The 55922-nt window shown below is 65.1% G+C and carries 52 protein-coding genes and 2 pseudogenes (1 of these 54 only partly in view); 33 read left to right on the top strand and 21 right to left on the bottom strand.

Going from position 1 to position 55922, the window contains the following annotated elements; translation table 11 throughout:
- Positions 1 to 78: 78 nt before the first annotated feature.
- Entirely contained in the window at positions 79 to 786 is a 708-nt protein-coding gene (locus BLS52_RS02385) for a redox-sensing transcriptional repressor Rex (RefSeq protein WP_090584349.1), read from the top strand.
- 35 nt (positions 787 to 821) lie between these two features.
- On the opposite strand, the gene BLS52_RS02380 is transcribed toward BLS52_RS02385, so the two are convergent.
- The gene (locus BLS52_RS02380) at positions 822 to 1490 is read right to left on the bottom strand and encodes a hypothetical protein (protein ID WP_090584348.1); all 669 of its coding nucleotides are present in this window, start codon (positions 1488 to 1490) and stop codon (positions 822 to 824) included.
- A gap of 131 nt (positions 1491 to 1621) precedes the next feature.
- Positions 1622 to 2173 (bottom strand): YceI family protein, encoded by a 552-nt coding sequence (locus BLS52_RS02375; protein ID WP_026544446.1) that lies wholly within the window; start codon positions 2171 to 2173, stop codon positions 1622 to 1624.
- A 198-nt stretch (positions 2174 to 2371) separates the two neighbouring features.
- On the opposite strand from BLS52_RS02375, the gene BLS52_RS02370 reads away from it, so the two are divergent.
- From BLS52_RS02370 to ccsB, 5 genes are all read left to right on the top strand, one after another.
- On the top strand, positions 2372 to 3037 hold the full coding sequence (locus BLS52_RS02370) for a histidine phosphatase family protein (protein ID WP_026544447.1): 666 nt from the start codon (positions 2372 to 2374) through the stop codon (positions 3035 to 3037).
- Between the two features lie 86 nt (positions 3038 to 3123).
- Entirely contained in the window at positions 3124 to 3696 is a 573-nt protein-coding gene (locus tag BLS52_RS02365) for a TlpA family protein disulfide reductase (protein WP_090584347.1), read from the top strand.
- A gap of 26 nt (positions 3697 to 3722) precedes the next feature.
- Positions 3723 to 4493, top strand: a complete 771-nt coding sequence (locus tag BLS52_RS02360) for a cytochrome c biogenesis CcdA family protein (protein WP_090584507.1) — start codon at positions 3723 to 3725, stop codon at positions 4491 to 4493.
- Positions 4494 to 4524: 31 nt separating this feature from the next.
- Complete coding sequence (gene resB, locus BLS52_RS02355) at positions 4525 to 6213, top strand: cytochrome c biogenesis protein ResB (RefSeq protein WP_090584346.1); 1689 nt, start codon at positions 4525 to 4527, stop codon at positions 6211 to 6213.
- Positions 6213 to 7244: a c-type cytochrome biogenesis protein CcsB gene (gene ccsB / locus BLS52_RS02350; RefSeq protein WP_090584345.1), complete on the top strand. Its 1032-nt coding sequence runs from the start codon at positions 6213 to 6215 to the stop codon at positions 7242 to 7244. Before resB ends, ccsB begins: the two co-directional genes overlap by 1 nt.
- 138 nt (positions 7245 to 7382) lie before the next feature.
- Here the strand turns inward: ccsB and BLS52_RS02345 are convergent, their stop codons facing one another.
- Together BLS52_RS02345 and BLS52_RS02340 are read right to left on the bottom strand one after the other, a co-directional pair.
- On the bottom strand, positions 7383 to 7865 hold the full coding sequence (locus tag BLS52_RS02345) for an Lrp/AsnC family transcriptional regulator (protein ID WP_026544451.1): 483 nt from the start codon (positions 7863 to 7865) through the stop codon (positions 7383 to 7385).
- A 260-nt stretch (positions 7866 to 8125) separates the two neighbouring features.
- Positions 8126 to 8512: a PLD nuclease N-terminal domain-containing protein gene (locus tag BLS52_RS02340; RefSeq protein ID WP_035778115.1), complete on the bottom strand. Its 387-nt coding sequence runs from the start codon at positions 8510 to 8512 to the stop codon at positions 8126 to 8128.
- Positions 8513 to 8542: 30 nt separating this feature from the next.
- Here BLS52_RS02340 and BLS52_RS02335 point away from each other — a divergent pair, with 30 nt between their 5' ends.
- A complete protein-coding gene (locus BLS52_RS02335; protein ID WP_090584344.1) occupies positions 8543 to 8836 on the top strand; it encodes a DUF4229 domain-containing protein in 294 nt (97 codons plus the stop codon).
- 65 nt (positions 8837 to 8901) lie between these two features.
- Here the strand turns inward: BLS52_RS02335 and BLS52_RS02330 are convergent, their stop codons facing one another.
- From BLS52_RS02330 to BLS52_RS02320, 3 genes are read right to left on the bottom strand one after another with little or no spacing between them, the layout of a single operon-like run.
- On the bottom strand, positions 8902 to 9786 hold the full coding sequence (locus tag BLS52_RS02330; RefSeq protein ID WP_090584343.1) for a 1,4-dihydroxy-2-naphthoate polyprenyltransferase: 885 nt from the start codon (positions 9784 to 9786) through the stop codon (positions 8902 to 8904).
- 57 nt (positions 9787 to 9843) lie between these two features.
- The gene (locus BLS52_RS02325; protein WP_090584342.1) at positions 9844 to 10980 is read right to left on the bottom strand and encodes an AMP-binding protein; all 1137 of its coding nucleotides are present in this window, start codon (positions 10978 to 10980) and stop codon (positions 9844 to 9846) included.
- Positions 10981 to 10986: 6 nt separating this feature from the next.
- Positions 10987 to 11928 (bottom strand): 1,4-dihydroxy-2-naphthoyl-CoA synthase, encoded by a 942-nt coding sequence (locus BLS52_RS02320; RefSeq protein WP_090584341.1) that lies wholly within the window; start codon positions 11926 to 11928, stop codon positions 10987 to 10989.
- A 146-nt stretch (positions 11929 to 12074) separates the two neighbouring features.
- Between BLS52_RS02320 and BLS52_RS02315 the strand changes: the two genes are divergently transcribed.
- The 5 genes from BLS52_RS02315 (at position 12075) to BLS52_RS02295 (ending at position 16278) form a co-directional block, all read left to right on the top strand.
- The gene (locus BLS52_RS02315; protein ID WP_026544456.1) at positions 12075 to 12284 is read left to right on the top strand and encodes a dodecin; all 210 of its coding nucleotides are present in this window, start codon (positions 12075 to 12077) and stop codon (positions 12282 to 12284) included.
- A 311-nt stretch (positions 12285 to 12595) separates the two neighbouring features.
- Positions 12596 to 13792: a thiolase family protein gene (locus BLS52_RS02310; protein WP_090584340.1), complete on the top strand. Its 1197-nt coding sequence runs from the start codon at positions 12596 to 12598 to the stop codon at positions 13790 to 13792.
- Positions 13792 to 14529 carry an enoyl-CoA hydratase/isomerase family protein gene (locus BLS52_RS02305; RefSeq protein ID WP_090584339.1) on the top strand — a complete coding sequence of 246 codons (738 nt, stop codon included), beginning with the start codon at positions 13792 to 13794 and terminating at the stop codon, positions 14527 to 14529. The genes BLS52_RS02310 and BLS52_RS02305 overlap by 1 nt, the downstream gene beginning before the upstream one ends.
- A gap of 44 nt (positions 14530 to 14573) precedes the next feature.
- Positions 14574 to 15383: a 3-hydroxyacyl-CoA dehydrogenase family protein gene (locus BLS52_RS02300; RefSeq protein WP_090584338.1), complete on the top strand. Its 810-nt coding sequence runs from the start codon at positions 14574 to 14576 to the stop codon at positions 15381 to 15383.
- Between the two features lie 55 nt (positions 15384 to 15438).
- Positions 15439 to 16278 (top strand): endonuclease/exonuclease/phosphatase family protein, encoded by an 840-nt coding sequence (locus tag BLS52_RS02295; protein ID WP_090584337.1) that lies wholly within the window; start codon positions 15439 to 15441, stop codon positions 16276 to 16278.
- A 69-nt stretch (positions 16279 to 16347) separates the two neighbouring features.
- Here the strand turns inward: BLS52_RS02295 and BLS52_RS02290 are convergent, their stop codons facing one another.
- A complete protein-coding gene (locus tag BLS52_RS02290) occupies positions 16348 to 17187 on the bottom strand; it encodes an SGNH/GDSL hydrolase family protein (protein WP_090584336.1) in 840 nt (279 codons plus the stop codon).
- A 74-nt stretch (positions 17188 to 17261) separates the two neighbouring features.
- Between BLS52_RS02290 and BLS52_RS02285 the strand changes: the two genes are divergently transcribed.
- Complete coding sequence (locus BLS52_RS02285) at positions 17262 to 18011, top strand: tyrosine-protein phosphatase (RefSeq protein WP_090584506.1); 750 nt, start codon at positions 17262 to 17264, stop codon at positions 18009 to 18011.
- 4 nt (positions 18012 to 18015) lie between these two features.
- Here the strand turns inward: BLS52_RS02285 and BLS52_RS02280 are convergent, their stop codons facing one another.
- Entirely contained in the window at positions 18016 to 18453 is a 438-nt protein-coding gene (locus tag BLS52_RS02280; RefSeq protein WP_090584335.1) for a PaaI family thioesterase, read from the bottom strand.
- A gap of 79 nt (positions 18454 to 18532) precedes the next feature.
- Here BLS52_RS02280 and paaZ point away from each other — a divergent pair, with 79 nt between their 5' ends.
- Positions 18533 to 20617, top strand: coding sequence for a phenylacetic acid degradation bifunctional protein PaaZ (paaZ, locus tag BLS52_RS02275; protein WP_090584334.1), 2085 nt, complete (start codon positions 18533 to 18535; stop codon positions 20615 to 20617).
- Positions 20618 to 20700: 83 nt separating this feature from the next.
- Here paaZ and BLS52_RS02270 read toward each other — a convergent pair whose 3' ends face one another.
- From BLS52_RS02270 to BLS52_RS02245, 6 genes are all read right to left on the bottom strand, one after another.
- Positions 20701 to 21507 carry a type IV toxin-antitoxin system AbiEi family antitoxin domain-containing protein gene (locus BLS52_RS02270; protein WP_175460062.1) on the bottom strand — a complete coding sequence of 269 codons (807 nt, stop codon included), beginning with the start codon at positions 21505 to 21507 and terminating at the stop codon, positions 20701 to 20703.
- Between the two features lie 190 nt (positions 21508 to 21697).
- The gene (locus BLS52_RS02265; protein WP_425425017.1) at positions 21698 to 22303 is read right to left on the bottom strand and encodes a TetR/AcrR family transcriptional regulator; all 606 of its coding nucleotides are present in this window, start codon (positions 22301 to 22303) and stop codon (positions 21698 to 21700) included.
- 56 nt (positions 22304 to 22359) lie between these two features.
- The gene (gene paaK, locus BLS52_RS02260; protein ID WP_090584331.1) at positions 22360 to 23691 is read right to left on the bottom strand and encodes a phenylacetate--CoA ligase PaaK; all 1332 of its coding nucleotides are present in this window, start codon (positions 23689 to 23691) and stop codon (positions 22360 to 22362) included.
- On the bottom strand, positions 23688 to 24176 hold the full coding sequence (gene paaI, locus BLS52_RS02255; protein WP_090584330.1) for a hydroxyphenylacetyl-CoA thioesterase PaaI: 489 nt from the start codon (positions 24174 to 24176) through the stop codon (positions 23688 to 23690). The genes paaK and paaI overlap by 4 nt, the downstream gene beginning before the upstream one ends.
- Positions 24177 to 24275: 99 nt before the next feature.
- A complete protein-coding gene (locus BLS52_RS02250) occupies positions 24276 to 26447 on the bottom strand; it encodes a S9 family peptidase (protein WP_090584329.1) in 2172 nt (723 codons plus the stop codon).
- Between the two features lie 29 nt (positions 26448 to 26476).
- Positions 26477 to 27508, bottom strand: a complete 1032-nt coding sequence (locus tag BLS52_RS02245) for a LacI family DNA-binding transcriptional regulator (RefSeq protein ID WP_090584328.1) — start codon at positions 27506 to 27508, stop codon at positions 26477 to 26479.
- Positions 27509 to 27656: 148 nt separating this feature from the next.
- On the opposite strand from BLS52_RS02245, the gene pulA reads away from it, so the two are divergent.
- From pulA to BLS52_RS02210, 7 genes are all read left to right on the top strand, one after another.
- Positions 27657 to 30725: a pullulanase-type alpha-1,6-glucosidase gene (gene pulA / locus BLS52_RS02240; RefSeq protein WP_090584327.1), complete on the top strand. Its 3069-nt coding sequence runs from the start codon at positions 27657 to 27659 to the stop codon at positions 30723 to 30725.
- Between the two features lie 177 nt (positions 30726 to 30902).
- Positions 30903 to 31880: a 1,2-phenylacetyl-CoA epoxidase subunit PaaA gene (paaA, locus tag BLS52_RS02235; protein ID WP_090584326.1), complete on the top strand. Its 978-nt coding sequence runs from the start codon at positions 30903 to 30905 to the stop codon at positions 31878 to 31880.
- A complete protein-coding gene (paaB, locus tag BLS52_RS02230; protein WP_245702652.1) occupies positions 31881 to 32234 on the top strand; it encodes a 1,2-phenylacetyl-CoA epoxidase subunit PaaB in 354 nt (117 codons plus the stop codon). It begins immediately after the preceding gene.
- Complete coding sequence (gene paaC / locus BLS52_RS02225; protein ID WP_090584325.1) at positions 32231 to 33055, top strand: 1,2-phenylacetyl-CoA epoxidase subunit PaaC; 825 nt, start codon at positions 32231 to 32233, stop codon at positions 33053 to 33055. Before paaB ends, paaC begins: the two co-directional genes overlap by 4 nt.
- Positions 33049 to 33558: a 1,2-phenylacetyl-CoA epoxidase subunit PaaD gene (gene paaD, locus BLS52_RS02220; protein WP_090584324.1), complete on the top strand. Its 510-nt coding sequence runs from the start codon at positions 33049 to 33051 to the stop codon at positions 33556 to 33558. The genes paaC and paaD overlap by 7 nt, the downstream gene beginning before the upstream one ends.
- Positions 33558 to 34718, top strand: a complete 1161-nt coding sequence (gene paaE / locus BLS52_RS02215) for a 1,2-phenylacetyl-CoA epoxidase subunit PaaE (protein ID WP_090584323.1) — start codon at positions 33558 to 33560, stop codon at positions 34716 to 34718. Before paaD ends, paaE begins: the two co-directional genes overlap by 1 nt.
- Before the next feature lie 107 nt (positions 34719 to 34825).
- Positions 34826 to 35605, top strand: a complete 780-nt coding sequence (locus tag BLS52_RS02210; protein ID WP_090584322.1) for an enoyl-CoA hydratase/isomerase family protein — start codon at positions 34826 to 34828, stop codon at positions 35603 to 35605.
- Positions 35606 to 35914: 309 nt separating this feature from the next.
- Here BLS52_RS02210 and BLS52_RS02205 read toward each other — a convergent pair whose 3' ends face one another.
- A complete protein-coding gene (locus tag BLS52_RS02205) occupies positions 35915 to 36343 on the bottom strand; it encodes a GlcG/HbpS family heme-binding protein (RefSeq protein ID WP_090584321.1) in 429 nt (142 codons plus the stop codon).
- Complete coding sequence (locus BLS52_RS02200) at positions 36340 to 38532, bottom strand: malate synthase G (RefSeq protein ID WP_090584320.1); 2193 nt, start codon at positions 38530 to 38532, stop codon at positions 36340 to 36342. Before BLS52_RS02200 ends, BLS52_RS02205 begins: the two co-directional genes overlap by 4 nt.
- 361 nt (positions 38533 to 38893) lie before the next feature.
- On the opposite strand from BLS52_RS02200, the gene BLS52_RS02195 reads away from it, so the two are divergent.
- Positions 38894 to 40258 carry an FAD-binding oxidoreductase gene (locus BLS52_RS02195; RefSeq protein ID WP_090584319.1) on the top strand — a complete coding sequence of 455 codons (1365 nt, stop codon included), beginning with the start codon at positions 38894 to 38896 and terminating at the stop codon, positions 40256 to 40258.
- 114 nt (positions 40259 to 40372) lie between these two features.
- Here BLS52_RS02195 and BLS52_RS02190 read toward each other — a convergent pair whose 3' ends face one another.
- Positions 40373 to 42202 (bottom strand): L-lactate permease, encoded by a 1830-nt coding sequence (locus BLS52_RS02190; RefSeq protein WP_175460061.1) that lies wholly within the window; start codon positions 42200 to 42202, stop codon positions 40373 to 40375.
- Positions 42203 to 42398: 196 nt separating this feature from the next.
- Here BLS52_RS02190 and BLS52_RS02185 point away from each other — a divergent pair, with 196 nt between their 5' ends.
- Positions 42399 to 43133 carry a VldE C-terminal domain-containing protein gene (locus BLS52_RS02185; protein ID WP_245702651.1) on the top strand — a complete coding sequence of 245 codons (735 nt, stop codon included), beginning with the start codon at positions 42399 to 42401 and terminating at the stop codon, positions 43131 to 43133.
- A gap of 27 nt (positions 43134 to 43160) precedes the next feature.
- Here the strand turns inward: BLS52_RS02185 and BLS52_RS02180 are convergent, their stop codons facing one another.
- Complete coding sequence (locus BLS52_RS02180; protein ID WP_090584316.1) at positions 43161 to 43604, bottom strand: Lrp/AsnC family transcriptional regulator; 444 nt, start codon at positions 43602 to 43604, stop codon at positions 43161 to 43163.
- A 263-nt stretch (positions 43605 to 43867) separates the two neighbouring features.
- Between BLS52_RS02180 and pdhA the strand changes: the two genes are divergently transcribed.
- The 4 genes from pdhA (at position 43868) to BLS52_RS02160 (ending at position 48413) form a co-directional block, all read left to right on the top strand.
- Positions 43868 to 44992 carry a pyruvate dehydrogenase (acetyl-transferring) E1 component subunit alpha gene (pdhA, locus tag BLS52_RS02175; protein WP_245702672.1) on the top strand — a complete coding sequence of 375 codons (1125 nt, stop codon included), beginning with the start codon at positions 43868 to 43870 and terminating at the stop codon, positions 44990 to 44992.
- 2 nt (positions 44993 to 44994) lie between these two features.
- A complete protein-coding gene (locus BLS52_RS02170; protein WP_090584314.1) occupies positions 44995 to 46062 on the top strand; it encodes an alpha-ketoacid dehydrogenase subunit beta in 1068 nt (355 codons plus the stop codon).
- The gene (locus BLS52_RS02165; RefSeq protein WP_090584313.1) at positions 46059 to 47522 is read left to right on the top strand and encodes a dihydrolipoamide acetyltransferase family protein; all 1464 of its coding nucleotides are present in this window, start codon (positions 46059 to 46061) and stop codon (positions 47520 to 47522) included. Before BLS52_RS02170 ends, BLS52_RS02165 begins: the two co-directional genes overlap by 4 nt.
- A 393-nt stretch (positions 47523 to 47915) precedes the next feature.
- Positions 47916 to 48413, top strand: a complete 498-nt coding sequence (locus BLS52_RS02160; protein ID WP_217636715.1) for an ankyrin repeat domain-containing protein — start codon at positions 47916 to 47918, stop codon at positions 48411 to 48413.
- A 71-nt stretch (positions 48414 to 48484) separates the two neighbouring features.
- On the opposite strand, the gene BLS52_RS02155 is transcribed toward BLS52_RS02160, so the two are convergent.
- The gene (locus BLS52_RS02155; protein ID WP_281241671.1) at positions 48485 to 49018 is read right to left on the bottom strand and encodes a phosphoribosyltransferase family protein; all 534 of its coding nucleotides are present in this window, start codon (positions 49016 to 49018) and stop codon (positions 48485 to 48487) included.
- 235 nt (positions 49019 to 49253) lie between these two features.
- Here BLS52_RS02155 and BLS52_RS02150 point away from each other — a divergent pair, with 235 nt between their 5' ends.
- Entirely contained in the window at positions 49254 to 49475 is a 222-nt protein-coding gene (locus tag BLS52_RS02150; RefSeq protein ID WP_090584312.1) for a hypothetical protein, read from the top strand.
- A gap of 79 nt (positions 49476 to 49554) precedes the next feature.
- On the opposite strand, the gene BLS52_RS02145 is transcribed toward BLS52_RS02150, so the two are convergent.
- Positions 49555 to 50397: a hypothetical protein gene (locus tag BLS52_RS02145; RefSeq protein ID WP_090584311.1), complete on the bottom strand. Its 843-nt coding sequence runs from the start codon at positions 50395 to 50397 to the stop codon at positions 49555 to 49557.
- A 216-nt stretch (positions 50398 to 50613) separates the two neighbouring features.
- On the opposite strand from BLS52_RS02145, the gene BLS52_RS02140 reads away from it, so the two are divergent.
- The 5 genes and pseudogenes from BLS52_RS02140 to BLS52_RS18760 all read left to right on the top strand — a co-directional run.
- A complete protein-coding gene (locus tag BLS52_RS02140) occupies positions 50614 to 50967 on the top strand; it encodes a hypothetical protein (protein WP_090584310.1) in 354 nt (117 codons plus the stop codon).
- 261 nt (positions 50968 to 51228) lie between these two features.
- A pseudogene (locus BLS52_RS02135) lies at positions 51229 to 52256 on the top strand (AAA family ATPase).
- A 383-nt stretch (positions 52257 to 52639) separates the two neighbouring features.
- Positions 52640 to 54781, top strand: a complete 2142-nt coding sequence (locus BLS52_RS02130; protein ID WP_090584309.1) for a VCBS repeat-containing protein — start codon at positions 52640 to 52642, stop codon at positions 54779 to 54781.
- A gap of 509 nt (positions 54782 to 55290) precedes the next feature.
- Complete coding sequence (locus tag BLS52_RS19110) at positions 55291 to 55473, top strand: DUF4238 domain-containing protein (protein WP_090584308.1); 183 nt, start codon at positions 55291 to 55293, stop codon at positions 55471 to 55473.
- Between the two features lie 95 nt (positions 55474 to 55568).
- A pseudogene (locus BLS52_RS18760) lies at positions 55569 to 55922 on the top strand (DUF4238 domain-containing protein) (its annotated part continues 189 nt past the right edge of the window); the annotation flags it as partial.

Raw genomic sequence — 55922 nt, 5'->3', positions numbered from 1 at the left:
CCGCCGTCATCTTCGGGCGGGCGGGCGGCGCAGGTCCTGACCGCCGGCGCACAGCGATGGAGCGATGAAGCAGTGACCATGTCGGAGATACCCGGGCTGCGGGCAGCCAGTGATCAGCACGGCAGGCAAATTCCGCCTGCCTCACTGGCCCGCCTGACAATCTACCTGCGCGCCCTCAACTCGCTGCTGGCGGAAGGTATTGAGCGCGTCTCCTCGGAGGAGCTCGCGGACGCTGCCGGGGTTAACTCACCGATGCTCCGCAAGGACCTGTCCTACCTCGGCTCCTACGGAACCAGGGGCGTGGGCTACGACGTCCAGTACCTCAATAGCCAGATCTCCACGGCGCTGGGACTGACCCAGGATTGGCGCGTCGCCATTGTGGGTGCCGGAAACCTCGGCAGGGCGCTCGCCGGTTACTCGGGCTTTCAATCCCGGGGCTTCGAAGTCGTGGCACTTTTCGATGCCGATCAGATGGTGGTCGGTACGGAGGTCGGCTGGCTCCGCGTCAGTCCCGTCCAGGACCTCGCCACCGTGCTGCACCGGACCCGCGCCAATATGGCCGTCCTTGCCGTTCCCGCTCCGGTGGCACAGGCACTCTGCGATGAACTCGTCGAAGCCGGCATCACCAGCATCCTGAGCTTCGCGCCGGTAGTGCTCCAGGTTCCGGATCACGTGCAGCTGCGGAAGGTGGACATGGCCACCGAACTCCAGATTCTTGCCTACCACGCACAGCGGGCGCAGCACCCGGATATCGATCCCGGTCCCAGCGCCCGCGCAGCGCAGTAGCAGAGCTCTCCGGCACAGCCGGAACACAGCCGTCGCTAGTAAGTGATCCGTTGCGGCTTGAAGTAGGCGTTGGAAGGCTTCAGCCAGCACAGCACCACCGCCGCCACGCCGAGCAGCACCACCAGGATGTTCAGTGCGATCTCAAACCCGCCGGGCCCCAGGCTCTGCCCGCCAAGCTGTTCCTGGATCTCGGGGTTGCCCTGTAGTGCCGCGAGTGTCATCCAGCTCATGACCATCAGGATCAGCGAGAGGGCGGCGAGGACGGTCGCCGTGATCCGCGCCCAGTTGTGCCCTTTGCGGATGAAGAAAGCGAGCAGCACGTAGATACCGGTGGTGAGGACGCCGACGAACACTGCGATCCCGATGCCCAGGCCCTCCGTGCCGGCGGGGCCGGCCGCCGCTCCCGAGCCGAGCAGTGTGGTGACGAAATTCAACGCTCCCGCGGCGATGATCAGCCAGAAGGCGAGATTCACTTCACGGGGGAGCGGGGGACGGGCAGCCTCCGGCATGCGCGCCGCACTGGGATAGGCGTATCCGGCGGGTTGTGCTGCCTGGTAGGAATACGGAGATGCAGGCTTCTGCGGTTCCGGGGACAGCCCGGCGCCGGAGTTCTGGGTCGGGCCAGACTCTGCCGGACTGAGGGGATCGGTCCCGGAGAGCTGATGCGGATCGCGTTCGGACGGATCGTGGGATGGCGTGCTCATGCGCCCAGCGTACCGCCGGAAGGCGCCGGTGGCGGGAGATTCAGCGGGGAAGGTTCGCCGTCAGGAAACTCCCGGAGAAAACAATGGGGCGCACCGGATATCCGGTGCGCCCCATTCGTGGGGAGGCTGGCCTAGTTGGCCGAGGGGGCCACGAAGGCTGCGTCGAGGTTGATGGTGACCTTGTCGCCCACCAGGACACCGCCGGCTTCGAGGGCGGCGTTCCAGGTCAGGCCGAATTCCTTGCGGGAGATGACGGTCTGTCCGGAGAAACCGGCGCGGGTGGCACCGAAGGGATCCACTGCGACGCCGTTGAATTCGGTGTCGATCACAACCTCCTTGGTGATGCCGCGGATGGTGAGATCACCGATGAGCTTGTAGGTCTCGCCTGCGCCTTCAACGCGCTTGGACTCGAAGGTCATCTCCGGGAACTGCTCGACGTCGAAGAAGTCCTCGCCGCGCACGTGGGCGTCGCGGTTCTCATCGTTGGAGTTGAAGGACGCGGTCTTGATGGTGGCGGTGACCTTGGAGTCCTCCAGCGAGGAGCCGATCTGCAGTGCGGCATCGACGGTGTCGAAGTTGCCGCGTACCTTGCTGATGCCTGCGTGGCGGACGCTGAAGCCCACCTCGCTGTGCGAGCCGTCGAAGTTCCAGGTGCCCTGAGTGAGTCCGGTGGGGATAGCCATGGTGATTCTCCTGATCTGTGGTGTTTCGGTTGTCGTCCGGCCGGGGCGGTCGAACTGCATGTACCTGTAATAAACATGCATTTGCATCTTTTATTCCAGAGATTGCTTCAATCTTCAAATATTTTTTCCCGGACGGTCAGGGGTGTGCCTCCAGGTTCCCGATTTAGCCCTCCGACGTCGGGATGAGAAACTTGGATTATGCCTACTGCCACCGTTCACCTCGTGCGCCATGGCGAAGTCCATAACCCGGACGGAGTCCTGTATGGCCGCCTGCCCGAGTTTCACCTGTCAGAGCTCGGCCGGGAGATGGCGGAGCGCGTAGCCGGGTATTTCGCCGAGCGCAGGAACAGCGGCTCCGACATCGTCCACCTCGTGGCCTCGCCGCTCACGCGCGCCCAGGAAACCGCGGAACCCACCGCCCGTGAGCTCGGCCTCACCATCGTCACCGATGAGCGCATCATCGAAGCCGAGAACAAGTTCGAGGGCATGGCCCAGGTTGCCCAGCAGCTCCGGCATCCGAAGCACTGGAAGTCGCTGCGCAACCCCTTTACCCCGTCCTGGGGAGAACCGTACAGCGCCCAGGTTGAACGCGTCATGGCTGCTGTCCACGATGCGCGCCGGTCTGCGCTCGAAGCGACCGGCGGCAAGGACGCCGAGGCAATCATGGTGAGCCATCAGCTGCCCATCTGGGTTGCCCGGCTCGCAGCGGAGAAGCGGCGGCTGTGGCATGACCCGCGCCAGCGCCGCTGCACGCTGAGTTCCGTGACATCCCTGTATTTCGACGGCGATGAGCTCACCGGCGTGCGGTATGAGGAACCATGCGCGGACCTGTTGCCCCGCGCCAGCAACCTCCCGGGAGCGTAATACAATTACTACACGTTGTAGAACCCGTGGAAGACGTTGTGACTCACACTGAAGCTGCCCCGCGCCGCCGCTTACGCGGCGCGCTGATGCGCCTTGCCGCATCGGCGCTTGCCGCCGTCGTCGTGCTGTCCGGTTGTGCCGCACAGGATCCGCTGGCGCAGCAGGCAGCCGAGGGCAGCAACAAGAATTACATCGCCGGTGACGGATCGGTTACCGAGTACGCCGCTGCGGAGCGGGGCGAACCCGTGCAGGTCGATGGAGTGCTCTACGACGGTGAGCCCGTCTCGTCCGCGGATTGGCCAGGTCAGGTCACAGTCCTGAATTTCTGGTATGCGGCCTGTGCGCCGTGCAGGGAGGAGGCGCCCGATCTGGTGGCGCTTCACGAGGAGTACCAGCCGGAGGGCGTGCAGTTCTACGGCGTCAACATCCGGGACGGCGAGAAGAACGCCGAGGCGTTCGAACGCAACTTCGGAATTCCCTATCCCAGCTTCAACGATTCCGACGGCGGCGTGCTCCTGTCGATGACGAGTTACGTTCCGCCGCAGGCAGTGCCGACAACTCTGGTCCTCGACAAGGAAGGGCGCGTCGCGGCCCGCATCCTGGGCCTGGCCGACAAGGGAACCCTCAGCGCGCTCATCGACTCCGCGCTGGCCGAGTAGTGGCTGTGCCCACGTCCATCGGCGCCATGGTTGCCCTCTCGCCCGCAGGGAACGCCTTCGCTGACACTGTCCTGAACGGTTCCATGCTCCTCGCGCTCCCCGTGGCGCTGCTCGCGGGCCTCGTCTCTTTCGTGTCGCCATGCGTGCTGCCGCTCGTCCCGGGCTACCTCGGGTACGTCAGCGGACTCACCGGTGTGGACCTGGAGCAGCAGAAGCGCGGGCGGATGGTGGCCGGGATCGGCCTGTTCGTCGTCGGGTTCTCACTGGTGTTCATGGCCTACGGTGCGCTGTTCGGGCAATTGGGGGCGTGGATGGCCGGGTCCCAGGAATGGCTGATCCGGGTCTTCGGTCTGGTGGTGATCATCCTCGGGATTGTTTTCATGGGCGGGCTCTCGTGGTTCCAGCAGGACCGCAAACTTCACGCCCGCGTGCCGAGCGGCCTGTGGGGGGCGCCGCTTCTCGGCCTGACCTTCGGCCTGGGCTGGGCTCCCTGCATCGGGCCGACGCTATCCGCGGTGCAGCTGCTCGCTTTCTCGAACGACGGCGCCAGCGCGGCCAAGGGCGCGCTCCTCACCTTCGTGTACTGCCTGGGCCTCGGCCTGCCGTTCCTGCTGATTGCGTTGGGGCTCCGGCGGGGGATGGGCGCAATGGCCTTCTTCCGGCGCCACCGGTTGCTGCTCCAGCGGTGCGGCGGCGGAATGCTGATCCTGGTCGGCGTGCTCATGGCGTCCGGCGTCTGGAACCTGTGGATCAACGAGCTCCAGCAGTGGCTCGGCGGCGTCACGCTACCGATCTGATCGACTGATGACTGAACCGAAGGAAAACCCCATGGCAACGAAGGACCGCAGCGGCGACATCGCGCTTCCCGCTCTCGGGTTCCTCGGTACCCTGCGCTGGGTGTGGACGCAGCTCACCAGCATGCGGACCGCCCTGTTCCTGCTCCTGCTTCTTGCCGTCGCCGCTGTACCGGGATCGCTCTTCCCGCAGCGGCCCGCAAACCCGGCCGTGGTCACCCAGTACATCCGGGACAACCCCGAGACGGGCCCCGTGCTGGACTGGTTCCAGCTGTTCGACGTCTACTCGTCCGTGTGGTTTTCGGCGATCTACCTGCTCCTGTTCATCTCGCTGATCGGGTGCGTTGTGCCGCGGGCCATCGCCCACGGCCGGGCCTGGCGTTCCAGGCCTCCGCGCACCCCGCGCCGGTTGACCCGCATGCCCGTTCACGGTGCATTCACCGTTCCCGCGGGGCCGGACGGCCAGCCGGGCGGGCAGGAAGGCGGGCGTCCGGCGTCGGCGGGTGCCGCCGTCGTCGATGCCGCTTCCGTACTGAAGAAGCGCGGGTACCGCGTGGATGTGCGCGATGAGAACGGGAACCAGCCGTCGGTCGGTGCGGAGCGGGGTTTCCTGAAGGAACTGGGCAACCTCGTGTTCCATGTATCGCTGATCGGGGTGCTGATTTCCGTGGCCGTGGGCGGACTGTTCGGCTACCGGGGGCAGAAGATCCTGGTCGAGGGCGAGACGTTCGTGAATACCCTGGTGGGCTACGACTCCTTCACGCCCGGCACCAATTTCTCTGAAGACAACCTGGACCCGTACTCGATCACGCTCGAGAAGTTCGAGGTGCAGTTCGACCGGCAGCTCACGCACTACGGCCAGCCGATCGACTTCACGGCAACCATGACCACCAGGAGCGCGCCCGGGGAGGAGCCCGAGCGGCAGATCCTGAAGGTCAACGAACCTCTGACCATCGGCGACACCAGCGTGTACCTCGTGGGTAACGGGTACGCCCCCGTGGTGACCGTGCGCGACGGCGAGGGGAACATCGCCCACCAGGGTCCCGTGGTCTCGATTCCGCAGGACGGACTGTTCACGTCCCTGATGGTGCTCAAGGTTCCCGATGCACAGCCCGACCAGCTGGGATTTGTCGGCTTCTTCCTGCCGACGGCGGCGATCGACGAGAACGGCGTGTCCTTCTCCCGCGACCCGGACCCCTTCCTGCCGCAGCTGAACCTGAACTCGTATTACGGGGATCTGGGTCTGGACGACGGCGAGCCCCAGAACGTGTATGTCCTGGATACCGACACCCTGACGGAGCTCAACAGCCGCAACAGCGAGGCGGGCGGTATTGTGCTCGACGCCGGAGAAACGGTGGAACTCCCGGACGGCAAGGGCTCCATCACCTTCGATGGGCTGCGCCGCTATGCAGCGCTCGACATCACCCACGATCCGGCGGAACTCGGCGCGCTGCTGTTCTCCTCCCTGGCACTGGCGGGGCTCAGCGCATCCCTGTTCATCGGGCGCCGCCGGATCTGGGTGCGAGCCGGCACCACCGACGACGGCCGGATCAGCGTGGAGTATGGCCTGCTGGCACGCGGCGAGGACCACAGACTGGCCGGCGAGGGTGCAGCGGTGGAGAAGCTGCTGCGTGATCGGTGGCTGGCGGACAGCGCCGAAGACAACGAGAATGAGACAGCCCATGCGGGAGCGCCGGCGACCGGAAGCGGTAAGGACAACTAATGCAGAACATCAACCAGACCCTCGGGCAGTACAGCGAGCTGTTCATGCTGCTCGCTGCGCTTGCCTACACGGCGGGCTTCCTCGCGTTCACCTGGGACCTCGTCAAGAGCAGCCGGCGGATCCGTGAAATCGAGGCAGCTCTCGCCGAGTCAGCCGGGGATCGAGAGCTGGTTCTCGCCGGCGCTGTAGCCGGCAAGGGCGGTAAAGCGGCCGGCGACGGCGCCGCCCCGGCAGGCGCGACCGCTGACGACGCGATGAACTACCAGGGGGAGCGGCGCACGATAGCCCGCATCGCCGTCGTGCTGACCGTCCTTGCGGCGGCCATTCACGCCGTGGCCGTGGTCACCCGCGGCGTTGCCGCCGGCCGGGTGCCGTGGGGCAACATGTACGAGTTCTGCACCACCGGTGGACTGGTGGTTGCGGTGGTTTTCCTGCTGGTGCTGACCCGCAAGGACCTGCGGTTCCTCGGTACCTTTGTGATCGGCCTGGTTGTGGTGATGCTCTGCGCCGCGACGATCGGCTTCCCGACGCCGGTGGCCAACCTCGTACCCGCTCTGCAGAGCTACTGGCTCATCATCCACGTGTCCGTGGCGGTCGCCGCGTCCGCGCTCTTTACGCTGACCTTCGCGATGTCGGTGCTGCAGCTCATGCAGGCCAACCGCGTGGCGCGGCTCGCGGCGGGCGGTGATGACCGTCTGCCCTTCATGCGGCTGGTCCCCTCGGCGCTGAGCCTTGAAAACCTCTCCTACCGCATCAACGCCATTGCGTTTGTGCTGTGGACGTTCACCCTGATGGCCGGCGCAATCTGGGCCGAGAAGGCGTGGGGGCGCTACTGGGGCTGGGACACCAAGGAAGTCTGGACCTTCGTCATCTGGGTGGTCTACGCGGGTTACCTCCACGCCCGGGCAACCCGCGGCTGGACCGGGACGCGTGCCGCATGGCTCTCCATCGTGGGTTACCTGTGCATCGTCTTCAACTTCACCATCGTGAACATCTACTTCTCGGGGCTGCACAGCTACGCCGGCGTCTGATCTCCCGTCTTCCCGCGTTGATTTGGCAGGACACGCCGCTTTCCCGCGCTCATATGGGGTGTGTCCTGCCGAATCAACGCGAGGCGGGAGGGCAGGTGGGCACGCGGGCGGGGAGGTGCGAGGACGAGGGGCCGCGGCTCAGTCGCGGATGGTCCCCAGAAGTGGTGCCATCCGGTACGGGATTGGCTGGCGAAGGAACATGCTGGTCCTCGTCCGGAGGATCCCCGGGCAAAGGCGGATCTCCTCCGACACCCGGTACAGGTCATCGGGGTCGCGGGCCACAACGCGGCACAGCAGATCCGTCTCACCCGCGGGGGCCAGGCACTCGATGACTTCCGGTATGGCGCGCAGACCCTCGACGGCGAGATCGATCCTGTGCTGGTCGAGTTCGGCAGCGACATGGGCTGAGATACCCATTCCCAGAGCCTCAGGATTGATGCGCACGCTGTGCGGCCTCAGCACGGCCTCGCGCTCAAACCGGTCGAGGCGGGCCTGGACGGTGCCGCGCGCCAGCCCGGTCCGGTGTGCGATGCCAAGGATGGTCATACGGGGGTCCGCGTCGAGGGCTTCAAGGATGGCGCGGTCGATCGCGTCCCTGGTGGAACGGCGTTCCTGGTTCATGCGTTCTGCACTCCCTCGGTTGGTCTGAACAATCTGATCATTCCTGCCGACGCTGATTGGGTCATCGTAGTCAGACTGACCATCTAAATAGCCAGCTGTTGTGCAGATCTTCGCATAGAGGGTCAAATGATGGCATAAGAGTGCTCCGGGGAACACAACCTGAGGGCATGGGGCCGCGGCTGTACGGGCACATCAACCCGGCAGTGGTGTCAGGAATCCCACAAGGAGTCCGAACGCCCGAGCAGGACCGTCTGGACTTCCTAGGCGGTCTTGCCGTCGTTGGCGGTGCCTTCGTCCTTCTTCTTCTGCTCGGCCTCGCGGGCACGGTTCTCCGCCTCCCGCCGGCGCAGCTCGGCTTCCCGAGCCTCCTGGCGCCGCCGAACCTCGAGGTTGCGCAGGAACTGGGGATCGTCGTCGGGCGATGAAGGACGGCGCGTCTGCCGCTGGCTGGGGCGGTCGTCTCCCCGTGGGCGGCCGAAGAGGAACCACAGGCCCGCGCCCAGGAGCGGGACAAGGAGGATGGTGAAGAACCATGCGGGTTTTGAGATGCTGCGCACCGATTCTGCCCGGCTCATGATGCAGTCGAAGAGCGCGTAGATAATGACAGCGATCCCGAGGATCACGAGTAACAACAACAGGCGCGGCATGCATCAATTGTAGGCGAGTAAACTTGGGACGTGCCTTTCCTCAAATTCACTGCCCTGCGCCTCGGCTTTGTCGTGGTGTTCTTTGTGATCTGCTACTCCCTGGGCCTGGGCGCAGTCTTCTCGGCGGTCGCCGCGGCCGTTCTGGCCTGGTGCGTCACCTACCTGTTTTTCCGTGACCTTCGCAACGAGGCCGCGTCCACACTGCAGCGCCGGTTCCGCGACGGCGCTCCGCCGGTGCGCACCAGCAGCGAACTGCGCGACGCCGATGCCGAGGACAGCCTGGACCCGAACACTCCGGTGAATTCGGACCGCCGCCAGCCGTAAGACTGCCGCCAACCGTAAGCCGCCGGTAACCGTAAGACCGCCGCCAACCGCAGCCGCCAGGGAAGTTAGGCCAGCACTCCGGAGAGCACCACACCGGCACCGAACAGCACGCTGAAGCCCAGGTTGATGATGCTCGTCTGCTTGAGTACCGGGATGAGGCTGCGGCGCTTCTTGCCCTTGAGCATCAGCCAGCTCGGCATCAGGCACAGCGGGATCAGCAGCAGGACCAGCAGCACCCACGGGTAGTCGTACACCAGGAACAACGGCAGCAACAGCGCCACGGCGAGCATCATCACGTAGCTGATCCGGGCGGCGGTGTCGCCCAGCCGCACCGCGAGGGTGAGCTTGCCCGCTTCCCGGTCCGTGGGGATATCCCGCACATTGTTGGCCATCAGCAGGGCCATGGCGATGATGCCTGTGCTGACCGCGCCGATCCACGCCGGCCCGCTGAGCTGTCCCGCCTGCGTGTAGGTGGTGCCGAGGGTTGCCACCAGGCCAAAGAAGACAAAGACGAACAGGTCCCCCAGGCCGAGGTACCCATAGGGGTTACGCCCGCCCGTGTAGCCCCAGGCGGCAGCTACGCAGCCGACTCCCACGAGCAGGAGGAACCAGGCCTGCGACAGCACGATCAACGCGATTCCCGCGACCATGGCCAACGCGAAACACCCGAAGGCCGCCCACTTCACCTGCCACGGCCGGGCGGCGCCGGACCCGGTCAGCCGCAACGGACCCACCCTGTCGTTGTCGGTGCCGCGGATGCCGTCGGAGTAGTCGTTCGCGTAATTGACGCCTACCTGCAGCAGGACGGCGACCGTCGCAGCCAGCAGCGCATTCACCAGCTTGAAGGATCCGAGGTCAAAGGCGGCCGCGCAGCCGATGATCACGGGCGCCACGGCCATAGGGAGGGTGCGCGGACGTGCTCCCTCCACCCACTGCGCAGCTGTTGCCACGGGTTCCTCCGGTTGTCTACTCGCGAATTCTGATCTGGACGTGGTGAAGCGGTGCGGTTACAGCACGGACTGCTCGAACAGCGCCCGGACGGCCAGCCGGTCCGGTTTGCCGTTGGCGAGCATCGGCAGCTTGTCGAGTGTCAGCACGATTCTGGGGGCTGCATGCGCCCCCAGCTGCTCCTGGGCATGCCGGCGCACGGCGTCCGGATTGACAGAGCCGACGACGGCGGCAGCCACCTGGGCGCCCCACTCCGGGTGGGGGATGCCAAGCACCAGTGCTTCGCTGACGCCCGCCATCCCCTCGATGGCGCTCGAGACGGCGACGGCCGACACCTTGAGGCCGCCGGTGATGATGACGTCATCCACGCGCCCATGGATCGTCAGGACTCCGTTCCCGTCAACGGTGCCGTCGTCATCCGTGCGGAACCAGCGCCGCCCGGAGTTGAATGGGAACTTCTCCCGGGTCAGTTCCGGCTGGCCGAGGTAGCCGTCGGCCAGGACGGGGCCGCTGATCCAGAGCCGGCCCTCGTCATTGGTGAGTTCCACGCCTTCCAGGGGGACGCCGTCGTACACGCAGCCTCCGGAGGTTTCACTCATGCCGTAGGTCCGGACGATGTTCAGGCCGTGGGAGCGGGCACGGTGGCGGAGGGCATCGGAGACCGCCGCCCCGCCCAGCAGGATCGCATTGAACCGCTGGAGCACCTTGATGGTTTCCGGCGCCGGGTCCTCAAGGAGGCGGTGCAGCTGGGTGGGCACCAGGGACGTGAAGCGGACCTTGTCGGTGAGTTCGCCGGCCGCTTCGGTGAATCGTGCCGGGCTGAAACTCGTCGACAGGTCCATGGCCCAGGGCCGCGTGCCGGCGTAGAGCGAACGCACCAGCACCTGGAAACCGGCGACGTAGTGCACCGGCAGGGTGAGCAGCCACTGGCCTTCGGACTTCAGGGCATAGGCGGTGCCCATGGCGGATGCGGCGAGAGCATCGACGCTGAGCATGGTCTGCTTCGGGGCGCCCGTGGAGCCGGAGGTGCTGAGCACGGCCGCGATCTCGTCGTTGGGCAGTTCACCGGTGAAGCTCTGGTTCTCATCAATGTGGGGCGCCACGGCCGGGCCCTCTCCGGCAAGCGCCGCCGCCAGCGGTGCAAGGAGGGTGTGGGGGTCGAAGCCGGGCGGGGTATGAACGGGGAAGAGTTCCATTGATGCCTAGAAGTAGTAGGGGAAGCTGGACCAGTCGGGGCTGCGTTTGGCGAGGAACGCTTCCTTGCCCTCGACAGCTTCGTCGGTCATGTAGGCCATGCGCGTCGCCTCACCGGCGAAGACCTGCTGGCCGGCCAGGCCGTCATCGGCGAGGTTGAACGCGAACTTCAGCATACGGATGGCCTGTGGGCTCTGACGCGCGATGTCCGCCGCGTACTCCAGAGCCACTTCCTCGAGCCGCTCATGCTCGACTGCCTCATTCACGGCGCCCATCGCGACCATGTCCTCGGCCGAGTACTCACGGGCAAGGAAGAAAATCTCGCGTGCCTTCTTCTGCCCGATCTGCCGGGCCAGAAGGGCTGACCCATAGCCGGCGTCGAAGCTGCCCACCGTCGCGTCGGTCTGCTTGAATCTGCCGTGCTGACGCGACGCGATGGTCAGGTCCGCGACGACATGGAGACTGTGGCCTCCGCCTGCCGCCCAGCCGTTGACGACGGCGATGACCACCTTGGGCATGGTCCGCATCAGCCGCTGCACCTCGAGGATGTGGAGCCGGCCGGCGCGGGCGGGGTCGATGGTTTCCCTGGTTTCACCCTCCGCGTACCGGTAGCCGTCCCTCCCGCGGATCCGCTGGTCGCCGCCCGAGCAGAATGAATGCCCGCCGTCCCTGGGGGAGGGGCCGTTTCCGGTCAGGAGGACCGTTGCGACGTCGGGCGTCATGCGCGCGTGGTCCAGGGTGCGGTACAGCTCATCGACCGTGCCCGGACGGAACGCGTTACGCACCTCCGGCCGGTTGAAGGCGATGCGGACAGTGGGGAGGTCACGGCCCTCGCTGCGATCTACCTGGCGGTGGTAGGTGATGTCCTGAAGATCCTCGAATCCCTCCACGAGCCGCCACCGGGCAGGGTCGAAGACGTCGGATACCTTGGCTGGGAGATCTGTGGTCACCAATCGAGTCTAGCTTCGGAGGCCGGGGTGACTTCAAAGTGGCGGCTTCGCCGGATCGTCAGGCCGGAGGGTCTGGACCGGGACGCGCGGTGCGACTAGCGTGACACCCACCCGCCGGAGAAGCCGGTGCCAATGAAGGAGCAAGCATGGCGAACCATACGTACAGCATTTCCGAGGTTGTCGGCACGTCGCCGGACGGGGTGGATGCGGCCGTGACCAATGCCGTGACCCAGGCCGCGAAGACCCTCCGCAACCTCGACTGGTTCGAGGTCAAGGAGATCCGCGGACATCTGGTGGACGGCAAGGTGGCGGACTGGCAGGTGACGGTCAAGCTGGGCTTCCGGCTGGAAGAGTGACCGGGCCAAAACCGTTGACGAAATCCAGGAACACGGGCAGGCTGTTACCTAGGCGGGCCTAGACCCGCACCAGTTTACTCGCCGGCGTTGAGCGAGCCCCGATGCGCAATCCCGGGGCGCTCCGCCGGCGCTTCTTTTGTGTCCCGCTTTTTGTGCCTGCTTTTTGTACCCGCCGCCTGCCCCCACGCAACAGAACGGCGGCCGGTTGACCGCTTCCGTGCACCGTGCGATTCTTTATAGAACGAACGGTCGGTAATTACGCCGCCTTCAAGGTACCTCGCTGAATGACGACGACGATGACGGAGGCTGGCATGGCCGAGGCTTTTCTGGTGGGCGGGGTTCGCACCCCGGTGGGACGGTACGGCGGAGCACTTTCCGCGGTCCGGCCCGACGACATGGCGGCCCTCACCCTCCGCGAACTGGTCCACCGAACCGGTCTTGACCCGGAGACTATCGACGAGGTCATCCTCGGCAACGCCAACGGCGCCGGTGAGGAAAACCGCAATGTTGCCCGCATGGCTACCCTCCTTGCAGGCCTGCCTGACACCATTCCGGGCATCACCGTCAACAGGCTCTGCGCCTCGGGCTTGTCGGCGATCATCATGGCCTCTCACATGATCAAGGCAGGCGCTGCCGACGTCGTGATAGCCGGCGGCGTCGAGTCGATGAGCCGCGCGCCCTGGGTGATGGAGAAGCCGACGACGGCGTTCGCCAAGCCGGGCGCGGTGTTCGACACCTCCATCGGCTGGCGGTTCGCCAACCCGACCTTCGCGGCGCAGGAGAAAACCACGTTCTCGATGCCGGAAACCGCCGAGGAAGTGGCCCGCGTGGACGGCATCACGCGTGACGACGCCGACGCCTTCGCCCTGCGCTCGCACCAGCGGGCCGTCGCGGCGATCGACGCCGGGCACTTCGCTGACGAGATTGTCCCCGTGAACACCGTGCGCGGGAAGAAGAACGTCACGGTGGACACTGATGAGGGGCCCAGGCCGGACACCACGCTGGACGTCCTCGCAGGGCTGAAACCGGTAGTCGCCAAGGGCGGAGTAGTGACCGCCGGAAACTCGAGTTCCCTCAATGACGGCGCCTCCGCAGTGATCGTCGCATCCGAGGCGGCGCTCACCCGGCTTGGGCTCACGCCGCGCGCCCGCATCGTCACCGGAGCGTCTGCGGGCGTGCCCCCGGAGATCATGGGCATCGGCCCGGTGCCGGCCACGCAGAAAGCCCTCGACCTGGCCGGCCGTTCCATCGCCGACCTCGACGCCGTCGAACTCAATGAAGCCTTCGCTTCCCAGTCCCTGGCGTGCATCCGCCGGCTCGGCCTGGACGAGGAAATCGTGAACCGCGACGGCGGGGCCATCGCCCTCGGCCACCCGCTCGGTTCCTCGGGATCCCGGCTCGCCATCACCCTCATGGGCCGCATGGAGCGCGAGGGCGGCCGGCTGGGCCTTGCGACCATGTGCGTCGGCGTGGGACAGGGCACCGCCATGATTCTGGAGCGTGTGTAGTGGAGACGCTGAAAATTGACGACGGCGGCGACCGCCTCAGCGTCCAGCTGCACCGTCCGGAGGTCCGCAACGCGATTGACCAGCAGATGGTGGACGAACTCCACGAGGTCTGCGCGGATCTGGAGCGCAACCCGCGGGTGCTGGTCCTCTCGGGGACGGGCGGCGTCTTCGCCTCCGGTGCCGACATTGCACAGCTCCGGGAACGACGCCGCGACGACGCGCTCGCAGGAATCAACTCGACGCTGTTCTCCCGGATAGCCCGCCTCCCCATGCCCGTGATCGCGGCGCTGGACGGCTACGCCCTGGGCGGCGGCGCCGAGCTCGCCTTCGCTGCGGACTTCCGCATCGGTGCCCCCTCGCTCAAGATCGGCAACCCGGAAACCGGTCTGGGAATCCTGCCCGCCGCCGGAGCCACCTGGCGGTTGCGTGAACTCGTCGGTGAACCGCTGGCCAAGGAAATCCTGCTCGCCGGCAGGGTGCTGGACGCCGATGAGGCGCTCGCCGCCCGGCTGATCACCGAAATCCATCCGGCTGAGGACCTGCTGCCGGCCGCCCACCGACTGGCCGACCGGATTGCACGGCAGGATCCACTGGCCACCCGCATCACCAAGAGCGTGTTCCACGCCCCACCCGAAGCGCATCCCGTGATCGACCAGCTCGCCCAGGGGATCCTGTTCGAGTCCGAGGCGAAGTTCGAGCGCATGCAGGCGTTTCTCGACCGGAAGAAGAAAAAGTGAATCACACCATTCCGGACACAGTCGGCGTTCTCGGTGGAGGGAGGATGGGCGCGGGCATCGCCCACGCGTTCTGCGTGGCGGGTGCCGCCGTCGTCGTCGTGGAGCGTGATGACGACGCCGCGGAGGCGGCGCGCGGACGTATCACAGCGGCACTGGACCGCAGCATCGCCAAGGGGTCCACACAGGAAACCCTCGAGGCGCTCACCGGGCGGGTGACGGTCGCCACCGATTATGCGGCTCTCAAACCCTGCGGGCTCGTGGTGGAAGCAGTACCGGAGGATCTCGCCCTGAAGACGGCGGCGCTGCGCGGCGTGGAGGAACAGCTCGACGGCGACGCCTGGCTTGCGACGAATACCTCGTCCCTGTCGGTCGGCGAGCTGGCCGGTGTGCTGCAGCGGCCCGACCGGTTCTGCGGGCTCCACTTCTTCAATCCCGTTCCGGCATCGACGCTGATCGAGGTGGTACTGGCGCCGTCGACGTCGGAGGAACTAGCCGGGAAGGCGCGCGGCTGGGCTGAAGCGCTCGGCAAGACTCCGGTAGTGGTCAACGATGCCCCGGGATTCGCCAGCTCCCGGCTCGGCGTTGCGATTGCCCTGGAAGCGATGCGAATGGTCGAGGAGGGGGTGGCCTCGCCCGAGGACATCGATACGGCGATGGTGCTTGGCTACAAGCACCCGGTCGGCCCGCTGCGGACAACCGACATCGTGGGACTCGACGTCCGCCTGGGAATTGCCGAATACCTGGCCTCGACTCTGGGCGAACGGTTTGCTCCGCCGCAGATCCTGCGGGACAAGGTGGCGCGTGGTGAACTGGGACGCAAATCCGGGCAGGGCTTCTTCACCTGGGATGAGTAGGCGTGTGCTGCCGGGCTTTTGCCCCTCCAAGGGTCAAAGGGGCTAAGGTTTTTTCATGAGCGAGCGGACCACCCTTGCGGACAAGCCGTTGATCGGACCTGTCGAGGCGCCCCAGCTCCATGTGATGACCTACAACATCCGGCGCCGGGTGGCCCATGTGAACCCCTGGAGCCATGACTACTGGGGCCGGCGGGCACCGCTGGTACGCCGCCTGCTCGCGTCCGAGCATCCCACCATCCTAGGCGTCCAGGAAGCCCTTCCCGACCAGCTGCCGGCAATCCTTGAGGGGCTGGGCGGGCATTACAGCAGTATCGGCCGCGGCCGGAACGCCGACGGCGGCGGTGAACAATGTCCGATCGTCTATGACGCTGACCGGTTGCAACTGCTCGAGTGGGACCAGGACGCCCTGTCCAATACCCCCGATACCCCCGGGTCCAACGACTGGGGCAACCTCATCCCGCGCATCGTCGTGACCGCCCGCTTCCGGGACCGCGACACCCGCAAGGAGCTCACGGCGGTCAACACGCACCTCGACCACATGTCCCGGAAGTCTCGCCAGCTATCGGCGGAGGCAATCAGGTCCCTGGTCGCGCGCACGGAGGGCGCCGTCGTCGTGATGGGTGACTTCAATACCGGTGCCGCCTCGCAGCCCTACGAGGCGCTGACCAACGGCGAAGTGCTTGCCGACGCGTGGGATGCGGCGCAGGACCGGCTGACCGAGCTGTGGGGGACGTTCCCGCACTACCGCGCGCCGAAGCAGGGGCGGAAACGGATTGACTGGCTGATGGTGAATGAAGGCGTCACGGTGGTGGAGATGGGCATCAACACCACGCGCTACGACGGCGCGTGGCCCTCGGACCACACGCCGGTGCAGGCGATCATCACCATCAACTGACGTTTTTGTCGCGTTCTGCTGTTATGCGTCGCTCAGAACAGCAGAACGGCGACAAAATCTCTTATGGGGTCAGTCGATGGCCTTGCGGACCTCCGGGAGGTAGCCGGACTGGTAGCCCTTCGCGGTGGGGTGCAGATCGTCAATCGCGGTGAAGCCCGTGAAAATGATCCAGGGCTCCGGCGAACCGATACCGTGCTTGTCGAACCGCTTGGCCACGTCCACGAAATCGAACCCCGCGGCTTCCGCGCGGTCCTCGATGACGTCGTTGAGTGCGTCCGTGCCGGCATTGAAGAGCTCCTGCGCCTCGAGGGAAAGCAGCGGAGCGTTCCCGAACTCAGGCGAGAACAGGTGGGGATAGCCCGTGACGATGATCTGCGCGTTCGGCGCGGCACTGTCCAGCTGGGCGTAGAGGGCATCCAGGTCCCCGGCCACGGTTGTCCGGGCCTGGAACACAGCGAAGTCAACGGCCTCTTGGCAGACCTCGATCGGCTGGGTGGCGCAGACCCCGACAATCCTGCCGAAGTCAACGTCGTTGCCGCCCGCAGCGACCGTCACAAGGTCCGTCTGCGGGCCGAGGACGCCGGTCCCGGCAAGGCCTACCACCTGCTCAGGGACATCCGGAATATCAGGAACATCCGGCTCGCCGCCGGGGATGTTGGCGGCCCGGGCACCCGAACATGCCGCGCTGAAGGTCAGCTGGATCTGCTTCCGCGCATCCAGCAGGCCCGGTAGCCCCAGCGGTGACTGGCCGCAGCCGTTGACATAGGAGCCGGCACCGAAACCGGCGGCGTAGGAATCGCCCACAGCGACGTAATCGAGCGGCACAGGGGGAGCGGCCACGGAGGCCGAAGCGGGGACAATCAACCCGACGGTCATGAGAGCGCCGGCGGTCATGCGGAGGAGATTCATCGCATCAACATACTCGCGAAAAACCGGCGCGGATAGGGGCTCACGGCGTGTTCATCGCTTGCTACGCTTCGGGCATGGCGTGGATTGACCTCGAGCAGGTGCGGCGGGCGGGCATCAGCCGGAAGGTGTCCTGGGACGGCGCAGTCAACGCGCGCGATCTCGGCGGCGTCAGCCCCTCCATCCGGCCCGGCCGGCTCTACCGGATGGGCCGCCATGAATGGCTCACCGACGCCGGGTGGCAGCAGGCGTACGACGACGGCGTCCGCACCGTTGTGGACCTGCGGAACCCGGGGGAGCGCGGCCGGCGCGATTCCGATCCCGTGGTGAACAGCGCGATGCTGGACCGCTTCCGGGTGGTGAACTGTCCTACGGAAGACCAGTCCGATCAGGAATTCATGCAGCTCGTCGGCCCGTACCTCAGCTCACCGGAGTACTACAGAGAGAACCTCCGCCGCTGGCCCGGGAAGGTTGCCGGAGTGGTGCGGGTGATCGCGGAGTCTGAAGGCGCCGTCGTCGTGCACTGTTCCGCGGGACGGGACCGGACCGGGCTGGTCACGGCGGTGCTGCTGGCGCTCGCCGACGTTCCGCATGAGGCAATCGCCGACGACTACGCGCTGGCCGTGCACGGGATCAATGAGCACCACCTCAGGCAGGAGCGGCCGCACGAAACCCCGAAGTCGCCCGAGCAGCTGCACGAGTGGATCGCTGCCACACGCCGTCACCTCCTGGAGCTGCTGGAGGGATTCGACGCCGAGGGCTACCTCCGGAACGCCGGGTTATCCGGGCAGGAGATCGACGCAGTCCGGCGCCGGCTGACCGACTGAGGGCTTATTTCTTCTCGAGCAGCAGGTTGGTGATGCGCAGGGTGCAAAGGCGGACGCCGTCGTCGTTGGTGATCAATACCTCATGGGTGGTGAGGGTGCGGCCCAGATGGATGGGGGTGGCCGTGATGGTGATGGTCCCGTTGCGGGCCGACTTGTGGTGCGTCGCCGAGACGTCCACGCCCACCGCGGTCTTGCCCAGCGTGCTGGCGTGGATGACGGCCGCCCAGGATCCCACGGCCTCGCCCACCGCCAGGGACGCGCCGCCGTGCAGCAGGCCGAATGACTGGCGGTTCCCCTCGACCGGCATGGTTGCGACCACCCGCTCCACGGACTGTTCAAGAATTTGCACGCCCATCTTTTCGTCGAGTTCGCCGAGGGTAATCTGCCAGGGTTCGCCGGTCACTTGGGCTCCTTGTGGGGTGTGGCGGGATTGCGTGTTCATGTACTCTGGATATATTACCGAACGTCCGTTCAGTAATGTTTGCCCCGTTTCTGCAGCTCCCTAACGCGAAAGGTCAACGATGACTTCGACCGCCCTCAGCGTGGACATTGTCCCCAGCTTCATCCATGACGCCTGGTGGACCCCCGACCAGCACGCGGTGTCCGCGGACAACGCCACCGAAGTACGGGATGCCAGTACCGGAGAGCTGCTTGCCATGGTGAGCACCAGCGGGCTGGATACTGCCGACGTCGTCAATTACGCCCGCACCACAGGCCAGAGCGAGCTTGGCAACTTCACATTCCATCAGCGGGCGCTGAAGCTGAAGGCACTCGCCCAGTTCCTGAACGGGCAGCGCGAGCATCTCTACGAGCTGTCCGCCCGGACCGGCGCCACGAAGGTCGACTCGATGGTGGACATCGACGGCGGCATCGGCGTGCTGTTCACGTTCGGTTCCAAGGGCCGCCGTGAACTGCCGAACTCGCAGGTGGTCATTGACGGGCCCGTCGAGGTGCTGTCAAAGGACGGGTCCTTCATCGGCGAACACATCTACACCCGCATCCCGGGCGTGGCCGTGCAGATCAACGCGTTCAACTTCCCCGTGTGGGGCATGCTGGAGAAGCTGGCGCCCGCGTTCCTGGCCGGCGTGCCCACCATCGTGAAGCCCGCGACGCCGACGGGTTACGTGACGGCCGCCGTCGTGAAGCTCATCATCGAGTCCAACATTCTTCCCACCGGTTCCCTGCAGCTCATTTCCGGGCCGGCGCGGGATATCCTGGACACCCTCGACTACCGCGACATGGTCCTCTTCACCGGGTCGGCGTCCACCGCGCACAGACTGAAGTCCCACAAGAACGTGACCACCGGCGGCGTCCGTTTCTCCTCCGAAACCGACTCGCTCAACGCCGCCATCCTCGGCGAGGACGCCGTTCCCGGTACCCCGGAATTCGACGCGTTCATCAAGTCCCTGGTGACGGAGATGACCGTCAAGGCCGGCCAGAAGTGCACCAGCATCCGCCGCACCCTCGTTCCCAAGGCCCTGGTGAACGACGTCGTTGCTGCCGCCCGCGAACGCATTGAACAGCGCGTCACGCTCGGCGACCCGCGCGCCGAGGGCGTCACCATGGGTGCGCTCGCTTCGGTGGACCAGCTGCGCGATGTCCGCGCCGCCGTCGAGTCGATGATCGCGGCCGGCGGTGAGCTGGCCTACGGCACCCTCGATTCCCCTCGCGTGACGCAGGCGGACGGAACCGTGGACGTCGCTGAGGGCGGCGCTTTCATGGCCCCGGTCCTCCTGACCTGGGAGAACGCTGACGCGGTGGAACTTCACACGGTGGAGGCCTTCGGCCCGGTTGCATCGGTGGTGGGGTACGACGACGTAGCCCACGCCGTCCGCCTGGCCGCCATGGGGGAGGGGTCGCTGGTGGCGACTGTGTGCACAAACGACCCGGCGATTGCCCGCGAGCTGGTGACCGGCATCGCCGCCCACCACGGCCGCGTGCTGGTCCTGAACCGTGAGGATGCCCGGTCCTCCACCGGACACGGATCGCCGGTACCGCACCTGGTGCACGGCGGGCCCGGGCGCGCGGGCGGCGGTGAGGAACTCGGCGGCATCCGTTCAGTGCTGCACCACATGCAGCGCACCGCCCTGCAGGGGTCACCGAACATGCTGACCGCCGTGACCGGCGTGTGGCACACCGGCGCTGACCGCAACTTCGATAAGGAGCACCCGTTCCGGAAGAACCTCGCGACCCTGCGGATCGGCGACGCCGTCCGGTCCGATCTCCGCCAGGTGACCCGTGAGGACATCACAGCGTTCGCGAACAGCACGGGCGACACGTTCTACGCGCACACCAACGAGGAAGCCGCGGCCGCCAATCCGTTCTTCCCCGGCATCGTGGCGCACGGATACCTGCTGCTTTCCTGGGGCGCCGGGCTCTTCGTTGAGCCCGCTCCGGGTCCCGTGCTGGCGAACTACGGACTTGAGAACCTCCGGTTCATCACGCCGGTTGCCGCGGGCGATTCCATCCGTGTGACCCTCACCGCCAAGCGCATCACGCCGCGCGAGGATGAGGAGTACGGCGAGGTTTCCTGGGACGCCGTGCTCACCAACCAGAATGACGAGATCGTGGCGACCTACGACGTGCTCACCCTCGTGGAGAAGTAGGAGCGCGCTGCGCCGTCCGTCAGTCCCAGCGTCTGCGCGGACCCAGTGGGAACGAGCGGTTCGCTCCCACGCGGCCCAGCGCGTCACTGGGATTTCCGGGTGGCAAGTCCCTCACGAACGAGTTGGACAAGGATCTCAGGCTGCCGGAGGATCACCTTGGCGCTGACACGCAGGACAGGTATGCCTTTCACCGTGAGCAAGTTCCAGCGTCGCCGGTCCTCCTCAAATTCTCTGGGGCCACTGTGATGCTCGCGGCCGTCCGCTTCGATCCCAAGGATCCCGTCGACAAAAAGATCCAGCCGTCCAACGCCCGGAATGGACACCTGTGAACTGACGTGAAAGCCTGCGTTCCGAAGGTGGTACCGACCAACGGTTTCGAGGATGGACTCGGCATGAGGGTCAACGAGCGCGATGATCCTCCGCAGCGGGGCATCCCGCGCGCCGGTGGCCAGTGTCCGCAAATGCTGGAGGGAAACCTTTTTCTGAACCACCGCCGACTCCACTATGCACAGGGCATCGAGCTCCGGCAGGCACCGCATGCTCTGAACACAGATATCGGCCATCGTCAGTGGCTTTGCCTGACGATGAACCCTAAAAGACTCGGGGAGCGGACGTCCATGATCCACAATCACGTGGATGAGCGAGGGCTCTCGAAGGATCCATAGCCCTTGGTGGCTGGCAGCGCTGATGCAGGCGAGGTCGGCACCAGCACAGGACGCGCTGAGCAGCGCCGGACTCGCACCATGCACCGCGTAGACGCCGCGAGTGGGGCGCGTGATCCGTTCCTCTGTCAGCGCCTGAGCGACGCTCTGCCGGGAAATTCCCAGTGCAATGAGATCGCTTCGGCGGGCGACGCCTCCTTGCATCAGTAAAGCCGCGACAACATCCATGTAGCCCATCCTGCGCGGAATACATACAGGGTAGTCCGCGCAGGAGGCTTATGTGGATAACCGGGAATCCCACCGTGAGCAAGTCATCGTTGGGAACAAGCCCCCCGTTTCCCTACGAATGCGGCGAGTCGGTGGGAACGACGGCGGTTGAAGACGGAGAGGGGAACAGTCAAGGCGTCTGCCTCACGGCTCACGGATGATGGTGGAGGCCCTCGAAGACCATGGCGATTACGTCGTCGGCAAGCTTCTGCGGGGTCACTGGGCCGCCAGGCTTGTACCACTCGACCACCGAGTTAATGGTGCCGAACAGCAGCCTGGTGGTGGTCCGCGGGTCGATGTCCTTGCGGATGGACCCTTCCGACCGGGCCGCCTCCACGAGGGAGGCAACCTTGTGGTCAAAGGCACGACGGCGTTCAAGGGCCTCGCGCTCAACCTCCGTATTGCCGCGCAACCGCAGCAACAGCGTCACAAAGGGGAGCCGCTCCGTCAGGACGGCGATGGTTCCCCGGAGCACGTACTCAAGCCGCTGGTCGGCCTTACCGGCCGTCGCGTCCGCATCGGTCAGTACGGCTTCCAGTCCGCCGAGCGCATGGTCCAGGGCGAGCCGCAGCAGGTCGCCCTTTGACGGCACATGGTGGTAGATGGCCGACTTGCTGATGCCCAGGTTCTCGGCAAGGACGCCCATGGACGTGGCCTCGTACCCGTGCCGGTTGAAGACGTCGACGGCGATATTGAGGACGGTTTGCTGGTCATATCCGGGTCGTCCACGGCGGCTGGCAGCCTGAGAGGGGGGCATACCAGTCATTTTCGCATGAACGTTCGGTCAGATCGGCAAGCCGCGCAGCCGCGGCGCTACGCCTTGGGCCGAAGGTCGTAGATCCGCTTCAGCTTTCCGCTTGAGCGGGTCAGGGATCCGGGCTCCACCACGGAGACTGCGCAGCTTGAGCCGATGTGGATCTTGATCTGCTTGCTGAGCTCCGATGCTGCTGCCGCGGCGTCATCCGCGCTGACGCCCTCCCGCGGTTCGATCCGGATGGTCAGCTGGTCCATCCGCTGCCCCTCAGGGCGGGTGAGTTCCAGCTGGAAGTGCGGGCTCAGGGCGGGGATCCGCAGCGCAATCTCTTCGATTTGCGTGGGGAAGAGGTTCACGCCGCGCAGGATGATCATGTCATCGCTGCGTCCCGTGATCCGGTCCATTCGCCGCATGCCCGGGCGCGCGGTGCCCGGAAGCAGCCGGGTGAGGTCATGGGTGCGGTAGCGGATGATCGGCAGGGCTTCCTTGGTCAGGGAAGTGAACACGAGCTCCCCGGCCTGGCCGTCGTCGAGCACTGCATCGGTGAAGGGGTCAATAATCTCCGGACGGAAATGATCCTCCCAGATGTGGGAGCCGTCCTTCGTCTCGACGCATTCGCCGGCCACGCCCGGGCCCATCACCTCGGACAGACCATAGATGTCGCAGGCATCGAATCCCATCCGCTGCTCGAGTTCGGCCCGCATCTGGGTGGTCCACGGCTCGGCGCCGAGGACGGCCGTCTTCAGCGAGGTCCCCTGGGGGTCGATTCCGGCCGCCACCATGGCATCAAGGATGGTGAGCAGGTAGGTCGGAGTGCTGAGGATTGCATCCGGCTCGAAATCCTGGATGAGCTGGACCTGGCGTTCGGTCTGTCCACCGGAGATGGGGATGACGGTGCAGCCGAGTTTCTCAGCGCCTGCGTGTGCGCCCAGCCCGCCGGTGAACAGGCCGTAGCCGTAGGCGTTGTGGACCTTCTGGCCCTTCTTCACCCCGCTGGCGCGAAGGCATCGGGCAACCAGTGTGGCCCACCGGTCCAGGTCACCGGAGGTGTAGCCGACGACGGTGGGGCGTCCCGTGGTTCCCGATGAGGCGTGGATGCGGGCTACCCGCTCCTGCGGGACGGCGAACATCCCGAACGGGTAGGTCTGGCGAAGGTCTTCTTTGGTGGTGTAGGGGAATTTCCCCAGATCTGATAGCTCACGCAGGTCCGTCGGGTGCACACCGGCGTCGTCGAACTTGCGCCGGTAGAGATCCACATTCTCGTAGGCGTACTTCACCGTCCACTGCAGGCGCTCAAGCTGAAGTTCCTCAATGCGTGCGCGGTCGAAGCTCTCCTCCGGATCCCAGGTGGATGTGTCCGCGGCGGTTGCCTTGATGGCGGTGGTGCTCATGGGTTCCTCTTTCCGGACAGGTCTTCGGACGGGGGCAGGTTCTGGTTACGGTGGTTGGGGACCGTGCGTGACCGGCCGCGGAACAGCGCGACGAGGCGTCCGTCGTCGGGATCGCTGCCCTTCACAGCCGCGGTGATCGTGATGTCATAGATTCCGCTGCGTCCCGCACCTGCGCTTTTCTGCGCCACCGCAGTGAGCTGCTCGCCGGGCATTGCGGAGGACAGGAAATTGATGTCGACGCCGGAGGCAACGGTGATGGTGCCGGTCTCACCGACGGGATTGCAGGCAAGCGCAAACGCGGTGTCAGCGAAAGCGAAGATCATTCCCCCGTGGGCAATGCCGAACCCGTTGAGCATTTCCTCCCGGACCAACATGGTGGTGGTGGCATGCCCGTCCGCGAGGCGAAGCACTTCGATGCCGAGCCACTGCGAGGCGTAGTCCTTCTCCAGCATGGGGTGCACGGGGCGGACGTCAGTGTCCTTCATGGAGGCCTCTCGAGATTTATTTACCGATCGTTCATTAGGTAATACCTCAGGGGCCTCCACTGTCAAGCAGATGAAGGGAGTGTGGCGTCCGGGAAACTATCAGCCGGCGACGCTGCCCGCCTGGGAAAGCACCCGGGTGGCACCCAGCGCATCCGCAACAAACGCGTAATCCCAGGCCACGTCCTTCCACAGCTCGTACCGGCCGCTGGCGCCGCCGTGCCCGCCGTCCATTTCGGTCTTGAGGACAATGGGTTCACTGCCCGTCGTCAGCTCGCGGAGCCGGGCCACCCATTTGGCCGGCTCCACATACAGAACCCGTGTGTCATTGAAACTCGTCACCGCGGCGATGCGCGGATACGCTGCCTCGCGGATGTTCTCGTAGGGGGTGTACTCCTTCATGTACCGGTAGACCTCGGGGTCTGTGATGGGGTTGCCCCACTCCTCCCACTCCAGTGCCGAGAGCGGGAGTTCCGGATCCAGGATGGTGGTCAGGGCGTCCACGAAGGGAACCTGCGCCACGATGGCGCAGTACTTCTCCGGAGCCAGGTTGGCGACCGCGCCCATCAGGAGGCCGCCGGCGGAACCGCCGATGGCCGCAACCCGCTTGGGGTCCACCCACCCTGATTCGGCCATATGGGTGGTGGCGTCGACGAAGTCCGTGAACGTGTTCTTTTTCGCGAGCTTCTTGCCGCCCTCGTACCAGGTGCGGCCCATCTCGCCGCCGCCGCGGATGTGAGCGACAACAAAGATGATTCCCCGGTCCAGCAGCGACAGCCGTGAAATGGAGAACGCCGGATCCATGCTGATCTCGTAGCTGCCGTAGGCGTAGATCACCGCGGGATTGGAGCCGTCCTGCTGCAGGTCGCGGCGCCTGAGCACGGACAGCGGAACCTGCGTGCCGTCCGCGGCTGCCGCCCACTGCCGCTCAGCGACATAGTCCTCCGACCGGTAGCCGCCGCGCACCTCCGTCTCCTTGCGCAGGCTCAGGACACCGGCGTCGAGCAGGTAGTCATAGACCCGTGGCGGGGTGAAGTAGGAGGCGTAGGACAGCCGGATCACCGGGGATTCGAACTCGGCTCCGGCGAGGTTGCACGTGTAGAGCGACTCGTCGAAGGCCGGCTCCACCGGCGGCTGCTGGAGGGGCGTCCCGAGGCCCTCGCGCGGCAGGATCTGGACCCGCATGGTGGTGTCCTTGCGCACTGATACAAGGACGTGCGTGGCGGTGACGGTGGCACCGTGAACGCGGACGGCGTCGTCGTGGTTCACCACAGTCATCCACTCCTGCTCCGCAAGCGGGCGCTGGAACTGCTCCGCGGCCACGAGGCTGACCATGGAGTTCCTGGCCCCGCGGTCGTGGGTGAGCAGGTAATGAAGCCGGCCATCGACGCGGAGGGGCTCCGCTTCGTAGAGGATGCGCTCCGACCGGGGGATCAGCGTGGTGAGCCCGGCGTCCTGCCGCTCAAGATCCAGCACCCGGTACTCGCTGTATTCCGAGCAGCCGATGCCGATGAGAAGCTGTGTGCGGTCAGCGGAGAGATCGAAGCCGGTCCACATGGCGACGTCGTCCTCTTGATAGACCAGCGCGTCCTGTTCGACGGCGGTGCCCAGCCGGTGTGATTTCACCTGGTAGGGGCGCCAACTGTCATCGACGACGGTGTAGAACACCTGGGATCCGTCCGACGAGAAGGCCAGGCCGTAGAAAACGTTGGGGATCTCGTCGGGGAGCAGCTCACCCGTTCGCAGGTCCTTGATCCGCAGGCTGAAGCGCTCATCCCCGGCGTTGTCCACGCTGAAAGCCAACAGGGTGCCGTCCTCGCTGACGGTGAGGCCGCCGAGAGAGAAAAACGGTTTGCCCTCTGCCTCGAGGTTGCCGTCGAGGAGGACCTGCTCGCCGTCAACCGGACGGCCCGGGACCACCTCGGGCGGAGTCCAGTCCCTGGCGACATCGCCGGTGTCTTCCGCCTTCACCCGGCAGTGGATGCTGTACTGCTTGCCCTCTTCGGTGCGCGAGTAGTACCACCAGTCCTTCTTGCGCGCGGGGACGGAGAGGTCTGTCTCCTGGGTGCGGTTCTTGATCTCGCTGAAGATGTCCTGGCGCAGCTGCTCCTGCCCGGCCGTCACTGCCTCGGTGTAGGCGTTCTCGGCCTTGAGGTGCTCCACCACCTCGGGGCTGTCCTTGGCCCGCAGCCATTCGTACGGGTCTATCACGGTGTCGCCGTGATGGGTGCGCTCGGTCGGAACCTTCTTGGCAACAGGGGGCGTGGAAGTCATGAACCCATCCTGCCAGAGGGCGCCGACGATCAGCCGGGAGCGGCCGCGGTGGAGCCCCGGACAATGAGGTCCGATTCGAAAAGGACCTCCGTACGGCTGACGCGCTCACCGGACAGCTCCGTGAGCAGTGCCTGCACCACGGCCTCGGCCATCGCGGCGACCGGCTGCCGCAGGGTGGTCAGCGGCGGGTCGGTGAAGGCCATCAGCGGGGAGTCATCGAAGCCGACAACGGACACGTCCTCCGGTACGCGCAGTCCCCGGGAGCGCGCGGCGCGGATGGCGCCGAGGGCCATGACATCGGACGCGCAGACAATGCCGGTGTGGCCGGCATCCAGAAGCTCGACGGCGGCGCTGTGCCCACCCTCGATGCTGAACATGGTGACGGCGGTGTGCGGCGCCGGATCCGACACGCCAAGCTGCTGTTTCAGCCCGGCCCGGAATCCTTCCGCTTTCCGGCGGCTCGGAATGAAGTGCTCCGGCCCCGTGGCGAAGCCGATCTTCCGGTGGCCCAGGGATGCCAGATGGCGGACAGCGGTCTGGATTGCCATGGAGTCATCGTTGGCGATCGACGGAGCGTCCACCTCAGTGCGGGTTCCGTTGGTCAGTACAAAGGGAATGCCGCGTGCCCGCAGCCGGTGGTAGCGCTCCACGCCTGCACGGCCGTCGGCGTGGGCGGCACATACAAAGATCAGTCCGCGCACCCCCTGGTCCAGCAGAAGGGAAACGTACTCGTCCTCGGTGACACCTCCGCCCGGCAGCGTGCACAGGGCGGGGATGTAGTCATTGGGGGCAACCAGCGCGCTGATGGCACCGGCGAAGGCCGGGAAGATCGGGTTCACCAGGTCCGGCACCACGATGCCGATCTGCCCCCTGGCCCGGCCGGACAGGCGGTCGGGGCGCTCATAGCCGAGGTCATCCATGGCGGTGAGGACTGCCTGGCGGGTTTCCCTGGAGGCGCCGCTGCGTCCGTTGAGAACGCGCGACACGGTAGGCACGCTGACTCCGGCCCGCCGCGCAACGTCTTCGAGGCGCGGCTTGTCGGTCAGTGGGGGAAGCGTCACAGGTCCATGCTATCCGGCGGTCGGGACGGACAGTGAAAACTTTCATGAAACTTTCTGTAAAGCCTTGACCGGGTGCAAACAGGCTTCCTAGGGTGAGATGGCCTACTACCAAGATCGGACGTGCGCTGGAGCACGTCGAGGAGGATCCATGCCCATCCCTTCACCCACCCACCACAGCCGACGGCGCTCCGCCGGACTGGCCGCCGGCATCCTCGCCGTGCCGCTGCTGGTCAGCCTGGTGCCGGTCCCGGCGCTCGCCGACCACAGCCCGTCGCCCTCAACGGTCACGCTCGTCGGCTCCCTGCAGTCCGAACTCGGCTGCCCCGGAGACTGGCAGCCCGAGTGCCCCGCGACCGCCCTGACCGAAGTGGAGGGCTCGCCCGGAACGTACAGCGGAACCTTCGAGGTCCCGGCGGGAGATTACGCTTACAAGGCGGCGCTCAACGGGAGCTGGGCCGAAAACTACGGCGCCGGCGGCGCTGCGGGAGGGGGTGACATTGCCTTGACTTCGCAGGGAGGGTCCGTGACCTTCACCTACAACCACGGCACGCACGTGATCACCAGCGATGTTCCGGAATCCCTCGTCTCCGGGGCGGCTGCGCACTGGCTCGCCCCCGGCGTCCTGGCCTGGGACCTCAGCGACGCGCCCGAGGGGTCCTCCTATCGCCTGTACTACGCGCCCGACGGCGGTCTGGAAGTTCTTGACGGCGCGGTCACCGGCGGTGATTACATCGAGCTCGAGCGCACCTCTGACGCCCTGACTCCCGAACTCGCCGCCCGGTTCCCGCACCTGGCAGCCTTCGATTCGCTGACTCTCCCGAAGAAGGCTGCAAAGCAGGCGAAGCACCTGTTGAAGGGGCAGCTGCTTGCAGTCCAGGTCGGCACCGACGGATCCGTCCTGCAGGCGACCGCCCTCCAGGTCCCCAACGTCCTCGACTCGCTGTACCCCAACGCGCAGAAGCGCAGCCTGGGGCTGAGCTGGAAGGGCCCGCGCCCGCGCTTTGACCTCTGGGCGCCCACCGCGCGCCAGGTCAACCTTCACGTCTACCGTGAAGGATCCGGCGGAGAGGCCCTCGCCACTGTTCCCCTCAAGGAAGGGAACGACGGCGTCTGGTCGCTTCTCGGTGAAAAAGGCTGGGCGGATGCCTACTACCTCTACGAGGTGGAGGTGTACGTGCCGGAAACCGGGAAGGTTGAGCGCAACGTCGTCACCGACCCCTACAGCGTCGGCTTGTCCACCAATTCCGAGCGCAGCCTCATCGTGAACCTGATGGACCCCGCGCTGGCTCCGGCGGGCTGGGAGACACTCGAAAAGCCCGCGCTGGAGAAGCCCGAAGACCTTTCCCTCTACGAACTGCACGTCCGCGATTTCTCAATTGCCGACACCACGGTTCCTGAGGAGCGCCGCGGCACCTATGCGGCCTTCGCCGAGAGCGGCAGTGACGGCATGAACCGCCTCGCGGACCTCGCAGCGGCGGGGATGAACGCCGTCCACCTCCTGCCGGTCAATGACATCGGCACCATCGAAGAGCGCCGCGACGCCCAGGCGGAACCGCAGTGCAACCTGGAGAGCTTCGCGCCCGACAGCGAGGAGCAGCAGGCCTGCGTCTCCGCCATCGCAGGCAAGGACGGCTTCAACTGGGGCTACGATCCACTGCACTACACGACGCCGGAAGGCTCCTACTCCACCAACCCGGCTGACGCCACCCGCATCCGCGAGTTCCGCGACATGGTGGCCGGCCTGAACGACACCGGCCTGCGGGTCATCCAGGATGTGGTCTACAACCACACCGCCGGTGCGGGCCAGGCCTCCACCAACAACCTCGATCGCATTGTCCCGGGCTACTACCACCGGCTGAATCCGGTCAGCGGCGCCGTGGAGACATCCACCTGCTGCCCGAACACCGCCACTGAGAACGCCATGATGGGCAAGCTGATGGTGGACTCCATCGTGACCCTGGCGCGCACCTACAAGCTGGACGGATTCCGCTTCGACCTGATGGGACACCACAGCAAGCAGAACCTGCTCGACGTGCGGGCCGCCCTGGATGAACTCACGCTCGAGCGGGACGGTGTGGATGGCAAGAGCATCTACGTCTACGGCGAAGGCTGGAACTTCGGCGAGGTGGCAGACAACGCCCGGTTCGAGCAGGCCACTCAGGCAAACATGGCCGGCACCGGCATCGGAACCTTCAACGACAGGCTCCGCGACGCAGTGCGCGGCGGCGGGCCCTTCGACGAGGATCCACGCGTGCAGGGATTCGGCTCCGGCCTCCTGACCCGGCCCAACGGTGCGGAGGTCAACGGCACCCCGGAGGAGCAGCGCGCCCGTCTGTTGCTGAACCAGGACCAGATCAAGGTGGGCCTGACCGGAAACCTGCGGGACTACACCTTCGTGGACCGCACGGGCGCCGAGGTGACCGGCGCGGACGTCGACTACAACGGCAGCCCCGCCGGCTACACCGCAGACCCGCAGGAGGCCGTCACCTACGTCGAGGCGCACGACAACGAGACCCTCTTCGACAGTCTCGCGTTCAAGCTGGCCCCCGGTACCTCCATGGCCGAGCGCATCCGGTTCCAGACCCTCTCGCTCAGCACCACGGCCTTCGGCCAGGGCGTGTCCTTCTGGCACGCCGGGGGAGAGGCTCTGCGCAGCAAGTCCCTGGACCGCAACAGCTATGACTCGGGCGACTGGTTCAACCTTCTGGACCACACCGGTACCGAGAACGGCTTTGCCCGCGGACTGCCGCCGCGTGCGGACAACGCGGACAAGTACGGGTTCATGGCGCCTCTCCTGGCGGACCCCGCACTGAAGCCCGAGCCGGCGGACATCGCAGCAGCCCGGGAGCAGGCCCTCGCGCTCCTGGAGATCCGGAAGAGCACCCCGCTGTTCCATCTCGGCACCGCCGAACTGGTCCAGCAGAAGGTGTCGTTCCCGACCGGGGGTCCGGAGCAGGCTCCGGGCGTCATTGTCATGCACATCGATGACAGCGCCGGACCGGACATCGACGGGGAACGGACCGGCGTCGTCGTCGTTTTCAATGCCTCTGACGCCGCCGTCACGGAAACGGTCGAGGCAACGGTGGGACAGTCCTTCGGGCTGCATCCCATCCAGTTGAATGGTTCGGATGATGTGGTGAAGGGCGCCTCGTTTGATTCGGCGACCGGCAGCTTCACAGTCCCGCCGCTGACGGTTGCCGTCTTTGAGGCGAAGTAGCCCGTAACTGTCAGGCAAGGAAGGGCCGGAACAGCGCACCTGCTGTTCCGGCCCTTCCTTACGTCTCCGGACCCGCCGGTGTTGACTCTGAACTCGCCTCGCCGATATCCTGAACGAACGGTCGGTAATTATTTCGGGTCGGCGCTTCAGCCGGCCTCCCACAGTGAGGTGACCATCATGACAACCGCGACTGACACTCCGCAGGACCTGACCGCGGAGCAGGAACAGTTCGACCGGCTGATCGCCGAAGACTCCCGCATCGAACCCCGTGACTGGATGCCGGAGGCCTACCGCAAGACCCTTACCCGGCAGATCTCCCAGCACGCGCACTCCGAGATCATCGGTATGCAGCCCGAAGCGAACTGGATCAGCCGCGCCCCCAGTCTGAAGCGCAAGGCCATCCTCATGGCCAAGGTCCAGGATGAAGCCGGGCACGGTCTCTACCTCTACTCGGCTGCGGAGACCCTCGGCACCAGCCGCGACACCATGACTGAGGACCTCATCGCAGGCAAGGCGCGCTACTCCAGTATCTTCAACTACCCGGCGCGCACCTGGGCTGACATGGGCGCCATCGGCTGGCTGGTTGACGGCGCGGCGATCGCCAACCAGGTTCCGCTGTGCCGGGCGTCCTACGGCCCGTACGGCCGCGCGATGGTCCGCATCTGCAAGGAAGAGTCCTTCCACCAGCGCCAGGGTTTCGAGATCCTGCTGGAGCTGTCCAACGGCACCGAAGCGCAGAAGAAAATGGCGCAGGACGCCGTGAACCGCTGGTACGCGCCGAGCCTCATGATGTTCGGCCCTCCGGATGATGACTCACCCAACTCCAAGCAGTCGATGGCCTGGAACATCAAGCGCTTCTCCAATGACGAGCTGCGCTCGCGCTTTGTCGGCATGATCGTGGAGCAGGTCAAGGTCCTCGGTCTCACCCTCCCGGATGACCAGATCCGCTTCAACGAGGAAACGGGCAAGTGGGAGCACGGCCCGCTGGACTGGAACGAATTCAAGGAAGTGCTTGCAGGCCGTGGACCGTGCAACGCCCAGCGCCTGGAGCGGCGGCGTGCAGCGCACGACGACGGCGCCTGGGTCCGCGAGGCGGCTGCGGCTTACGCCGCAAAGCAGGCAGCAAAGCGCAACGAACTGAAAGAGGCGGCATAAATGGTCGGCGGATCACAGACAGGCGACGACGGCGCCAAGGCCCCCAGCGCGGAACAGCCGGGCCACCCCACGGCCGAGCCGTGGCCGCTGTGGGAAGTCTTCGTGCGGTCTTCGCGCGGGCTCAGCCACGTCCACGCCGGATCGCTGCACGCACCAGACGCGGACATGGCCGTCCGCAACGCCCGCGATCTGTACACCCGGCGCAACGAGGGTGTGAGCCTCTGGGTGGTGCCGGCGTCGGCCATTATCACCAGCGATCCCGATGCCAAGGGCCAGTTCTTCGAGTCCCCGCAGGGGAAGGACTACCGGCATGCCACCTACTACACCAAGAGCGAGGGAGTGAAGCACCTGTGAGCGAGTCGAACGCGAGCGCCACCCGCATCACTCCGGGCAACGCGCTGCGGCCGGAGGACATTGCGGCCTCGGATGTCCGCCCCAGCGAGGCCGTCGCCGAGTACGCCCTGCGCCTGGGCGATGATGCCCTGATCCTCGCCCAGCGCCTTGGCTGGTGGATCTCGCGGGCTCCTGAGCTCGAGGAAGACGTAGCCTTGGGCAATATTGCCCTGGACCAGATCGGGCACGCCCGGTCATTCCTCACCTACGCCGCGCGGGCCTGGGACAAGACCGAGGATGACCTCGCGTACTTCCGCGGGGAGGACGAGTTCCGCTCCACCCACCTGGTGGAGCAGCCCAACGGCGACTTTGCGCGGACCATCGCGCGGCAGCTCGTGGTTTCGCAGTACCAGTTCGCCCTGTATTCCCGGCTGGTCAGTTCGTCTGACGCTACGCTCGCGGCCATCGCCGCGAAGGCAGTGAAGGAAGTGGACTACCACCGCGACCACGCCCGCCAGTGGGTGCTGCGCCTCGCCCTGGGCACCGAGGAATCCCGGCGCCGGATGATCGAGGGGCTGATCCTCACCTGGCCGTATGTCGGGGAGCTCTTTGAGGATGACAGCCTCGTGAAGGAGCTTGAGGGGACTGCGGTTCTGCCGTCCTCGCTGCGGGAGTCCTTCGATGCGGAGATCCACGGCCTCTTCGCGGAGGCTGACCTGGAGGTCCCCGAGGTACCTGCGGCAGTCGGCGGCGGCCGGCGCGGCGAGCACAGCGAGCACCTCGGCTACCTGCTGGCCGAAATGCAGGTCCTCGCCCGGGAACATCCGGGGGCAACATGGTGACCACCCTGCACCCGTCCCGGACCGCGTCCGAGGCCGCCGTCTGGGAGATCGCTGCCACCGTTGCGGATCCCGAAATTCCGGTACTCACCATCGAGGATCTCGGTGTCCTCCGCGCGGTGGACATTGACGACGACGGCGCCGTCACCGTCACGATCACCCCCACCTACTCGGGGTGCCCGGCCATGGATGCCATCCGCGACGACGTCATCACTGCCCTGGCAACGCAGGGGTACGCGGACGTGCGGGTTGCCCTGGTCCTCGCACCGGCCTGGACCACGGACTGGATGAGCCCGGAGGGCAAGGCAAAGCTCGAGGAATACGGCATCGCCCCGCCCACGGGCAAGGCGGCCGCCGGAAAAGTGAGCGTCGGCCTGAGCGTGAAGTGCCCCCAGTGCTCATCGTTGAACACCCGTGAGCTCACCCGCTTCGGCTCCACGTCCTGCAAGGCGCTCTACGTCTGCCAGGACTGCAGGGAGCCCTTCGACTACTTCAAGGTGCACTAATGGCAGTGAAACTGGCGCCCTCCACGAAGCGGCGGACCGCTTTCCATGAACTGACCGTCGCCGAGGTGCGCCGGCTGACGGAAGACGCGATCGAGGTGACGTTCGCTGTCCCCGAGGAGCTGGCCGGCCGCTTCGACTACGTGCCCGGACAGTATGTCGCCCTGCGCACCACGCTCGACGTCGACGGTGAGCCCAAGGAAGTGCGCCGGAGCTACTCGATCTGCGCGGAGCCGCAGCCCGGGGAAATCCGGGTGGCCATCAAGAAAGACCTCGGCGGGACCTTCTCGACCTGGGCCAACGAGTTCCTCAAGGCGGGCGACAAGCTCGATGTGATGAGCCCCATGGGTCAGTTCATCTCGAAGCACCCCATGACCGGGTTGAACAACCCGGAGAGCATCGACACCAGCACGGAGCACTCCTTCGTGGCCGTTGCCGCGGGCTCGGGCATCACTCCGGTCATCGCCATTGCGCGCTCGGTCCTGGCAGCCGACCCGGCGGTACGCTTTGACCTGATCTACGCGAACAAGGCGTCGATGGACGTGATGTTCCTCGAGGAGCTCGCCGACCTGAAGGACCGCTATCCGGCCAGGTTCGCGCTCCATCACGTGCTGTCCCGCGAGCAGCGCATTTCCCCGCTGCTGAGCGGACGCATTGACGCCGGGAAGCTGCAGACCATGCTGACCAGCGTCATCCGTACCGAAGAGGTGGACGAGTGGTTCCTCTGTGGACCCTTCGAGCTGGTCCAACTCTGCCGCGACACCCTCGCCGAGCGGGGAGTTCCGCCGGAGAAGATCCGGTTCGAGCTCTTCACCACGGGTGAGCCCACCAAGCCGGAGGGGCAGATCGGCCGGCCGGTCAAGGAGGCGGAGGGCGACGACGTCTTCTCCATCAACTTCAACCTCGACGGGCTGCAGGGCACCGTCTCAAGCCCCACTCACGCGCGTGAGTCCATCCTGAACGCCGCGTTGCGGGTGCGTCCCGACGTGCCGTTTGCGTGCGCAGGCGGGGTATGCGGCACCTGCCGGGCCAAGGTGGTCAGCGGAACGGTCGACATGGAGGAGAACTACGCGCTGGAGCCGGACGAGCTCGCCAAGGGGTACGTCCTGACGTGCCAGTCCAGGCCCACCAGCCCCGAAGTCACCGTCGACTACGACGCCTGACCCGAGTCGCCTAACGCGGGAAGTTTTTGTCGCCGTTCTGCTGTTTTCGCACGCTCATAACAGCAGATAGGCGACAAAAACTTCAGAAGAAGAAGAGGAGCGCTTGCATGATCGACCTGACCATCGAGAACAACGTCGCCGAGATAGTCCTCAACGCGCCGGGGAAGCTCAATTCCCTCAACGAGGACGCGCTCGCTGAGCTGTCCGCAGCGTACGACGACGCCGCCTCCGCTGCAGCGGACGGCCGCGTCCGTGCGCTGCTGCTGCGCGGTGAGGGCAGGGCTTTCTGCGCGGGACGGGACATCTCCGGCGTCGATCCTGAAACCGACGACGCCGTTGCCTACCTGGACGGGCTCGTCACCCCGCTGCTGAAGAAGATGGCGGCGTTCCCGGCCCCCACCTTCGCAGCTGCGCACGGTGCTTGCCTCGGCGTGGGCCTCGGGCTCCTGATCGCCACGGATGTGGTCTACGTTGCTGATTCCGCCAAAATCGGTTCACCCTTCGCCAAGCTGGGCGCAACACTGGACTCCGGCGGCCACTGGCTGTTCACGGAGCGCCTGGGCGCGCACCGGACGCTCGACCTGATCTACACAGCGGACCTGATGAGCGGCGCCGACGCCGTCGCCGGGGGGCTCTTCAGCAGGGTCTTCCCAGCGGCGGAACTGCTCGCGTCCACGAGATCCACGGTTGAACGCGTAGCTGAGGGCGCCACCGGAGCCTTCCGGGCGTCGAAGGAACTTGTTGCCTCCATCCGTGACCGGAGGTTGGGACTCTGGGACTCCGTGACGGAGGAGAACCACGCCCAGGGTGAACTGTGCAGCAGCACCGATTACGCCGAAGGGTTCCGGGCCTTCCAGGAGAAGCGGCCGCCGGTTTTCCGGGGTTAGTGCCTCGTTTATTACACCCGGGAAACCGGTTGTGCAACGGTTTGAACTCAATACGGCGTAATTTCCGCCAGGGGACCACATTTTGTCTTTTCGTGGCATTTACTGGGACAGGTGGTCGGGACGCCTGTCGTGGGGGCCTCATGGGGGACGGTGACATTCAGAACGGGATGTCACTTTCCAGTACGGCGGGCATCCCGGCCATCTTCTTCTTCGCTATGTGATGTCCGCGAACACAGCTCCGTCACTCAACAGAAGCAGGCAGGGCCGGGGAGACGTACGCCTCCCCGGCCCTGCATGAAGCGGCAGTAGTCAGTCCACCTGTGCCGTCAGGCCGGAAGCTTCAATCGCCGTCGACGCCGCAGTCTCGTCGTTGTCGGAGCTGTCACCGCTGATTCCCACGGCACCCTGGATGATGCCGTCGCTGTCCCGAATCAGGACGCCACCGGGTACCGGGATCAGCCGGCCACCCAGTGTGGCAGTTGCAGCTGCGATGAAGTAGGCCTGCTGCTCGGCCCGCTCCATGATGGCACGCGAACCCATGCCCAGGGCCAACGCACCGTACGCCTTGCCCTGTGCGATTTCAAAACGGTTGTTCGAGGCGCCGTCCTGGCGTGCGGCGGCGATGACGTGGCCGCCGGCGTCGAGCACGACGACGGTCAGCGGCTTGAAACCGTGCTGCTGCCCTGCCGCCAGGGCGTCGGTGATGATGGACTGGGCGAGCGCGTAGGTCAGACTCATAGTGTGTTCCTTGTCAGGTTGTCGGGGATAGCCTGCTTGCGCAAGGCACGGCGGCTGTGCAGGACAGGTTCGGTGTACCCGGAGGGTTGAGCGGCGCCCTCGAGAACCAGCTCCCGCGCAGCCAGGAATGCCTCGGTGTCAAAGCCGGGCGCCATGGGTGTGTACCCGGGGTCAGAGCTGTTCTGTTCATCGACTATCGCGGCCATCCTTTGCAGTGACGCCTCAACATCGTCCCTGCTCACAATGCCGTGCATAAGCCAGTTGGCAACGTGCTGTGAGCTGATGCGGCAGGTGGCGCGGTCTTCCATGAGTGCCGTGCCGGAAAGGTCCGGAACCTTGGAACAGCCGACGCCGTCGTTCACCCAGCGCACAATATAGCCGAGGGTGCTCTGGATGTTGTTGTCCAGCTCGTTGCGCCGGTCCTCGTCAGTCCAGTCGGCCGGGTCGCCGACAGGGATGGTGAGAAGCTGCCGCAGCGTTGATCGGCGCTTTCCGGTGAGCTCGGACTGCCGGGCATCCACATCCACCTCGTGGTAGTGGATGGCGTGCAGCGTTGCCGCGGTGGGGGAGGGAACCCAGGCGCAGTCAGCCCCGGCACGTGGGTGGGCGACCTTCTGGACGAGCATGTCCGCCATGTTGTCAGGAGCTGCCCACATGCCCTTGCCGATCTGGGCCCGACCTCCGAACCCGCATTCCAGACCGATGTCGACGTTGGCATCCTCGTAGGCCGCGATCCAGCTGGAGTTACGCATGTCGGCTTTGCGGACCATCGGGCCTGCGAGCATGGAGGTGTGGATCTCATCGCCGGTACGGTCCAGGAATCCCGTGTTGATGAAGGCGACGCGTTCCCGCGCCTCCCAGATACAGGCTTTCAGATTGGCGGAAGTACGGCGTTCTTCGTCCATGATGCCGATTTTCAGGGTGCGCGGGTCAAGGCCCAGGACGCCCTCGGCTCCCGCTAGCAGGGCGCACGCCACGGCAACTTCAGCAGGGCCGTGCATCTTCGGCTTCACCACATACACCGAGCCCGCGCGTGAGTTGCGGCCGGCGTTCGGGCCGCGCAGGTCGTGCAGCGAGCCAAGGCCGGTGAAGAGGGCGTCAAGGATTTCCTCAGGCACCGGAGTGCCGGCTGAATCCAGTACCGCGTCGCTGGTCATGAGGTGGCCGACCTGGCGGATGAGAAGCAGTGAGCGGCCAGGCAAAGTCAGTTCTGATCCATCCGCTGCCGTGTATACGCGGTCCTCGTTGAGCCGGCGGGTGAAAGTTTGGCCGCCCTTTTCGATGTCGGCGGTCAGGGTGCCCTGCATGAGCTGCAGCCAGTTGCGGTAACCCGCCACCTTGTCCGGGGCATCGACCGCGGCAACGGAGTCCTCGAGGTCCATGATGGTGGTGATAGCGGATTCCAGCACGATGTCCTTGACGCCGGCCGGATCTCCCGAGCCGATCGGGTGCTGACGATCGATCTGGATCTCGATGTGCAACCCGTGGTGGCGGAGCAGCAGAGCTTCCGGCAGGTCTGCGGAGCCCCGGTACCCTGCGAACTGGTCCGGCTCCGCCAGGCCGGTTGTGCCTGAAGCGGTCTCTGCCACAAGGCTGCCGTCCGAGACCCGGTAGCCGGTGACGTCTGCGTGGGATCCGTTGGCCAGCTCGAAGTGGTCGTTCAGGAACTGCCGCCCCTGTGCCACGACGGCGGCTCCACGGACCGGATTGTAGCTGGAGGTGAGCTCGCGGCCCTCGGCCTGGTCGATGGCGTCTGTGCCATAGAGTGCGTCATACAGTGAACCCCAGCGGGCATTGGCAGCGTTCGCTGCGAAGCGCGCGTTGAGCAGGGGGACCACCAGCTGGGGCCCGGACACGGTGGCGATCTCCGGGTCGACCCCGTCGGTGGAGATGCTGAAGTCCCCGGGCTCCTCCACCAGATAGCCGATCGACCGGAGGAACTTCTCGTACTCGTCCGGATCCAGGGCCTCCGTACCGCGGGAGCGGTGGTACTCGTCGATTTGCTGCTGTATCCGGTCACGGGTTGCCAGAAGTTCGCGGATCCGGGGCGAGAATTCCCGGATGAGCTCGGCTGCACCCGCCCAAAATGCTTGCTCTTTGATCCCCGTACCGGGCAGCGCTTCCTCGCGGACAAAGGTGTACAGCTCTTCGGCAACGCTTAGTCCGCTGGTCTCCAAATAATTTGGCATACGGCTTGTCCTTCGAGTTCTCATAATGTGGAAAAAATTTACCAGTAGGACGAACCTAACCACCGGGGGCGTCGCTGTCAACGTCAATCCTCAGGCAGGCGTCAATCCTCAGGCAGGCAATGATGGCCCGACAGCGGTCTCTTCCACGCGAGTTCCATGCCTGCGGCCGTTTATCTCACAGGGGCCACCGTTCGCCTCATGGTTGCCGCTCCTCATCGAGGAAACCCATAATCCGTTGACCCCTCCTCTTCTCAAAAGTAGTGTTTATTATCCTGCAAAAGTTTTTTCTCACATTGCGAAATCACATAGAGCGCCGAGGCTCGCTGCAGGATGTTTACGCATGACGAAGGAGTTTTGTGAGATGACGGTTCAAGCCAGTTCGACTGCCAGGGTTCTTGAGGGCTTACGCCACGCTTCCGTCTCGGAAGCGGACAGGTGGAGGGCGAGTACCGACAGGTCGGGCTACGTCTCCGCCTCTGCTCCGGACGGCGTTGTCTTCGCCGAGTCGGCCGACGACGTCGTGACGACCATGCGCCTTGCCGCCGCCAACCGTACGCCGGTTGTGACGCGTGGAGCAGGGACAGGTCTTGCCGCCGGCGCATCGGCGAGATCAGGCGAAATTGTCCTTGATCTGTCCCGGATGAACAGCATCCTCCGGATCGACCCGGTGGAGCAGCTCGCGGTTGTCCAGCCGGGCGTCCTCAATGCTGAACTGAATGCCGCCGCAGGCGAATACGGTCTCTTCTACGCGCCGGACCCTGCCAGTACCGCCATATGTTCGATAGGCGGGAATATTGCAACCAATGCCGGAGGGATGCGGTGCGCGAAATACGGCGTTACCCGGGAGGCCGTGCTGGCCCTGCAGGTGGTCCTTGCGGACGGCAGGACGTTGAGGACAGGCCGTGAAACGCTCAAGGGGGTTACCGGATACGATCTCAACGCCCTGATAACGGGTTCCGAAGGAACGCTTGGAGTGGTGGTTGAAGCGACACTGCGCCTCCGCCCGCTCCCCGTCTCTACTGCGACGGTGGCAGCCTTTTTCCCGGATTTCGCCACGGCCGCTGCTGCAGCGTCAGCCGTCATCGCCGCACGAATCCAACCGTCGCTCCTGGAACTGATCGACGGGCAAACCCTCGAGGCTGTGGACATGGCACTGGGTACCGACTACCGAAGCCGCGGCGGGGCATTCCTCCTCGCACAAACCGACGGGTTCGGAGCCTACCTTGAACAGGACGTCCTCATTGAAGCCATCAAGCCCTTCGCCACCTCCTTCGAAAAAGCCGCAGACGCCGAGGAAGCAGACCGCCTTCTCATGGCCCGCCGTGAGGCGATCCCCTCCCTTGAAAAGCTGGGCCGGGTGTCCATCGGCGATATCGGAGTACCCCGGGGCCGCCTCGCAGAAGTGGCGCTGGGCCTCGAGGACATAACGGCAAGGACCGGGGTCCGGATTTTCACCGTGGTTCACGCATCTGACGGCAACCTGCATCCGATGCTTGTTCTCAATGAGGAGGATTCGGTGACCGAGGGGCCTGCGAAGGTTGCACTGGGCGAGATGTTCCACCTCGCGAAGCGTCTCGGCGGAACGTTGACCGGGGAGCACGGCGTCGGGCTTCTCAAGCGGGATTGGCTGCTACCCGAGCTTGGCGAGGTGTCGATGGACGTGCATCGAATCATCAAGGACGCGCTGGATCCCGATGGAATCCTGAACCCGGGCAAGGCCATCTGAATTCATCGCTCCAAATAAAAGGACGGTAGCCTTCGCTACCGTCCTTTTATTTGGTGTTTCTTACCTGAGCCGTCCCTCGTGACCGTAGGCGGTCCCAGGGGCATTTGTTCTTCGTCAGGCCGGGTCCTTTTCCTCTGCAAGCACTGCAACGTCCTTTTCCTCTGCAGGCACTGCACCAGGGAAGGCCGGCTTCTGCCGAATCATCCAGCGGGCCAGGAAAGCCAGTCCTGTAACGAGTGCCACGAGCATCACGGTTCCGAGGTTCAGGCCGATTCCGTGGATGAAGACAAAAGCTACCGCTCCGGCAGTGAATGAGTAGTAGATGGTGACCAGCACGGTCTTCCGCAGGAGGTCTCCCTCCCTGCCCAGCAGGCCCACCGTGGCGGCGGCGGCAACGATGTTGTGAATCGCCACTGGGTTTCCGCCGGCACCACCGACGGCCTGCGCAGCAACGACCTGCTCGGGGGGCACGCCGATGGCATTGCCGGTGGAGAACTGGAACTGGGCGAACGTCAGGTTCGAGACAGTGTTGGAGCCGGCAACGAAAGCTCCGAGCGCTCCGATCCAGGGTGCGATGGCCGGCCAGGAACTGCCGGTCAGCGCCGCGGCACCCTCCGCGAGCGTTACCGGCATGCTGGAAAGTCCTGAGGCGTTGAGGTCCGGTCCGGACTGGATCAGCACCCGCACGAGGGGAACTGCGAACAGCAGGGCGACGGCGGTTCCTGCGAGTTGCCTACCGGAGATCTTTACTGTTTGTGCGATCTGCGCACCATTCATGCGGTGCAGCAGGTAGGCGAAGACCGAGGCGAGGATCAGTAGGAAGGCCGGCGAATAGAAGGGCTGTACCGAGGTGGTGATGCCGGTTCCAAGGATGTTCTCGAAGGGAATGGCGATGCCGGTGAGGTAGGTCTTCAGCGATGGAATTACCCGTGTTGCAACCAGCAGCGTAGCCATCAGGACATAGGGCGCCCAGGCGCGCACGATGCTCATGTGCGTGGAAACGTCGGTTGCCTTGCTTGGCTCTATCGTTCCCATCCAACGATCGGACCAGGAGGACCTCGGGCCGAAATCGAAGGTTTCCTTGGGCATGAGGAATCCCCGGCTCGACGTGAACATCACCAGCGTCAACCCGATCAGACCACCGAAGAGCGATGGGAACTCCGGTCCGAGGAACCGCGCAACGAGTACGTAGGGAACGGTCATGGCCAGTGAGGAATACAGCGCAAACGGCCAGATCGCGAGTCCGTCACGGAACCGGCGCTCAGGTCCGAAGAACCCGGTCAGCATGCAGACCAGGATCAGCGGAATGAGCAGCCCGACGGTCGCGTGGATCGCCGCGACCTGGAACCCAATGGAGGCAACGAATTCCGGCATCGTCAAGCCAAGGACGGATATCCGTTCTGCGACTGCGGGATCTCCGCCCAGTCCGTTACCGACGCCGACAATGATTGGAGTGCCGACCGCGCCGAAGCTTACCGGCGTGCTCTGGATGATCAGGCCGACCATGACAGCTGCCATCGCAGGAAAACCCATCGCCAGCAGCAACGGCGCGACGACGGCGGCGGGAGTCCCGAATCCCGAAGCACCTTCAATGAACGAGCCGAAGAGCCAACCGATGATGATGGCCTGCACACGCCGGTCCGCGGAGATATTGTCAAAACCGGCCCGGATGGTCGCCATCGCGCCGCCGATTGTCAGGGTCGACAAGAGCAACAGGGCGCCGAACACGATATAGAGCAGTGTGGCGGCCGTGATCAGGCCTTCGAGGGAGGCTGCAAGGATTCCCGTGAAGTCCATTTGCCAAACGAACAAGGCAACGAGGACTGCGACGACGTAGCCCACGGGCATCGCATACTTTGCGGGCCAGCGGAATCCGGCAAGCAGTACGCCGACGATGAGAATTGGAGCTAATGCTAGGAGGCTGAGTACAGCAAGATTATCCAAAACGTGGTCCTCTCTGACCATATTCCGTATTGTGAAATAAATCTTTTATCCAGTGGATGAAGCCTAAAGTTGTCCCGAGTTATGGTCAACAGTTTTAAAGAGCTTTGGTAGTTATTTGCGACGAACGGCGCAGGAACCACCATCGAGGGCCAAGAGTTAAGGTTTCCAGTTCCTCTGTTGCAGCTGGAAGGTTACCGTGCGAAAAGTGGGTTGGTTGCTGGTGGGCCTGCTGCTTCTCGGGCTGGCCTCCACTGCGGTGTTCTCCGGATCCGGCTTGTCGGCCGGCCTTCGCGCCGGGAGCGGCCTGCTACCGGCACTGACCGAATGCACCGTCGAGACTTCCGAGGGGGAAATCGGGCTTGACCGGGATGAGGCCCGGCTGGCCACCACGGCAGTCGCGCTCCTCGCCCGCGGGCTCGAGGCCCCGGACATTTCCGGTATCGACCAGGCAGTGCTGCAGCGACTGGCCGACGGACCGCCTGATGACGCCGGCCCCAGCCTGAGCTGCCGCGGATCGGCTGCGGGCGACCTGCAGCAACAGGAACCCACCGCCACGGGCCTGACGCCGCGCGCTGAACGGCTGCGGAAGGAGATGGCCGGCGTGTTCGGCGACCAGAGCCTGGGCGGGTTTGCCCCAGGCGGGGTCGATCAGGGCCACGGAGCGGACTCGACCCATTACGACGGTCGGGCCATTGACATCTTCTTCCGGCCGGTGAGCGAGGAAAACCGGCGTCAGGGCTGGATTCTGGCTCACTGGCTGGTGGCGCATGCCGAGGAGCTGGACATCCAGTACGTCATCTTCGATGACCTGTTCTGGAGCGCGCACCTGGCCCGCGGCGGATGGCACAACTATGAAGCCCCGGATCCCGGCAACGATATCCTCCGCCATCTCGACCACGTGCACGTTGACGTGCTGCGTGGAGAACCCTGACCGGGGACACGCGCGTGGGAAAAAGCGCTAGCGGGTGTCCATGTCCTCGAACACCAGGAAGGTCTGCGTGTCCAGCACCCCGGGCATGGACTGCAGCTGGTCGAAGATCACCCGCCGCAGATCCACATTGTCTTCGGCGCGCACCAGGAGGATGACGTCGAAGTCCCCGCCGACCAGCGCAATGTGGTGCACCTCCGGGATCGCCCGCAGCTGCTCCCTTAGCTCCCGCCATGAGTGCTGGCGGACCTTCAGTGTCACGTAGGCCGAGGACCTGAGGCCGGCCTTGATCGGGTCGATCAGCGCGGTGAACTTGGTCAGCACCCCGGTTTCCGTCAGCCGCGCAATCCGTGAGTAGGCGTGCGCGCGGGAAATGTGGACGTTTTCCGCCACCGCCGTTACCGAGAGCCGGCCGTCCCGGGTGAGCTCGGCCAGGATCTTGCGGTCGACGTCGTCGAGGGGTTGCTCCGCCATCTGTCTACACCCTTATTAGTTATCCAGCTCACATCGGCAATTCGTCTGCCGAAATGCCTATCTCGGTTTCATTCTTCCACGATAGTGCGCATCTGTGGATACGAAACCGTGGACAAACGCATAATTGAGCAACAGATATCGCTATCCGGCCTGCGGGTCGGGAAGCGTCGGGCAGAGAAGCCGTCCCTCATTGTCGGAACGGCTGAGGAGGCAGCATGAGCATTTCAACCGGGAGCTCCGCCGGCAACCAGTACGGCGGGTCCATGAAGCGCACCGGCCAGGACCGCAGCATCGATGTGGGCCCCACGGCGGAGGAGTACATGCTTCCGTCCGCCCAGCCGGTCCAGCTTGTGGACCCGCAGGGAGAGCACGTCCACAACGACCGCTACCCCCTGCCCGACGGCGACGAGCTCCTTGCTGCCTACCGGAAGCTGGTCATCGGCCGCCGGATCAACGAGCAGGCCAATGCACTGGTCCGTCAGGGCCGGATGGCTGTCTACCCCTCCTCACACGGGCAGGAAGCGTGCCAGGTGGCTGCCGCCGTCGTTCTGGAAAAAGACGACTGGCTGTTTCCGACCTACCGGGACACCGTGGCGGTGATTACCCGCGGAGTGGATCCCCTCGAAGTGCTGACGCTGCTGCGGGGCGACTGGCATTCCGGGTATGACCCGCATGAACACAAGACCGCCACCCAGGCAACACCGCTGGCCACCCAGCTGCTGCACGCCGTCGGCGTAGCCCATGCAGCCAAGCTGCGCGGCGAGAACACCGTGGTGCTGGCGCTCTGCGGGGACGGCGCCACCAGCGAGGGCGACTTCCACGAAGCGCTCAACTTCGCCGCAGTGTTCCACGTGCCGGTGGTCTTCCTCGTCCAGAACAACGAGTACGCCATCTCCGTGCCGCTGAAGCACCAAAGCGTGGCTCCCTCCCTGGCCCACAAGGCAATCGGCTACGGCATGCCCGGTGAGCGTGTGGACGGCAATGACCTTGCGGCCATGCTGTCCGTCCTCGGCAAGGCGGTCGACCGGGCACGCGACGGCGGTGGCCCGGCCCTCGTGGAGGCCCACACCTACCGCATGCAGGCCCACACCAACGCGGACGATCCGTCCCGGTACCGCTCACAGTCCGACGTCGAGAAGTGGGTTCCCAGGGACCCGATCACCCGGATGCGCACCTACCTCGGGAACCTGAACCTGCTCAACGCTGATGTAGAGCGGGACATCGCCGACGCCGCCGAACAGACCGCCACGACCCTCCGCGACGGATTGAACTCAGACCCGGACATCAACCCGGCTGACCTCTTCGAGTACGTCTATACCGAGAAGACAAGCCAGCTGCGCGAACAGGCCGCCCTGCTGGCGGACGAGCTCTCACGGGAAGGTGCGTAGCGATGACTGAGACAGCAGTCCGGTCGGACGCCGCCGAAACGGCCGCACCCCCGGCAGGGCCCCAGCCGCTGACCTTCGCCAAGGCGCTGAACACCGCGCTGGCCGATGCAATGGAGGCCGATCCCTCGGTCATCATGTTCGGTGAGGACGTAGGCCCGCTCGGCGGAGTTTTCCGGATCACCGACGGGCTCACCGCCCGCTTCGGCGAGGAACGCTGCTTCGACACGCCCCTGGCGGAGTCCGGCATCATGGGCATGGCGGTGGGCATGGCAATGAACGGCATGCGCCCCGTCGTCGAAATGCAGTTCGACGCCTTCGCGTACCCGGCGTTCGAGCAGGTGGTCAGCCACGTCGCGAAGATGCCCAACCGGACCAGGGGCAGGGTCAAGCTGCCGCTGGTCATCCGGATCCCGTATGCGGGCGGCATCGGGGGAGTGGAGCACCACTGCGATTCCTCGGAGTCGTACTACGCGCACACGCCCGGCCTCACCGTGCTCGCGCCGGCAACCGTGCGCGATGCCTACCTGATGCTCCGCGCAGCCATCCGCTTCCCCGATCCCGTGGTGTTCCTCGAGCCGAAGAAGCTCTACTGGTCCAAGGAGACCCTCGACCTGGCGGAACTGCGGAAGGAAGCCGACGACGACGCCGCCACCGGTTCAGCGGTGGGCCTCGCCGTCGTTGCCCGCTCCGGAACTGATGCCACCCTCATTGCCTACGGTCCCTCCGTGCCCACCGCGCTCGCCGCGGCTGAAGCTGCCGCCTCCGAGGGGCGCAGCCTCGAGGTCATTGACGTGCGTTCCATCGTTCCGTTCGACGACGAGACGGTCAGCGCCAGCGTGCGGAAGACCGGCCGCGCCGTGGTCATCGCGGAAGCGCCCGGCTTCGCCTCCGTCGCGTCCGAGATTGTTGCCCGCGTCCAGGAGCGCTGCTTCCATTCGCTGGCCGCTCCCGTGCGGCGCGTGACGGGGTTTGATATTCCCTACCCCTCACCGAAGCTGGAGCACTATTTCCTGCCCAGCGTTGACCGGATCCTGGACACCGTCGACGAACTTCAGTGGGAGGACGCATGAGCGCCGTGACAACGAGCCCCTCCGTGAAGGTGTTCCTGCTTCCGGACCTCGGTGAGGGGCTGACCGAGGCCGAGCTGGTGAACTGGCTTGTTGCCGAGGGCGACACCGTTACCGTGGACCAGCCCGTTGCCGAGGTGGAGACTGCGAAGTCGATGGTGGTGGTTCCCTCGCCCTTTGCCGGCGTCGTGACCCAGCTGCACGGCGAGGCCGGAACCACCATCAACGTCGGTGCGCCGCTGATCTCAGTGACGCCGCCCGGCGCTGCGGCAGCTGAACCGTCATCTCCGGATGCTGCAGCCGACCCGGAAGCCGAGGCCTACCGGGACGAGGAGCGTGCCGGAGTCACCGTCCCCACCGACGAGCAGTTAGCCGCAGCTCCGGCGGCCGGGGAGCCCGAAGCGGAATCCGGCACCGGCTCAGGCAACGTCCTGATCGGCTACGGCACGCCGGGAACCGGAACGGGCGGACGGACCAGGCAGCGCCGAGGCGGGGCCGCGACCGCTGCCGGCACACCGGACCAGCCCAAGCCCGACGACGGCCGACGGGCAGTATTCTGCATCTCACCGCTGGTGCGCAAGCTGGCCCGGGACGCCGGGCTCGATCTCCACTCGCTTGAAGGTAGCGGCGCTGACGGCATGATCTTGCGCCGCGACGTCGAGCGTGCCCTCGGAACGTCGGCAGAGGCGCCGGCGCCGACGGATTCCGGAGAGACCGCTACCGAGACCCGCGCCGAAGCCGACCGTCGCAGCGGCCTGCAGATCACCGGGCGCGTCCCCGTGCGGGGCGTACGCAAGGCAGTGGCCGAGGCAATGACCCGCAGCCGCCGAGAAATCCCCGAAGCCACCGTCTGGGTGGACGTGGATGCGACGGCTCTGGTGGAGCTGCGGGCCGATCTGAAACGCCGGCAGCCGGACACCACTCCGGGACTGCTGGCCTTCGTGGCCCGGTTTGCGCTCGCCGGGCTGGCCCGGTACCCGGAACTGAACACTCGCATCGTCGAGCGGGAAGACAGTAGCCAGGAGATCCTCACGTTCGACGGCGTGAACCTGGGCATCGCCGCCCAGACCGACCGCGGTCTTCTGGTGCCGGCAGTGCAGCGGGCTGACCGGATGAGTGCCCGGGAACTGGATGCGGAGATCCGGCGCCTCGCCGCACTCGCACGCGAGGGCAAGGCGACTCCGGCGGACCTTACCTCCGGCACGTTCACGCTGAACAACTACGGGGTCTTCGGAGTGGACGGAAGCGCTGCGATCATCAACCACCCGGAGGCGGCGATTCTGGGACTGGGCCGGATCATCGACCGGCCGTGGGTGGTCAACGGCGAACTCGCGGTGCGCAAGGTGACGGAGCTGACGCTGACCTTCGACCACCGCGTGTGCGACGGCGGCGTGGCGGGCGGGTTCCTGCGCTATGTCGCTGATGCGGTCGAGAATCCGGGCGGTGTCCTGGCTGATCTTTAGCGGCGCGCGGGTCCACTGTCCAAGTGCTCGGTGGCGGCGGGTCATCCAATTGCGGATGGCCCGCCGCGCCCATCAGCGTGCCCTTTCTGGCACGAGTATGCTGGCAGGCATGGGAATGGTCCCAATGAAGTTCTTTTGTGCCACCTCGGTGGTCCCGGGGCAGGCGTCCCGGTGAGGGTGCTCGTACAGGGTGGTCTCCTTGCCGTACTGCTGCTGATAACGGGGTGCAGTGACAACGGCGAGGTGACCGGTCCGACGCAACAGACGCCTTCAGGGTCCGCGAGCCCGTCAAGCACACCGAGCCCGTCGCCGCGAGCCGTGGAGTCCGCTCCGGAAGTCTCGCCGAGCAGCCCATCGCCTACTCCCAACCCGCTCACGCCGGAAGAACTGACCGTGCTGAATCAGAATCTGATCAACGCTGCCTGGGAGAACAACGTCGCCGAAGCCAGCCGGCTCATCGAGGCCGGTGCCGACGTCAACTACGAGGACGAAACCCAACAGAGCGCTTTTCTCATCGCAGCGAGTGAGGGCTACCTCGAGCTGCTGGAGATGACTTTGAGCAACGGTGCGGACGTCCACGCTCTCGACAGTTTCAACGGCACCGCCCTGATCCGCGCCGCGGAGCGCGGCCATGCGGACGTGGTGCGTAGGCTGCTGGAGACCGAGGTGGATGTCAACCACGTCAACAACCCGGGGTGGACGGCATTGAACGAGGCGATCATCTTTGGCGATGGCTCGCCCCGGTACGTGGAGACCGTGCAGCTGCTCATCGAAGGCGGCGCCGACGTGAGACTCCCCTCCCAGGGAGATGGTCTGACGCCCTTGCAGCAGGCCGCGTCCCTGGGCTTCCAAGAGATCGCTACTATTCTTCGAAATGCAACGGAACAGTAGAGCCCGAGGGCAATGTGATCCGGTTGTGGGAGCCCGCTGGCACGGGCGGGAAGTGGTGGGAGCCCGCTGGATTAGAGCTCCCGAACGTTGAGTATCGATCTGAGCTGGAGCTTCCGCCGCAAAGGGGTTCTCTCAACCCCATCGACGACGACCGCAGCGCCGATCCAGGCAGCACCACTCATCTCGACGAGCGAATGGCACGCTTCTGCCTGAGCACCGGTGGCAATCCAATCGTCCACGAAGAGGACCCTGTCCCCAGCCTTCAACAATGAGCGGCGCAGCCCGAGTCGCAAGCTTCGGTTGAGGTAGTCAGGTCCGGTCGACGTCTCCCACCAGGCATCGCTGTCGGCCGCTCGCCCAGGGTCTTTCCGTACTTCCGCGAAGCCGATACCTAGATGCTGCGCCGTGAGGACGCCGAGTAAGGTTCCATGAGACTCGGTACCCATGACGACGGTCGGTGTCGAGTCCGGGAAGAGCGCACCTAGGCTTGGACCGAGCGACAAGAGCGTGTCTGGACTCCGCCACCACCCGGTGACATCAGCTCTGAAGTCCGGATCGGTCCGGTCTCCTCGCCATCGAAAAGACTGACGAAGACGATCCCGCATGTCAGATTCCTTCCGCATGCATTCATCCTCGCAACACGGCAGGAACTAGCCACGCAAGACCGCGAGGCCGTGTCGCTCAACAGTGTGTAGGAGAGCATCATTCATCGGATCCTACCTATGAGCCGACTTTCTCCCGCCATACAACGGCGTCCGCTGGCCGACGGGTCCCGACTGAGTCATTCGGGAAATGGTTCGGCCCGGAACGCTCCATGGCAGGATGCTCCTAGGGGGAACAATGAGGATAATCATCACTGCGGCTGTCATCTCCGCGGTCTTTATCGGCTTCACGGTCTGGGCTCTATCGAGGATCACCTTCCTCGAAGGTGCCGCCATCGTCGCACTGTCACTGTTGATCTCTCTGGCCCTTGGCCAGCTCAGGGAAAAAGATGTGAAGCTGACGGCGGACGATACCGGGCAGCGCCATCACGGTGGACGTGGTGGGGGTGGACTGGTCTGAAAACTCTCGGCCTGACGAGGCGTCTACATGCGCAATATGAGGCCGAGCCGCTGTTTCGGCGACCCCACGAAGGCCCTGATCAGCCCGGGAGGGGTGCCGTCGTTCCGTCCGGATCGTCGAGCACGTAGGTAATTTCCGAGGGCTCGGGCCATTCGTCGATGAGATCGTCGAAATGATCGGCATCCTCCGGGTTCGCAGGCTCCACGCCGAGGTAGTCGAGCTTGCCGTCCGATATCTGCAGGAACAGGCGAAGGGGTGTCCCGTCCGGGCCCGAGAACTGTCCGCGGACGGGGAACACCTGTTCGTGCGGCACAGCGCGCGGCAATTCGTCGGGCACCCTGAAGTGAACCACCGAGGTAAACCCGCCATCCCAGTAGACCTCCCGGGCCGCGTGCAACTGTGCATGCAGCGCATCGGCCCCTAACCAGTCAGTTGCCCCCAGGAGGCCTTCCACCAGGGAGCAGACGGCGGCTCCAGGTGAACGGAGCCGCTCCCGCTGGTCGATCGCCATGGGCTCGAAAAGCTGCGTACGGCTGGCAGCCCGGTCGCCCAGGTGCCCGGCGAACGTGAGCGCCGCTGCGCCCACCGCCATCCACACGCGAGGATACCTGGATCCTGCCTGCCGCAACTTCTGTTCCAGGTGGGCATCGAACGTGTCCCCCGCGTCCGCGAAGCGCAGGGCTGCACCTGTTGCTGCAAGCCCGGTGGCAACCTTCAACGGCATCATCCGCCTGTTCCTGCCACCTACGATGACGGCCGCGTAGACGCCCGTCAGCACTGCTGAGGCGGCGTGCACGGTACGGCGCTGCGTGTTGTTCAACTTGGACGGGTCAATCAGCGGGAGTACGCCCGCCACAGCAGTGGACAGGGCGCCGAAGACCGGAGATGCGGGGTCCGACCATGACGCATTCGTTCGATTCATTGATCGATCCTCCTTGAGAGGGCGGTCCTAGTCCAGTATGCATTCTTAGTCATGCCGAGACCATTGGATACCGTTGGGAGGGTTCATTTATCTGCACCACGAGCCTCCTCCATCGATCCGTGTGGTGCATAACGAGCGATGCCGCCACCCACTCGTCGGTTCCCTCACCACCCCCTTTCGAGTTGCCTGACCATGAGATTGGGAGAGAATGACCCGATGAGCGACTACAAAATTGTAGATACCCAGTTTGAACGCGCGCAGTACGGTGTCAGTCTGACCCAGATCATTCACGCGCCGATCAAGCAGCCGTCAGGGGAAGTCAAAACCTTCATCCTGAGCGCGCATATTTCTCGTGGAAAATCCGATAAGCATGGTTGGTCCACGGGCACTGTTTCAGCGCTGGATTCTGACGCCGAGAACTGGGGCGGCATCGTGAGTGTTGGCAATGAGGATGTTGTTCGCCAGGTTCCATCGCCGAAGGAGCGAAGCGCCGATCATAGGGCTGCTCTTGAAGCCGTGGCTGCAGGATTGTTTGAACGAGCTATCCGAGTCCTCACGGTCGTTGACTGATTCTCAGAAGCGATCCCTCGCCGTGCGGCCGGAACACGGTGAAGGATAGGCCGAAGCAAGCTCCCTCCATCGGGGCGAACGAGGAATCCTAAGGGCAGTCGTGGCGGCGAGGAGCTCCGAGATGCCAGTAGCGGCCTCGACGTCACTGGCCGCATTCTCCAACAGGGACGGCCTCTGCCGCGCGAGAACTACGACCATGAGGGTTGATTCTGGTGGAAGCAAACCCCGCTCCGGTAGGGAATCGAGTACTACAGTGGATACATGGCGGTCAGCCGCAATCCGCTCGACGACCTGCGCGAAACTATCGGCCATCTGACCGATCAGCTCAAGCTGCCCGGTTCGGAGCGCGTCGACGACCTGGTCGGTGATCTTCTCGGTTCGAGGCCCGGACCGACCCGGCCCCTGTCCGAGGTGCAGGCCGAGCTCGACGCACTGGTCGGACTGGAGACAGTGAAGGAACAGGTGCGGGCCCTCGTCGCTCTGCTCCAGGTTCAGGCCCGCCGTAAGGCGCACGGCCTGCCCGAGGTGGCCACATCACAGCATCTGGTCTTCCTCGGAAACCCGGGCACGGGCAAGACCACAGTTGCGCGACTCCTGGCCGAGATGTACCGCGCGGTAGGTCTGCTGCAGAAGGGGCACCTGATCGAGGTGGACCGTTCGGGCCTGGTGGGGCAGTACGTCGGCGCGACCGCTCTCAAGACGGATCGGGTGATTCGGCGTGCGCTGGACGGAGTCCTGTTCATCGATGAGGCCTACTCGCTGGCACCGGAGGACGGCCGAATGGACTTCGGCCCCGAGGCGATCGAGGTCTTGCTCAAGCGGATGGAGGACCACCGCCACCGCCTGGTCGTGATTGTGGCCGGGTACCCGCGGTTGATGGAGTCCTTCTTGCTCTCGAACCCCGGGCTGCGCTCCCGGTTCGCCCGCGAAATCACATTCCCCGACTACTCAGTCGACGCACTTCAAACGATCTTCCACCAAATGCTGGCCCAGCACGAGTACATGCTGGAGCCGGGTGCGGACCAGATGCTGCGCCGTATCCTCACTGGGGTCCACACGGGCGAAGACTCCGGCAATGCGCGGTTCGCGCGCACGCTGTTCGAACAGACGCTCAACCGCCAGGCACTGCGATTGTCGCTCGACGAGAAAAAAGTCTCGACGCGCTCGATCGTGAGGCCGTAATGACGCTCACCGCGGACGACATCGTCGAGGCTGCGCGGGCCCTTGGCGAGGAGGCGGAACCGGAACCAGTACCGGAGCAGTCACGCTGGTGGCGCTGGCTGGCCTGACCGGATTCGCGGCGACTGTTAGGCCAATCAAGCACACCTAGCAAGATCCTGGTTGACCCACCAGCTTCTACAGCCCAGATGATGCAAACAAAAGGTCGCGGTTCCCTTGGTTGGCGAGCCCATTCAAGGACTTCCCAGATACAAGCCTCGGTTATCCGAGGCTGGATGACGCCAGCCTAGCGCCGAAATTATCCGGCTGCCGGAGCCCGCCTCCGAAATCATGCTGCTCCCGTGTAGGAGTACGGGATGCGACCGGCATAGAAAATGTTTTGGGAATGACCCTCTGTTGGGTTCACAAGGAATGCACAAGGAGCGCGACGCACCCTTTGTGCTACCGAAGCGGATAGTAAGCAAGGTTTCGGTCTCACAAAGGGAGCTCTGAAATGTCCAGTTTTCACTATGCGGGTGGTCCCCCGAAGGGACGCCGCATTCATCAACCCAAGAAAGTCACGGCCTCCGTTCTTGCAAGCGTCATGCTGGTCGCGGCGCTTGCACCCCTGGCAGCCTCGCCCGGCCGGGCCGCCACCGCTGGTACAGGTCCTATCAGCACACTGCATGGCTATCCGGAATGGTACGACGATGGCACTATCAAGCTCGCGCTGTGCTACGAGGCTGGCCGTGGTTGCCTGTCCGAGCCGCCGAACCCGGAGCTTCCGGCCTCTTATCCGGATAACTTCCCGGACGAGTCATTCTGGTTCCAGGCTGCAGCAACAGTCGGCGCTATTGGGTCGTACGAGGCGGCCCTTGAGGCCGCCCACGCAAACGAAGCGGTGATTCCCGGTGACCAGATCGGATTCGGTCGGCTTCGGTTCCGCTTTGACGGACTCCAGGCAAACGCTGATTACACCATTACCCACCCGTACGGAACCCATGTTCTTAGGGCGGACGCCGCGGGCATCATCAATACGACAATCGATAATGGCTGTCTCGAGACTCCCTGCGATTGGAACAGAGTGGGAGCAGCATTCCTCGGCGACTTCGCCGTGGGCAGCACCGCGACGTTCCTGCGGCAGACCACTGCACCGGCAGGCACCATCGGCGACATCAACACGGCGCGGACCGTTACCGGTGCGCCCTCCGGCAACAACTCTGTCACCGTGGTTGGCCCCGGAGTCAACGTGACCACCAACCTCTTCACGGTGCAGGGCCTGATCGCTAATGTTGTCGACGGAGCCCCGTCGACCCCGAACCTCGACAACCTCAGCGACACCGGCCGCTCCAGCGCCGACAACATCACCAACGACACCACGCCAACCTTCTCGGGCACGGCCACAGCGGGGGCGACTGTTGAGCTTGTGATCAACGATGCTCCGACGGGTGTTACCGCTGTAGCCTCGGCAGCCGGCGCCTATACCCTGACTCCCACGACGCCGCTGACTGGCGGTGCGTACCGGATTCAGGCCCGCATCGTGACCGACGCGACCACCGGTGCAGCGGCTACTTCCGGGACTTTACAGATGACGGTGGACACAACCGCTCCGCTTGCCCCGACGTTCCAGAGCACGCCGTCGAACCCGACTGCAAGCAATACGCCGTCCTTCACATTCAGCGGTGAGGCCTCAGCCACGTTCGAGTGCCAGTTACTGCCGACGAACTCAGTCTGGCGTGCATGCACCTCGCCTCATGCCTATGATGCCCAGGTGAACGGTACTTACACGTTCAACGTCCGAGCCACCGACACCGCAGGTAACCTGAGCACAAACGGTTCGCACACCTGGCAGATCGGCACCGCGACGACGCCTCCTCCTCCGGCTACGATCGCACGGCAGAAGGACATGAACGGCGACGGGCGACCGGACCTCGTGGCACGCGACGGTGCTGGGACCTTGTGGATGTACCCATCCACGTCAACCGGTGGTTTCGGCACCCGGATTCAGATGGGTACCGGCTGGGGCATCATGAACACCATCCTGCAACCCGGCGACCTGAACAATGACGGACGCTCCGATGTCCTGGCCCGCGACACGTCCGGGCGGCTCTGGCTCTACGCCGGAACCGGCACCGGCAGGATCAATGCAGGCGTACAGATCGCCACGGGAACCAACTGGAACGCCTTCAACTCCTTCATCACCCCGGGTGACTTCAACGGCGACCGCCGGGCTGACCTTCTAGTCCGCGACGCCTCCGGTGCACTCTTCCTCTACCCAGGAAACGGGGCGAGTGGCTTCGGTACCCGCACCCAACCGGGCAGCGGCTGGGGAGGATTCACCTCCCTGGTCAGCACGGGCGACTTCAATGGTGACGGCCGCTCGGACGTTATCGCTCGAAACTCCACCGGAACGCTGAGCCTCTACCGCGGCTCCGGGACTGGCACCTTCGCCGGCTCGGCGCAGATAGGTACCGGCTGGAACGGCTTCCACCTGATCGGCCCGGGTGCCTGGGGTACCGCTGACACCCGCGCCGACATTGTCGCCAGGGACAGCGCAGGAGCCCTCTGGCTCTACCGCGGCAGCGGCACCGGAACGTTCTCCGGAACCCGCACTCAGATCGGTAGCGGCTGGGGCGGATTCACCATCGCCCAATAGAACACGCCAACCGATTGAAGCGCCGATGGCCCCTTTCACTCCGGTGGGAGCGGGCCATCGGCGTGCACGGCCAGCTCTCTGAGTGAACCTACCGGCGAACAGGAACGTTACCGACCCACCCGTTCTCGCCGTCATAGCAGAGCACTAACCGACAATTGGCGGTTTGTGCCCAATGACGGCAGGTCCCCGCACCGATGGGGCCCGGCCAGCTGATCCAAGGTCCTCATACGTGTGTCGGCACCGGTGTGTACTGCACCATCATCGGACGACCTCGACTTTCGCCGCGGCACTACGCCGCCGTCAACCGGACAACGCACCTCGCCGTTGCAGCTTTATAGCTGCACTCCAGCGTCCTTCCTCAACTCCCGCCGCAACAGCTCCAAGGACGCTTCCCGGCACGGATCCATCACCGCTCCCGTTGTCCGGCGGATATTACTTCAGGGCGATTGAGGGTCGCACCGGTGGGTCGGCAAGCGCGGCCCGTCGGTAGAGCCTGCAACTATCTAATTATGGGAAATGGGAACACGTCGAAGCTTCATCACTACGTGCCGCAGGGGTACCTACGTGGATTTGCGACCGTCAAGGAACCCATCACGGCTGTCCCGCTCGATCGAATTCGCTCGGCGTTCACCACATCGGTCAGAAACGTTGCGGCGCGGACGCACTTCCATACGATCCCAGGTGCAGAGTAGCCGGACGGCTTCGAGAAGATTTTGAGTGGCGTTGAAGGGGACGTCATCGGGATCATCAGACGCATGGAAGGCGGCGAGAGTTACCTCTCTCTGAGGAGGATCGCGGCAGGGTGTCTTTCTACCTGGCGCTGCAAGCGGTGCGCGGACCTGACACGCGCAAGACGATCGAGCGGCTGCAAGCGAAGATGGTTCGGGTTGAGGTGGGCGCCGGTGGCCGGAGGAACGGCAAGAGATGGATCAAGGAGAACCAAGGTTTCGACGCGACTGCGGACCAAGAACAGCGCATCTGGGCTGAGGCCACTCAGCCCGGCGGCCCGTCGATCACAATCTCCGTCGCAGCCCACATCTCGCACATGGTCGACACGGCAGAGCATCTCGCGACGCGACCTTGGTCCCTTGTTCGGTTCGAGAGGCGTTCGCTCATCACATGTGACTCGCCGGTCAGCCTA

The sequence above is a fragment of the Arthrobacter subterraneus genome (genome assembly GCF_900099735.1).
GTDB lineage: Bacteria > Actinomycetota > Actinomycetes > Actinomycetales > Micrococcaceae > Arthrobacter_D > Arthrobacter_D subterraneus.
This window is presented reverse-complemented; position numbering and strand designations above follow the sequence as displayed.

Bases quoted from the DNA above. Each gene is read 5' to 3' on its own strand.
- BLS52_RS02140 (WP_090584310.1), top strand. From the start codon at position 50,614: ATGAGCGACTACAAAATTGTAGATACCCAGTTTGAACGCGCGCAGTAC.
- BLS52_RS02360 (WP_090584507.1), top strand. From the start codon at position 3,723: ATGGTTGCCCTCTCGCCCGCAGGGAACGCCTTCGCTGACACTGTCCTG.
- ccsB (WP_090584345.1), top strand. From the start codon at position 6,213: ATGCAGAACATCAACCAGACCCTCGGGCAGTACAGCGAGCTGTTCATG.
- BLS52_RS02315 (WP_026544456.1), top strand. From the start codon at position 12,075: ATGGCGAACCATACGTACAGCATTTCCGAGGTTGTCGGCACGTCGCCG.
- paaD (WP_090584324.1), top strand. From the start codon at position 33,049: ATGGTGACCACCCTGCACCCGTCCCGGACCGCGTCCGAGGCCGCCGTC.
- BLS52_RS02170 (WP_090584314.1), top strand. From the start codon at position 44,995: ATGACTGAGACAGCAGTCCGGTCGGACGCCGCCGAAACGGCCGCACCC.
- paaB (WP_245702652.1), top strand. From the start codon at position 31,881: ATGGTCGGCGGATCACAGACAGGCGACGACGGCGCCAAGGCCCCCAGC.
- BLS52_RS02365 (WP_090584347.1), top strand. From the start codon at position 3,124: ATGCGCCTTGCCGCATCGGCGCTTGCCGCCGTCGTCGTGCTGTCCGGT.
- pulA (WP_090584327.1), top strand. From the start codon at position 27,657: ATGCCCATCCCTTCACCCACCCACCACAGCCGACGGCGCTCCGCCGGA.
- BLS52_RS02385 (WP_090584349.1), top strand. From the start codon at position 79: ATGTCGGAGATACCCGGGCTGCGGGCAGCCAGTGATCAGCACGGCAGG.
- BLS52_RS02325 (WP_090584342.1), bottom strand. From the start codon at position 10,980: ATGGAACTCTTCCCCGTTCATACCCCGCCCGGCTTCGACCCCCACACC.
- BLS52_RS02165 (WP_090584313.1), top strand. From the start codon at position 46,059: ATGAGCGCCGTGACAACGAGCCCCTCCGTGAAGGTGTTCCTGCTTCCG.
- BLS52_RS02265 (WP_425425017.1), bottom strand. From the start codon at position 22,303: ATGCCCCCCTCTCAGGCTGCCAGCCGCCGTGGACGACCCGGATATGAC.
- paaE (WP_090584323.1), top strand. From the start codon at position 33,558: ATGGCAGTGAAACTGGCGCCCTCCACGAAGCGGCGGACCGCTTTCCAT.
- resB (WP_090584346.1), top strand. From the start codon at position 4,525: ATGGCAACGAAGGACCGCAGCGGCGACATCGCGCTTCCCGCTCTCGGG.
- BLS52_RS02375 (WP_026544446.1), bottom strand. From the start codon at position 2,173: ATGGCTATCCCCACCGGACTCACTCAGGGCACCTGGAACTTCGACGGC.
- BLS52_RS02210 (WP_090584322.1), top strand. From the start codon at position 34,826: ATGATCGACCTGACCATCGAGAACAACGTCGCCGAGATAGTCCTCAAC.
- pdhA (WP_245702672.1), top strand. From the start codon at position 43,868: ATGAAGCGCACCGGCCAGGACCGCAGCATCGATGTGGGCCCCACGGCG.
- paaI (WP_090584330.1), bottom strand. From the start codon at position 24,176: ATGAAGGACACTGACGTCCGCCCCGTGCACCCCATGCTGGAGAAGGAC.
- BLS52_RS02155 (WP_281241671.1), bottom strand. From the start codon at position 49,018: ATGCGGGATCGTCTTCGTCAGTCTTTTCGATGGCGAGGAGACCGGACC.
- BLS52_RS02250 (WP_090584329.1), bottom strand. From the start codon at position 26,447: ATGACTTCCACGCCCCCTGTTGCCAAGAAGGTTCCGACCGAGCGCACC.
- BLS52_RS02380 (WP_090584348.1), bottom strand. From the start codon at position 1,490: ATGAGCACGCCATCCCACGATCCGTCCGAACGCGATCCGCATCAGCTC.
- BLS52_RS02280 (WP_090584335.1), bottom strand. From the start codon at position 18,453: ATGAACACGCAATCCCGCCACACCCCACAAGGAGCCCAAGTGACCGGC.
- BLS52_RS02195 (WP_090584319.1), top strand. From the start codon at position 38,894: ATGACGGTTCAAGCCAGTTCGACTGCCAGGGTTCTTGAGGGCTTACGC.
- BLS52_RS02205 (WP_090584321.1), bottom strand. From the start codon at position 36,343: ATGAGTCTGACCTACGCGCTCGCCCAGTCCATCATCACCGACGCCCTG.
- BLS52_RS02285 (WP_090584506.1), top strand. From the start codon at position 17,262: ATGGCGTGGATTGACCTCGAGCAGGTGCGGCGGGCGGGCATCAGCCGG.
- BLS52_RS02310 (WP_090584340.1), top strand. From the start codon at position 12,596: ATGGCCGAGGCTTTTCTGGTGGGCGGGGTTCGCACCCCGGTGGGACGG.
- BLS52_RS02340 (WP_035778115.1), bottom strand. From the start codon at position 8,512: ATGCCGCGCCTGTTGTTGTTACTCGTGATCCTCGGGATCGCTGTCATT.
- BLS52_RS02290 (WP_090584336.1), bottom strand. From the start codon at position 17,187: ATGAATCTCCTCCGCATGACCGCCGGCGCTCTCATGACCGTCGGGTTG.
- BLS52_RS02370 (WP_026544447.1), top strand. From the start codon at position 2,372: ATGCCTACTGCCACCGTTCACCTCGTGCGCCATGGCGAAGTCCATAAC.
- BLS52_RS02295 (WP_090584337.1), top strand. From the start codon at position 15,439: ATGAGCGAGCGGACCACCCTTGCGGACAAGCCGTTGATCGGACCTGTC.
- BLS52_RS02270 (WP_175460062.1), bottom strand. From the start codon at position 21,507: ATGGATGTTGTCGCGGCTTTACTGATGCAAGGAGGCGTCGCCCGCCGA.
- BLS52_RS02145 (WP_090584311.1), bottom strand. From the start codon at position 50,397: ATGAATCGAACGAATGCGTCATGGTCGGACCCCGCATCTCCGGTCTTC.
- BLS52_RS02130 (WP_090584309.1), top strand. From the start codon at position 52,640: ATGTCCAGTTTTCACTATGCGGGTGGTCCCCCGAAGGGACGCCGCATT.
- BLS52_RS02300 (WP_090584338.1), top strand. From the start codon at position 14,574: ATGGGCGCGGGCATCGCCCACGCGTTCTGCGTGGCGGGTGCCGCCGTC.
- BLS52_RS02200 (WP_090584320.1), bottom strand. From the start codon at position 38,532: ATGCCAAATTATTTGGAGACCAGCGGACTAAGCGTTGCCGAAGAGCTG.
- paaZ (WP_090584334.1), top strand. From the start codon at position 18,533: ATGACTTCGACCGCCCTCAGCGTGGACATTGTCCCCAGCTTCATCCAT.
- paaK (WP_090584331.1), bottom strand. From the start codon at position 23,691: ATGAGCACCACCGCCATCAAGGCAACCGCCGCGGACACATCCACCTGG.
- BLS52_RS19110 (WP_090584308.1), top strand. From the start codon at position 55,291: ATGGGAAATGGGAACACGTCGAAGCTTCATCACTACGTGCCGCAGGGG.
- BLS52_RS02180 (WP_090584316.1), bottom strand. From the start codon at position 43,604: ATGGCGGAGCAACCCCTCGACGACGTCGACCGCAAGATCCTGGCCGAG.
- paaA (WP_090584326.1), top strand. From the start codon at position 30,903: ATGACAACCGCGACTGACACTCCGCAGGACCTGACCGCGGAGCAGGAA.
- BLS52_RS02345 (WP_026544451.1), bottom strand. From the start codon at position 7,865: ATGAACCAGGAACGCCGTTCCACCAGGGACGCGATCGACCGCGCCATC.
- BLS52_RS02150 (WP_090584312.1), top strand. From the start codon at position 49,254: ATGAGGATAATCATCACTGCGGCTGTCATCTCCGCGGTCTTTATCGGC.